The following is a 56288-nucleotide window of genomic DNA, read 5'->3' as shown; positions in this document are numbered from 1 at the left end:
ACCCGCTCGATGTCCCGCACCAACAGATGCAGACTTGCCCGGGCTTGGGCGTCGTGGGTTGCGTGGTCGGCCATGTGAAAGCCTCTCGAACCGGCGTTTAAGGGGGCGGGCCGCGGAGGGGGAACAGCGGCCCGATTCGGTCAATCTCTCTTGACCAACGCGCCACCGGGACTTGGGTCACGCTGCGGGGGCGTACACGCATATGCGCGGGGCGCTCGTCCTGCCGTGAGCCCCCTCGCCGGGGCGCTCGTCCTGCCGTGAGCCCCCTCGCCGGGGCGCCGGTCCTGCCGTGAGCCCTTCCTCGCCGGGGCGCCGGTCCTGCCGTGAGCCCTTCCTCGCCGGGGCGCCTCGCCCGCCGTGAGCCTTCCCTCGCCAGGGCTCACGTCCTCCGTGCGCCCGTTCCCTCCCGGCCGCCTAGACTGGTGCGCTGCCCGCAACGCCCCCGGAGAGACAGGCAGTCGCCACCCATGAAGCTCGTCTTCGCAGGCACCCCCGAGGTCGCCGTTCCCGCCCTGGACGCCCTGCTCGCCTCCGGGCGGCACGAGGTGGCCGCCGTGGTCACCCGGCCGGACGCCCCGGCGGGACGCGGGCGGCGGCTCGTCGCCAGCCCGGTGGCCCAGCGGGCGGAGGAGGCCGGGATCGAGGTCCTGAAGCCGGCCAGGCCCCGCGACGAGGAGTTCCTCGCCCGGCTGCGGGAGATCGCGCCGGACTGCTGCCCGGTCGTCGCGTACGGCGCGCTGCTGCCCAAGGTCGCCCTCGACATCCCCGCGCACGGCTGGGTCAACCTGCACTTCTCGCTGCTGCCCGCCTGGCGCGGCGCGGCGCCCGTGCAGCACTCCCTGATGGCCGGCGACCAGGTGACGGGCGCGTCGACCTTCCTCATCGAGGAGGGCCTCGACTCCGGCCCGGTCTTCGGCGTCGTCACCGAGGACATCCGCCCCACCGACACCAGCGGCGACCTGCTCACGCGGCTCGCCTTCGCGGGCGCCGGGCTGCTCTCCGCGACCATGGACGGCATCGAGGACGGCACGCTCAAGGCCGTACCGCAGCCGATCGAGGGCATCACGCTCGCCCCGAAGATCCAGGTCGAGGACGCCCAGGTCGACTTCGCCGCCCCCGCGCTCCGGGTGGACCGCGTGGTCCGCGGCTGCACCCCGGCGCCCGGCGCCTGGACGGTCTTCCGCGGCGAACGCCTCAAGCTGATCCAGGTCACCCCCCTCCCGGACCGCACCGACCTCGCCCCGGGCGAGCTCGCGGCCGGCAAGAACAACGTGTACGCGGGCACGGGCTCGTACGCCGTCGAACTCCTCTGGGTCCAGCCCCAGGGCAAGAAGCCGATGAAGGCCGCGGACTGGGCCCGCGGCGTCCGCATCGCGCCCGGTGAGCGGCTGGGCGTCTGACCGTGCTGCTGCCGCTGCCGGACGGGTCCTGGTGGGACTGGGAGGTCCGCCACTACGACGGCAGCCGGCTCACCTTGGTCGCCGGTCACGACCTCTCGTACCATCACGGGCTCGAAGTCGTCTTCACGGACCCCCTCTACGTCCGGTGCCCGATGCTCTTCTCGGACCCGGAATTCCGCGCGCCCACTCCGGAGGAATGCACGGAGGTCGCCCGCACCGTGGGCGACGAGCCGCCCGTGCTCGTCGCCTTCGAGGCAGACGGCGGGGGCACGGAGCCGGCCGTGTGCCTGATCGCGGCCGAGGGCTGGGCGGTCCGTCAGGGGCGTTTTCCCCGGCAGACGTCCGCGGACGTACGCTGAGGTTGTTCGACCCCTCATTTCGTCACGCGGAGCACCTTTGAGCGAGCAGGCACGTCGTCGTCCCCACAAGCCCTACCGGCGGCCCCAGAAGGACCCCGTGCGGATGCTCGCCTTTGAGGCGTTGAGGGCGGTGGACGAGCGGGACGCCTACGCGAACCTGGTGCTGCCGCCGCTGTTGCGGAAGGCCCGGGAGAAGGAGGGACCCGAGAAATTCGACGGGCGGGACGCGGCGCTCGCGACCGAGCTCGTGTACGGGACGCTGCGTCGGCAGGGCACGTACGACGCGATCATCGCGGCCTGCATCGACCGGCCGCTGCGCGAGGTCGACCCGCCCGTGCTCGACGTCCTGGCGCTCGGCGCGCACCAGCTGCTCGGGACCAGGATCCCCACCCACGCCGCAGTGTCCGCCAGCGTCGAGCTGGCCCGTGTGGTGCTCGGCGACGGGCGCGCCAAGTTCGTGAACGCCGTACTGCGGAAGATCTCGCAGCAGGACCTCGACGCCTGGGTCGAGCAGGTCGCCCCGCCGTACGACGAGGACGCCGAGGACCACCTCGCCGTCGTCCACTCCCACCCCCGCTGGGTCGTCTCCGCGCTCTGGGACTCCCTGGGCGGCGGCCGCGCCGGCATCGAGGACCTCCTGGAGGCGGACAACGAGCGCCCCGAGGTCACCCTCGTCGCCCGCCCCGGCCGCTCCACCACCGAGGAGCTCGCCGCCGCCACCGAGACCCTGCCGGGCCGCTGGTCGCCCTACGCCCTGCGGATGGCCGAGGGCGGCGAGCCCGGCGCCATCGAGGCCGTCAAGGAGGGCCGGGCCGGCGTCCAGGACGAGGGCAGCCAGCTCGTCGCGATCGCGCTCGCCAACGCTCCCCTGGAGGGCAGCGACTCCCGCTGGCTCGACGGCTGCGCCGGCCCCGGCGGCAAGGCCGCCCTGCTCGGCGCCCTCGCGGCCGAGCGCGGCGCCTTCCTGCTCGCCTCCGAGAAGCAGCCGCACCGCGCCCGCCTCGTCGAGCGCGCCCTGGCCGGCAACCCCGGCCCGTACCAGGTGATCGCCGCCGACGGCACCCGCCCGCCGTGGCGTCCCGGCTCCTTCGACCGCGTCCTCGTGGACGTGCCCTGCTCGGGCCTCGGCGCGCTGCGCCGCCGCCCCGAGGCCCGCTGGCGCCGTCGCCCCGAGGACCTGGACGGCTTCGCACCGCTCCAGCGCGCCCTGCTCACCGAGGCGCTCAGCGCGGTGCGCGTCGGGGGAGTGGTGGGGTACGCGACCTGCTCGCCGCACCTCGCCGAGACCCGGGTCGTCGTCGACGACGTCCTCAAGAAGACCGGCGGCGCCGAGCTGATCGACGCCCGCCCCCTGCTGCCCGGCGTCCCGGCGCTCGGCGACGGGCCGGACGTCCAGCTGTGGCCGCATCTGCACGGTACGGACGCCATGTATCTGGCGCTGCTGCGCCGGACCGCGTGAGCGACCGGGCCCGACCCCTCGATCATCTGACCGTAATCTCCCGGTCCGTCCAGGTCCCGGCCTCGTCCTTTCGTACCGAAATTGGTCTGGACCGGATTCGAAACCGCTGAGCGGCAAAGAAGTACCCAAGAACGTGGGAGGCTTGGCACATGGCGCAGATCAACCCCAGCATCCTGTCCGCGGACTTCGCCCGGCTCGCCGATGAGGCGAAGGCCGTCGGCGGCGCCGACTGGCTGCACGTCGACGTGATGGACAACCACTTCGTGCCCAACCTGACGCTGGGCGTGCCGATCGTGGAGTCGCTGGCCCGCGCCACCGACACCCCGCTCGACTGCCACCTCATGATCGAGGACCCGGACCGCTGGGCCCCGCAGTACGTGGAGGCGGGCGCCGGTTCGGTCACCTTCCACGTCGAGGCGGCCGCCGCGCCGGTCCGGCTCGCGCGCGAGATCCGGGCGAAGGGCGCCAGGGCCTCCATGGCGCTCAAGCCGGCGACGCCCATCGAGCCGTTCGAGGACCTGCTCCCCGAGCTCGACATGCTGCTCATCATGACCGTCGAGCCCGGCTTCGGCGGCCAGGCCTTCCTCGACATCATGCTGCCCAAGATCCGCCGTACCCGGGAGCTGATCTCCAAGCACGGCCTCGAGCTGTGGCTCCAGGTCGACGGCGGGGTCGCCGAGTCCACCATCGAGCGGTGCGCCGAGGCCGGCGCCGACGTCTTCGTCGCCGGTTCCGCGGTGTACGGAGCGGCGGACCCGGCCGCGGCCGTCGCCTCCCTCCGGGCCCGTGCGGAGGCCGCGACCGCGTCCGCCGCGTGGGCGTGTGGCCACTGAGCCTCCGGCGGATGAACGCGGTCCGTCGGGCCGCCGACAGGACTGATCAAGGCCCGCCGGATCTGACAGGATGAACGGCGAGTCCAGAGTGTGAACCACATCGGAACGTGACTTCCGTACGTGAACAGCGGTACGTGAACAGCAGTGAGGAGATCGCGGTGGCGGGTATGTCGGCGGGACGGTCAGCCCTGCGGATGGGCCCCGCGGAGCTGGTGCAGGCGGCGGCCATGGCCCGCCGCTTCTACCTCGAGGGCAAGTCCAAGATCCAGATCGCCGAGGAGTTCGGCGTGAGCCGCTTCAAGGTGGCCCGGGTCCTGGAGACCGCCCTGGAGCGCGACCTCGTGCGGATCGAGATCCGCGTACCGGCCGAGCTGGACGCCGAGCGCTCCGACGCGCTCCGCGCCCGCTACGGGCTGCGCCACGCCGTCGTCGTCGAGTCCCCGGCGGAGGGCGACGACGAGTCGCCCGACCCGGAGAACCTCGGCGAGGTCGCGGCCGACCTGCTCGGCGAGCTCGTCAACGAGGGCGACGTCCTCGGCCTGGCCTGGGGCCGCTCCACGATCCACATGGCGGCCGCCCTCGACCGGCTCCCGCCCTGCACGGTCGTCCAGCTCACCGGGGTGTACGACGCCGGAACCGCCGAGCGCGGCTCCGTCGAGGCCGTGCGGCGCGCCGCCCAGGTCTCCGGCGGCGAGGCCCACCCCATCTACGCGCCCATGCTGCTGCCCGACCCGGCGACCGCCGCCGCGCTGCGCAGCCAGACCGGCATCGCACGGGCCTTCGAGTACTTCGACAAGGTCACCGTCGCCTGCGTCTCCATCGGCTCCTGGGAGCCGGGCATCTCGACCGTCCACGACATGCTGTCCGACGCCGAGCGCGCCCACTACGCCTCCCTGGGCGTCGCCGCCGAGATGTCCGCGCACCTCTTCGACGCCGAGGGCCGCCGGGTCGGCCGCGACCTGGGAGAGCGCTGCATCACCGTCGAGGCGGACCGGCTGCGCCGCATCCCCGAGGTCGTGGCGATCGCCGGCGGCCAGCGCAAGGCGGCCGCGATCGGCGCGGTGCTCCGCTCCGGGCTCGTCACCAGCCTGGTCACCGACCGCGCCGCGGCGGACTACCTCCTCACCGAGTCCAGCCCGGGCACCCACCCGGCGCTCGACCGCAAGGACCCCGACGGCAGCTGAACGCGCGCGGCCCTGGGGGCCGGAGCCGTCCCGCAACGGTAGGTTCGGGACATGTCGCTCCGGCCCCTGCGCGTACTCCTCGCGCTCGTCCTCGCCGTCCTCCTGGCCGGCTGCTCCCCGGCGAGCGGCGGCGGGACCGGTACGGCCGCCCCGACCCGTAGCGCCACCACGGTCTCCGCGCCCACCGGGACCTCGGGACTCCCCACCGTACGGGTGGCGGACCTGCCGCCCGAGGCGCGCAAGACGCTCGCCCTCATCGCGCGCGGCGGCCCCTTCCCGTACGCCAAGGACGGCACGGTCTTCTCGAACTTCGAGCGGGTCCTGCCCCGCGAGGAGCGCGGCTACTACCACGAGTACACCGTGAAGACCCCCGGCGAACGCGACCGGGGCGCCCGGCGCATCGTCACCGGCCGGGGCGGGGAGACGTACTACACGGACGACCACTACGAGACGTTCCGGGAGGTGGTCGCTGATGAGGATCGATGACGCCGTCCTCCTGGACCTGCACGGGGTCACCGACAAGACCACCTTCATGAACCGCTGCGTGCGCGCACTGCCCCTGCCCGTGTGGTTCGGCCGCAACTGGGACGCCCTCGCCGACTCCCTCGCCGATATGCGCGAACCCATGGCGGTCGTCGTGACCGGCTGGCAGGCTTATGCCGAGGCCAGTCCCGAGGACTGGGCCATCGCCCAGGAGGTCTTCTCGGCGGCGGCCCGGGCCAGCTCCGAAGGCCTCGTGGTCCTCCTCTCGCTCGGTCATTTGGAGGATCCGACAGCGCCCCCCGCCCAAGGCTCAGACGTTTAGCCCGGACCGTCCGTGCCACCCCTCGTGGGACAATGAACTACGTGCTTTTTCCCCTGGCTGAAATGCCTAGGGGCCGATCCGAACGACTGGGATGTCAGCACGTGCGTTTCCTCAATGACGTCAAGCCGCCCTACGACCTGACGTACGACGATGTGTTCATGGTGCCGAGCCGCTCGGCCGTCGGTTCCCGCCAGGCCGTGGACCTCTCCTCGCCCGACGGGACCGGGACCACCATCCCGCTCGTCGTCGCCAACATGACCGCCATCGCCGGCCGCCGGATGGCCGAGACCGTCGCCCGCCGCGGCGGCCTGGTCGTCATCCCGCAGGACATCCCGATCGAGGTCGTCACCGACGTCATCTCGTGGGTGAAGAGCCGCCACCACGTCCTCGACACCCCGATCGTCCTGGAGCCGCACCAGACCGTCGCCGACGCGCTGTCCCTGCTGCCGAAGCGCGCCCACGACGCCGGTGTCGTCGTCGACGAGAACCGCCGCCCGGTGGGTGTCGTCACCGATGCCGACCTCTCCGGCGTCGACCGCTTCACCCAGCTCTCCGAGGTCATGTCCAAGGACCTGCTGCTCCTGGACGCCGACATCGACCCGCGCGAGGCCTTCAACACCCTCGACGCCCACAACCGGCGCTACGCCCCGGCCGTGGACACGGACGGCAAGCTCGTCGGCATCCTCACCCGCAAGGGCGCCCTGCGCGCGACCCTGTACTCCCCGGCCGTCGACGCCCAGGGCCGGCTCCGCATCGCCGCCGCCGTCGGCATCAACGGCGACGTCGCCGGCAAGGCCAAGCAGCTGCTCGACGCGGGCGTGGACACGCTCGTCATCGACACCGCGCACGGCCACCAGGAGTCGATGATCTCCGCGATCAAGACCGTCCGGGCGCTCGACCCGCAGGTCCCGATCGTGGCGGGCAACATCGTGGCCGCCGAGGGCGTCAAGGACCTCATCGAGGCGGGCGCCGACATCATCAAGGTCGGCGTGGGCCCCGGTGCCATGTGCACCACCCGCATGATGACCGGCGTCGGCCGGCCGCAGTTCTCCGCCGTCCTGGAGTGCGCCGCCGAGGCGAAGAAGTACGGCAAGCACGTCTGGGCCGACGGCGGTGTCCGTCACCCGCGCGACGTCGCCATGGCGCTCGCCGCCGGTGCGTCCAACGTGATGATCGGCTCCTGGTTCGCCGGGACGTACGAGTCCCCGGGCGACCTCCAGCACGACGCCCAGGGGCGTGCGTACAAGGAGTCCTTCGGCATGGCCTCGGCCCGCGCCGTCCGTAACCGGACCTCGGACGAGTCCGCCTACGACCGCGCCCGCAAGGCGCTGTTCGAGGAGGGCATCTCCACGTCGCGGATGTTCCTCGACCCGCAGCGTCCGGGCGTCGAGGACCTGATCGACTCGATCATCGCGGGCGTGCGGTCCTCCTGCACCTACGCCGGTGCGGCCTCGCTCGCCGAGTTCGAGGAGAAGGCGGTCGTCGGCCTCCAGTCGGCGGCGGGCTACGCGGAGGGCAAGCCGCTGCACGCGAGCTGGAGCTAGTCGCTCGCTGCGATGCGTAGGCCGTGGGCCCCCGGGGAGAGATCTCTCCGGGGGCCCACGGCGTTCCGGCCGTCAGGCGGGGTCACGCCGTACGGCGGTGACCGCCAGCGTGGCGTAGTGCATCGTGAAGCTGCCCCCCGCCGCGTCGACGGCGGCGCCCACCCCGGCCAGCACCTCCTCGAGTGCGGCCTGCGGGAGCCGCGTGAAGGCGCCCTGGGTGGGCAGCTGATCCAGCCACTCCTCCCGGGTGTAGACCTGTTCCCAGTCGAACCGCCACCGCTCGGGCTCGGCGTACCCGTCGACCTCCCGTATCCCGGCGGCCGCTTTGTCGCACAGCGCCGCGTACGCGTCCACGGCCGGCACCGTCCCCTGTCGTGCGGCGAGCGAGTCGGGCACGACCCGGCGGTAGACCTCGGCGACCGCCTCCGCCACGTCGGGCTGGGGCCGGCCCGCGTTCCAGAACAGGGCGAGCAGGCCGTGGGGGCGCAGGGCCTGTGCCGCCCTGGCGGCTCCGGCGACCGGGTCCACCCAGTGCCAGGTCTGTCCGGAGACCACGGCGTCGAACCGCCGGTCTGCCGGATCCCAGGCCTCGAACGGCGCCACCTCGACGTCGAGTCCGCGCCGGCGCGCCAGGTCGGCCATCCGGGCGTCGACGTCGACCCCGAGCACCCGGCATCCGGCCGCTTCGAACTGCCGGGCCACGATGCCGGTGCCGCAGCCGACGTCCAGGACGTCGCGGCCGGGTGCGGCGGTGAGGATCCGGTCCACCAGGGCGGTGGGGTAGCCGGGCCGGGCCCGGTCATAGCGTTCGGCGTCCGAGCCGAACGACTCCGCCACCTGTCGGTTCTCATGGGCGTGCGGGCGAGGAGCTCGCTCCGACGGTAGAGTGGGCATGTGCCCACTATTAGTGGGCGCATGCCCACTCGTCAATCCGGGAGACGTACGGTGCCCACGGGAGTAGCCATCCGCGACGTGCGCGGCCAACTGTTCGACGCTGCTGAGCGCGTGCTGGTCCGGGAGGGGCCGAGCGCGCTCACGAGCCGGGCGGTCACCCTGGAGGCGGGCTGCGCCAAGGGCGTCCTGCACCGGCACTTCGCGGACTTCGACGACTTCCTCGCCGAGCTCGTACGGGACCGCGTCGCCCGTATCGACGGTCATGCCGCCGCCCTGCACGCGTCCGCCGGAGCCGGCACCGTCACCGACAACCTCACCCGGGCGCTGCTGGAGCTGTTCGATCCGGTCGCGGTGGCGGTCATCAGCCTCGTCACCTCCCGGGACGGTCTGCGTGCCCGACTGCGCGAGGCCAGGCCGGTCGGTGTCCCGATCCTCACCGATGCCGCGACCGCACTCGCCTCGTACCTCACGGCCGAGCGCGAACTCGGCCGCATCGCCGCGGACGGCGACGTCGACACGCTCGCTCCCACCCTCGTGGGAGCCGCGCACATGCTGTTCGCCGACCGGCAGGGCGTTCCGCCGGAGGCCGGAGACATCGGCAAGGTCGTGAACGCGGTCGTGCCCGGCGCCCAGTGAGGCCCCCGGCGGTGACGGCGCAGGTGGTGCGGGTCAGGTCTTGAGGGCGTCGCGCAGCGCCGACGCCACCGCGTCGGCCAGGCGCGCGTGCCCCGCGTCGTTCGGATGGAGGCCGTCCGCCAGGTGTTCCGGGCCCAGGAGCGGGCGGCCCGGGAGGAGCCGGAGGTGCGGGTCGCCCTCCGTCACGAGGTCCCGGGCCGCGCGTTCCATCGCCCGGCGCAGCTCCGTCAGCGTGGCCCCGAGGGCGTTGCGGGTGTGTTCCGCCTCGGGGCGCAGGACCGGCGAGACGATGAGCAGCGGGGTCTCCGGGTGGCCCCGGCGGACCAGGCCCACGAAGGCGCGGACCGTCGCGTAGAGCCAGTCGGCCGTGGCCGGTACCCGTGACCAGCAGTTGGTGCCGAAGGCCAGGGTGATCAGATCGCCCGGGAGTCGGGACAGCTGTTCCGCCAGGGGCAGCTCGCCCCTCGCCCCGCCCGCGTACCCCAGATTCACCGTGTCCAGGCCGAGCAGCCGGCCCGCCGTGGCCGGCCAGGAGTGCGCCGGGCGGGTCGACCACCAGCCCTCGGTGATCGAGTCGCCGTGGACGAGCCAGCGGGGCCGCGCCGGGGCGGGGGAGAGGGCGCCCCCGACGGCCCTCAGGGCGAGGAGCAGGGGCGCCTGGGCCTCCGGGAGGTGGACGGCGAAGAGGCCGCCGTCCGGGGGGAGCGGGAGCCTCACGACGGCCTCCGGCGCCGGAGCCACGCAGGCCTCCCCGACGAGCCGGGTGCCCTGCCAGAGGGCGAAGCAGTGCCGCAGCCCCCGCAGCGGGTCGTCCGCCGCCGGGACCGCCGCCCGGTAGCGCAGCTCCACCGCGCGCGTACCGGGCGCGGCCGTGAACTCGATCCGTACCCCGATGGGCAGCGCGGCCCGCTCCGCGATGTCCCACGGCAGCCGTTCGAGGTCGTCGGGGTCGGCGCGTACGGGCCGGCCGTCGTCCAGCCAGGCCGTGCCGCGCAGGAAGGGCGCGGGGTCGAGCCACTGCACCGGAACCTCCGATCGGGGGTCGCGAAAGGCGGTCGTCAGGGGCTCGCAGCGTGCGTCATTCCGCATGAGGAGTCCATACGCGTGCGCGTGCCGGTTCACACCCCGATGTGTCGATTCATGCGGGGGCGCGCAATGTTTGCCCGTCTGTGCCCGAAGCGCGCAATGATCATCCGGCAGTGCGCAACAACCCTGCATTACGACTGCGAAGCTTCGCCCCTTAGGCTCATGCCTCGTACCAGGAGTGGCGGCGACCGCCTGCTCGGCGGTTTCCGTCCCCCGTGGGTCTGCTTCGGCATGCCCGTGAACCGCCGCGGTCGCCTCCCAGACGTTCAGGCAGCGATAAGGAGCCTCCGCAGTGCTGGATCAAGGCGCAGCCCCACCGGTCGACGACACGACCACCCCCAAGACCTCCGCTCTCGGCGCACTGGTCCGGCGCAAGCCGGTGGAACGCCTGGTGGATGAGGGTGGCCAGGGAGAAGGCGGCAGTCTTCGCCGCTCGCTCTCGATGTGGCAGCTGACCATGATCAGCATCGGTGCCACGCTCGGCACCGGCATCTTCGTCGTCCTCGGCGACGCCGTCCCGAAGGCCGGCCCCGCCGTCACGATCGCCTTCGTCATCGCCGGTCTCACCGCCCTCTTCTCGGCGCTCTCGTACGCCGAGCTGGCCGGTTCGATACCCGTCGCCGGGTCCTCCTACTCGTACGCGTACGCAACGATGGGTGAACTCGTCGCCTGGGTCTGCGGCTGGTGCCTGGTCCTGGAGTACGGCGTCTCCGTCGCCGCCGTGGCCGTCGGCTGGGGCGAGTACCTCAACGAGCTGCTCGACGGCACGATCGGCGTCACGATCCCCGACGTGCTCTCCTCGGCCCCGGGCGAGGGCGGCGTCATCAACCTGCCCGGCCTGATCGTCGTGCTCCTCGCGATGGTGTTCCTGCTCGGCGGCGCCCGTGAGTCCGCCGTCGTCAACACGATCATGGTCGCGGTGAAGATCGTCACCCTCGTGATCTTCTGCGCGATCGGCTTCATGGGCTTCAAGTCCGGCAACTACAAGGACTTCATGCCGCTGGGCATGACCGGCGTCGGCGCCGCGAGCGCCACCCTCTTCTTCTCGTACATCGGCTTCGACGCCGCCTCCACGGCCGGCGAAGAGGCCAAGAACCCCAAGCGCGACCTGCCGCGGGCGATCATGCTCTCGCTGCTCATCGTCACCGTGCTGTACGTCCTCGTCGCGGCCGTCGCCGTCGGCGCCTGGCACTGGAAGGCCTTCGAGGGCTCCGAGGCCACCCTGGCCGCGATCATGAACGACGTCACCGGGCAGACTTTCTGGGGCACGATGCTCGCCGCCGGTGCGGTCATCTCCATCGCCAGCGTCGTCCTCACCGTCCTCTACGGCCAGACCCGCATCCTCTTCGCGATGGCCCGCGACGGCCTGGTCCCCAAGGTCTTCGGCAAGGTCAGCGGCAAGACCGGCACCCCGCGCGTGAACACGGTCATCGTCTCGCTCTTCTGCGGCGCCCTCGCCTCGGTCATCCCCCTCGGCAAGCTCGTCGACGCCACCAGCATCGGCACCCTCTTCGCCTTCGCCCTGGTCAACGTCGCGGTCATCGTGCTCCGGTACACCCGCCCCGACATGCCGCGCACCTTCAAGGTGGCCCTCGGGCCGGTCTTCCCGGTCCTCGGCTTCGTCTTCTGCGCCTACAACATGTTCAGCCTCGACGCCGTCACCTGGAAGGTCTTCGGCGGATGGATGGCCGCCGGGCTCGTGTTCTACTTCCTGTACGGCATTCGCCGCTCCCGACTGGCCACCGCAGCAACAGCAGAGAAGTGATCCACCCGTAGTGCGACTCAACGACCTCGACGAACGCATCGTCCACGCCCTCGCGGAAGACGCCCGCCGCAGCTACGCCGACATCGGCGCGCTCGTCGGACTCTCCGCCCCCGCCGTGAAGCGGCGCGTGGACCGGCTCCGGGCCGAGGGCGCCATCACCGGATTCACCGTACGGGTGGACCCGGCGGCGCTCGGCTGGGAGACCGAGGGCTTCGTCGAGATCTACTGCCGGCACAACACCTCGCCGGAGGACATCCGGCGGGGTCTGGAGCGGTACCCCGAGGTGGTGTCCGCGTCGACCGTCACCGGTGACGCGGACGCCGTCGTCCAGGTCTTCGCCTCGGACATGCGCCATTTCGAGCGCGTCCTGGAGCGCATCGCGGGCGAGCCCTTCGTGGAGCGCACCAAGTCCGTCCTGGTGCTCTCGCCGCTCCTGCGGCGGTTCTCCTCGGGCTCGCCGGCGTAGTTCGTCGGGAGAGGGGCGGTGCGGGCCGTGGTTCCCGCGCCGCCCCTCGGTCGTTCCCGGGATCACTCCGTCGGGTACTCCAGCTGCCAGGGCAGCACCGTGAAGTCGCCGGTGCCCGACCGCACCTTCTCGAAGGGGGCCGAGCTCAGGCAGGGCGGCACCTCCAGGTTCGTCTCGCGCCCGACCCAGCTGTAGCCCAGACGGTCGTGCTTCCCGTCGTCGTGCACCGAGACCCCGACCCGCTTGTCACGGAAGGCGTCCACGTCGGTCTCGATCACCTTGCCCGTCACCACGGCCACCTTGCCGCCCGTGGTGAGGCAGTCGACCTTCGCCACCGCGTAGCCGCCCTTCCCGTCCTTGTAGTGGCTGAAGCGGAAGGTGCCGGTCGCGGCCTGCGGATCCTTGTTGTCCCTCGCCGCCAGATGCGCGTCGAAGCTGAACGTGATGTCGTCACCGGCCGGGCGGTACAGCTTGGCCGTCCCGGTCAGCGCCGCGGCCTCCCGGACTGTCCGGTGCCCGTTCCCGTGCCCGCCGTCCGCTCCCGAGGCGACGGCGACACCCCCGGCCCCCAGGGTCAGCAGCACGGCGGCGGCGACGGCGACGATCTTCGTACGGCGGTTCATCGTGGTCCCTTTCGGCAGGTCGTCCGGCAGGTCTTCCGGACGACCACCACTCTTCCGCGCGGGATCCGCCCGGGCGTCGCGCCGCAGAACGGTCCTCGTCTCCGCCGCGCGGCGGGGGAGCCGTACGACTGCGGTCGGAGCCGTACGCAACGAATCGACGCCCCGCCCGCCCATCGCGCAACGGTTCGACGGTCGGTCCGCAACGCTGCCGCCTTGTCCCGGGAGAGCGCGAAACCGTACCGTTTTTGACGTCTTCCCCCTCAACTTCCGACCCCCGAGGATCGCCGATGCCCGCGCTGCGCACCGCCCTGCTCCAGAGCTCCGGGGAGCTCGGTGACGTGGCCGCCAACCTCAAGGTCCTCGACGAGGCCGCCGCCCGCGCCGCGGCCGCCGGCGCGAGCGTGCTGCTCGCCCCCGAGCTCTTCCTCACCGGCTACGCCATCGGCGCCGACATCGCGCGCCTGGCCGAGCCCTCCGACGGCCCCTCCGCGCGCGCCGTCGCCGCCATCGCCGTGCGCCACGGCCTCGCGGTCGGCTACGGCTACCCGGAGCGGGACACCGAGCGGCACGGCGTCCTGTACAACTCCGCGCAGCTCATCGGCGCCGACGGCGTCCCCCTCGCGCAGTACCGCAAGACCCACCTCTTCGGGGACTTCGAGCTGAAGTGGTTCACCCCCGGCGACCGGGCCGTCGTCCAGGCCGAGCTCGACGGGCTCACCGTCGGCATGATGATCTGCTACGACGTCGAGTTCCCCGAGAACGTGCGCGCCCACGCGCTGGCCGGTACGGACCTCCTCCTCGTACCGACCGCGCTCATGCACCCCGCCGAGGTCGTGCCGCTGTCCGTGGTGCCGGTCCGCGCCTTCGAGAACCAGCTCTACATCGCGTACGCCAACCGGACCGGCCCCGAGGGCGACTTCGAGTTCGTCGGCCTCTCCACCCTGGCCGGCCCCGACGGCACCGCCCGCGCCCGCGCCGGGCGCGGCGAGGACCTCGTCCTCGGCGACGTCGACCCGGCCTTCCTCGCGGCATCCCGCGCCGAGAACCCCTACCTCCGCGACCGGCGCCCGGGCCTCTACGGCTCCCTCGTCTGAGTCCTCAGTCCTCCTGACCCGCCTCACCCTTTTTCCGTGCAAGGAGTCCGTACCCCATGACGTCCACGGTGCCCACGACCGCCGTCCCCCACAGCGACGGCCAGCCGCCGATCACCATGTTCGGTCCGGACTTCCCGTACGCCTACGACGACTTCCTGGCCCACCCGGCCGGCCTCGGCCAGATACCGGCCACCGAGCACGGCACCGAGGTCGCGGTCATCGGCGGCGGTCTCTCCGGCATCATCGCCGCCTACGAGCTCATGAAGATGGGCCTCAAGCCCGTCGTCTACGAGGCCGACCAGATCGGCGGCCGGCTGCGCACCGTCGGCTTCGAGGGCACCGGCACCGAGGGCCTCACCGCCGAGATGGGCGCCATGCGCTTCCCGCCCTCCTCGACCGCCCTCCAGCACTACATCGACCTGGTCGGCCTGGAGACCAGGCCCTTCCCGAACCCGCTCGCCGAGTCGACCCCGTCGACCGTCGTCGACCTCAAGGGCGAGTCGCACTACGCCACCACCGTCGACGACCTCCCGCAGGTCTACCGCGACGTGATGAACGCGTGGAACGCCTGTCTCGACGAGGGCGCCGACTTCTCCGACATGAACCAGGCCATGCGCGAGCGCGACGTCCCGCGCATCCGTGAGATCTGGTCGAAGCTCGTCGAGAAGCTCGACAACCAGACCTTCTACGGCTTCCTCTGCGAGTCCGAGTCCTTCAAGTCCTTCCGGCACCGCGAGATCTTCGGCCAGGTCGGCTTCGGCACCGGCGGCTGGGACACCGACTTCCCCAACTCCATCCTGGAGATCCTCCGCGTCGTCTACACCGAGGCCGACGACCACCACCGCGGCATCGTCGGCGGCTCGCAGCAGCTGCCGCTGCGCCTGTGGGAGCGCGAGCCGGAGAAGATCGTCCACTGGGCGCAGGGCACCTCGCTCAGCTCCCTCCACGACGGCACGCCGAAGCCGGCCGTGACCCGTCTCAACCGGACCGCCGGCAACCGCATCACGGTCACCGACGCCTCCGGCGACATCCGCACGTACCAGGCGGCGATCTTCACCGCACAGTCCTGGATGCTGCTCTCCAAGATCGCCTGCGACGACTCGCTCTTCCCGATCGACCACTGGACGGCGATCGAGCGCACCCACTACATGGAGTCCTCGAAGCTCTTCGTGCCGGTCGACCGGCCGTTCTGGCTGGACAAGGACGAGGAGACCGGCCGTGATGTCATGTCGATGACGCTGACCGACCGGATGACCCGCGGCACGTACCTCCTGGACGACGGCCCGGACAAGCCGGCGACGATCTGCCTCTCGTACACGTGGTGCGACGACAGCCTGAAGTGGCTGCCGCTCTCCGCGAACGAGCGGATGGAGGTCATGCTGAAGTCGCTCGGCGAGATCTACCCGAAGGTCGACATCCGGAAGCACATCATCGGCAACCCGGTGACGGTCTCCTGGGAGAACGAGCCCTACTTCATGGGCGCCTTCAAGGCGAACCTGCCGGGCCACTACCGCTACCAGCGCCGCCTGTTCACGCACTTCATGCAGGACCGGCTGCCCGAGGACAAGCGGGGCATCTTCCTCGCCGGCGACGACATCTCCTGGACGGCCGGCTGGGCCGAGGGCGCGGTGCAGACGGCGCTCAACGCGGTCTGGGGCGTCATGCACCACTTCGGCGGCGCGACCGACGGCACCAACCCGGGGCCGGGCGACGTGTACGACGAGATCGCCCCGGTCGAGCTGCCGGAGGACTGAGTCCTCAGGGGCGTGTCAGTGGGGTGAGCAGCATCCGCCCCACCAGGCCCACCGAGCGGTCGAGGCGTTCCGTGAACTCCCCGGCCAGCTCGGGAAGGCCGCGCAGCTGCCAGAGCGAGCGCGCGGCGAGCCAGGCCCCGTCGCGGGCCCGGTCCAGGCTCCAGCAGCCGAGCAGATGCGTCAGCGGGTCCGTGATCTCCAGGAGGTCCGGGCCCGGCATCAGTTCCTCCCGGATGCGCTCCTCCAGGAGGACGAGGATGTCGCCGACCCGGTCGAACTCGTCCTCCAGGTCGGCCGGCGCGCACTCCAGGATCCGGCAGGCGTCGACCACCGCGAGCGCCAGGTCGTGGCCGATGTGGGCGTTGATCCCGGCGAGCGCGAACTGCAGCGGCCGTACGCCGGGATGGCGCCGGTAGTGGAAGAGGGGCCGCCAGCACGCGGGCGCGGGGCGGCCCGTCGAGGCGGCGTCGACGGCCGCGAGATAGCGCTCGGCGAACCGCACGTCGAGGGTGGCGGCGGCCCGCCGGTCGGCGAAGGTGCCCGCGTCGAGGGCGTGGCCGATCTCCTCGGTGACCGTCAGATAGACCCGGTTGAAGACGGCGACGCCGTCCGCCGGATGCCAGGCCGAGCGGAGCGCCCGCATCCGGTCCACCACGGGGTCGACCGCGACGAACTGGCCGATCCGGTCTTCGGTCCACTGGGTCTGCGCCATGGGGGCAGGCTCCCAGTCGCCGGGCCCGGGAGGGAACTCCTCGGGCCCGGCTTACCCAGAACGGGCGAATCACTCAGTTCTTCGACGCGTCTTCCGTGCTCTTCTCGTACGAACTGGTGCCGGCGTCGAGGAGCGGCTCCTGCTCCTTGAGGTGGGCCGGGGCGAAGGCCCGCAGCACGTGGTAGCCGGTGATGACGACGATCGTGCCGAGCGCGATGCCGCCCAGCTCGAAGGTGTCGGTGAAGGTCAGCTTCACGCCGCCGACGCCGATGATGATGCCGGCGGCGGCCGGGACCAGGTTGAGCGGATTGCGCAGGTCGACCTTGGCGTTGATCCAGATCTGGGCGCCGAGCAGGCCGATCATGCCGTACAGGATCACGGTGATGCCGCCGAGGACACCGCCGGGGATCGCGGCGACGACCGCGCCGAACTTGGGGCAGAGGCCGAAGAGCAGCGCGAAGCCGGCGGCGGCCCAGTAGGCGGCGGTCGAGTAGACGCGGGTGGCGGCCATGACGCCGATGTTCTCGGAGTACGTGGTGTTCGGCGGGCCGCCCACGGCCGTCGACAGCATCGAGGCGGCGCCGTCGGCGGCGATCGCGGTGCCGAGCTGGTCGTCCAGGTTGTCGCCGGTCATCTCGCCGACGGCCTTGACGTGTCCGGCGTTCTCCGCGATCAGCGCGATGACGACGGGCAGCGCGACGAGGATCGCGGACCACTCGAAGCTCGGGCCGTGGAGGGAGGGCAGGCCGATCCAGTCGGCCTTGGAGACGCCGGAGAGGTCGAGCCGCCAGTGGTCGGTGACCTGGCCGCCCGGGGACATCGAGTGGATCTTGCCGAAGACGAGGTCGAAGATCCACGAGATGCCGTAGCCGAAGACCAGGCCGAGGAAGATCGCGATCCGGGACCAGAAGCCGCGCAGACAGACCACGGCAAGACCGGTGAACAGCATCACCAGCAGCGCCGTCCACTGGTCCTGCGGCCAGTACGTGGACGCGGTGACCGGCGCCAGGTTGAAGCCGATCAGCATGACGACGGCGCCGGTCACGATCGGCGGCATCGCCGCGTGGATGATCCGGGCGCCGAACTTCCGCACGGCGAGACCGGCCAGGAAGAGGACCGCGCCGACGACGAGCACCGCGCCGGTCACGGTGGCGCTGGTGCCGCCCGAGGCCCGGATGGCGGCGGCGACGCCCACGAAGGAGAGCGAGCAGCCCAGGTAGGACGGGACGGTGCCGCGGGTCGCGAGCAGGAAGATCGCCGTCGCGACACCGGACATCATGATCGCGAGGTTCGGGTCCAGACCCATGAGGACCGGGGCGACGAACGACGCCCCGAACATGGCCACGACGTGCTGGGCGCCGAGGCCGACCGTACGGGGCCAGGAGAGCCGCTCGTCCGGGCGGACGACCGCTCCCGGAGCGGGTGTTCTCCCGTCGCCGTGCAGGGTCCAGCGCACGCCGAGGTTCATGAGGTCGCTCCCGTTCTCCGGTTCCGGCGGCCGTGTCGCGACCGCAAAAGATCAGCCACATGGTATGCGCCGCCGCCGGACGGAGTTTTCGACGATTCGTCCCGGGACCTAGGCCACCGGCCCGGCGTCCTGGCCCACCGGGTCGGCGCTCTTCGCCGGCGCGGGCGTCGACGACGCCGTCTCCCGGCCGCCGGTCCTGAGCACGCCCGCGCCGAGCACCAGACCCAGGGTGAGCAGGGTGACCAGGCCGAAGGAGAAGACGAGGGAGGTCGCGTCCGCGATGCCGCCGATCGCCGAGGGGGCGATGAGGCCGGAGGTGTACGTGATGGTGGCGACGCCCGCGATGGCCTGGCTCGGGTTCGGGCCGCTGCGCCCGGCCGCGGCGAACGCCAGCGGGACGACGACCGCGATCCCGAGCCCGATCAGACCGAAACCGGCCATCGCGACGGCGGCGTGCGGGGCGAGGACCACCAGGACCCCGCCGAGGGTGGCGACGGCGCCCCCGACCCGTACCGTACGGACCGCGCCGAAGCGGTCCACCACCCGGTCGCCGGCCAGCCGCGCCACCGCCATCGTCAGCGCGAAGGCGGTCGTGGAGGCGGCCGCGAGCCCCGCCGAGCTGCCCAGCTCGTCCCGGAGGTAGACGGCCGACCAGTCGAGGCTGGCGCCCTCCGCGAACACCCCGCAGAAACCGATGGCGCCGATGATCAGCGCGGACCTCGGCGGCAGCGAGAAGCGCGGCGGCGGCTCCTCCTCCGGGGTGCTGCGGACGTCGAGCACGCCCTGGCAGAAGACCAGACCGAGCGCGGTGAGCACGAGGGCCGCGACCAGGTGGTGCAGCCGGGCGTCGCCGCCGAGATGGGCGGCGACCGTGCCGGCGGCCGAGCCGAGCAGGGCGCCCACGCTCCACATGCCGTGCAGGCTCGACATGATGGACTTGCCGAGCCGGTTCTCGGTCTCGACGCCGAGCGCGTTCATCGCCACGTCGGACATGCCCGCGGTCGCCCCGTACACGAGGAGCGCGCCGCACAGCCCCCAGATGTTCGGGGCGAGCGAGGGCAGCGTGAGCGCGAGGGTCCACAGGGCGAGCAGGCCGCGCAGCGCCGTGCGGGCGCCGAAGCGGTGGGACACGGCCCCGGCCAGCGGCATCGCGAGGGAGGCGCCGAGCGCGGGGAAGGCGAGCGCGAGCCCGAGCTGGCCGGCGCTGACGCCCGCGTGCTCCTGGATCCAGGGGATCCGGGTCGCGAAGCTCCCGGTGACCGAGCCGTGCACGCAGAAGACGGCGGCGACGGCGAAGCGCGCCCGCCGGAGGCGATCGGTGCTGGTGACGGTCTCCGCCGCCATGGGCCCTCCCTGTGGTCGTGCTGTCCCGGAGATGCGGTCTGCCGCGTAAACTATCAGGAACCCTGCCTGATAAATAGACCACGGTGAGGGCCCCCGGGTCCGGCGCGTCTGAGAGGATCCCCGCATGGCCGCATCCCCGAGCACCGCACGAGCCATCAACGACCGGTTCGCCCTGCGACTGCTCCAGGACGAAGGCCCGTTGACGGCCACTCAGCTCAAGACGCTCACCGGACTCTCCCGGCCGACCGTCGCCGATCTCGTCGAACGGCTGCGGGAGTCCGGCCTCGTCCACGTCGTGGGGGAGGCGGGCGCGGAGCGCCGCGGTCCCAACGCCAAGCTGTACGGGATCGTGGCCGAGCGCGCCCACCTCGCGGCGCTCGACGTGCGGACCGACTCGGTCTCCGTCGTCGTCGCCGACCTGCTCGGCACCACCCTCGCCGAGGCTTCGGCGCCCGTCGGGGACGACAACGGCACCGGACCCGCCGTGGAGAAGGCGGTCACGCTCCTGGAGCGGACCGTGAAGGAGGCCGGCGTCGACCGGCTGCACACCGTGGCCGTGGGCGCGCCCGGCCTGATCGACCCGGCCACCGGCGAGCTCCGCGACTCCACCGGGCTGCCCGCCTGGCACCGGCGGCTCGTCGCGGTGCTCCAGGAGCGGCTCCCCGCGCGCGTGCTCGTGGAGAACGAGACCAACCTCGCCGCCGTCGCCGAATTCCGCGAGGGCGCGGCCCGCGACCGCGAGGACTTCGTGCTCCTCTGGCTCGGCCAGGGCGTCGGCGCGGCGGTCGTCCTCGGCGGCCGGGTCCGGCGCGGGGCCTCCGGCGGTGCGGGCGAGATCGGCTTCCTGCCGGTCCCCGGCACCTCGGGCCTCCCGTCGGGCACGAACTGCGACGGCGGTTTCCACGAACTGGTCGGCGCGGCGGCCGTCGAGACCTTGGCCACGACCCATGGCGTCACCCCGGCAAACGCCCTGACCCCGGAACCGGGCCGGGCGCCCGCGCCGGCCACCGGCGGCGGGCGTGAGGCGTTTCTCGACGTGCTCGCGGAGCGGCTCGCGATCGGGGCCGCTGCCGTCGCCTCCGTACTGGATCCGGGGTGTGTGGTGCTCGGTGGGGAGACCGGGCACCGGGGCGGTGACGAGCTGGCCTCGCGGGTGGAGGCCGTGCTTGCGCGGCTTTCGCCGCTGCGGACCGGGGTTCGGGCGAGCACCCTCGGCGACGCGGCCGTGCTCCGGGGCGCGTTGCTGCGCGCCCGCGACGCCGCGCAGGACGACCTGTTCCCGTAAAGGACGGCGGGAGAAGCCCGAACGCCGCGCCCCGGGACGGGAGCGCGGCGTTCGGCGTGGGAGCCCGGCGGCGGCAAGGGCCGTGAGTGACCGCCGCCGGGGGTTCAGCGGGGGAGCGTCAGCAGGTGCCGAGGTCCTTCCAGACGCCCCATTCGCCGGTCGTGCCCGGCTCCTCGTTCTGCGTCCACCACTGGGCCTTCCACTTGTGGCCCTTGTGGGAGACCTCGTTGCCCGCGTTGTAGATCGTGCCGGCCACGTACGCCGGGGCGGTGCAGGTCGTGGTGGGCGGCGTCGTCGTCGGGGGAGTGGTCGTCGGCGGGGTCGTGGGCTCCGTGGTCGGGGGCGTGGTCGGCGGGGTGGTGGTGCCCGGCTCGACGACCGTCGTGCCGCGGGCCAGGTCGCCGGCGAGGGCGTACGTCGTACCGTTGATGTTCACCGTCCAGTTGGAGGGGGTGGACACCGGCAGGTAGTAGTTGAACGCCAGGTCGACCGTGGCGCCCGGGGCGAGCGACTGCCAGGCCGGGAGCTTCAGGGAGACGCGGTGGAAGTCGCCCTTCAGGCCGCCCACGTTGGAGCCCGTGTGGTCGCTGCTGATGACCTTCGTGCCGAAGCCGGACTGGTCGGAGGCGTTGTCCGGGGCGGAGGTGCCGTAGTCGAACTGGAACTCCGTGCCGCCGGGCAGCGTCGTCGCCGTGTTGTTGGTGATCTTGATCTTCGGGGTGATGGGGTAGTTCGAGTCGCCCAGCTTGAACTCGGTGAACTGGGTGTCGATCTTCACGGCCTGGGCCGGCAGCGCCTTGTTGGACTTCTTCGCGCCGTACGGGGTGGCCGTCTTGAACTTGTCGTACATCAGCGACGTGAGCGTGGAGCCCATCTCGTACTGGCCCTTGGTGGCGTTCCAGGCGTAGTCGCCGGCCATCTCCCAGACCATGGTGCCGCCGATGCCGCGGGCGACCACGTAGTCGGCCTTCGCGGCCACGGACTGCTCGTCCTCGGTGGAGAGGAAGACCTTCTTCTCGGCGTTCCACAGCCACGGCGCGACCAGCGTCGCGTCGTACTTGCGGGCGTAGGTGCCGGTCAGCGTGGTGTTCGCCGGGAAGCCGTACTGGGTGACGTAGTCGCCGACGATCCCCTTCTCCAGGTTCTTGGCGTGCCACATCGGGTTGGAACCGGCGGGCGACTCGACGCCGTTGGTGTCCTTGTCGTGCCAGAGGTTGTCGATGCCGGTGGCGCCGTCGCCGCACTTGGTCAGACCGGCGCCCGCCGGGCAGGTGGTCGCGGCCGCCTTGCCCCACAGGCCGTCGGTGCCGCCCTGCACGTTCTTGTGGCCGCGGGTGTAGTAGGGCAGGCCGATGTTGATGCGGCCGGCCGGCATGGAGCCGCGGAAGTAGTGGTACGCCCAGTCGGTGTTGAGGTAGCCGATGGAGCCGTACTGCGAGGAGCCGTACACGTTCGCGGCGGCCAGCTCGGCGTCCTTGCCGTCGTCGAAGAGCGAGGCGTTGGGGCCGACGTACTCGTTCCAGGCGCCGTGCAGGTCGTAGGACATGATGTTGACGTAGTCCAGGTACTTCTGCATCTGGAAGGTCTCCATGCCGCGCAGCAGGTAGCCGGAGGAGGGGGCGGCGACGGTGAGCAGGTAGTGCTTGCCGTCGGCGGCGCCGGCCGTGTCCAGCTTCTCGCGCAGGGACTTCATGAGGGCCGCGTAGCCCTGCACGAGCCCGGCGCGGCGCGCGTTGGAGATCTGCCAGTCGAGGGGGTTGCCCGCGTCCTTCATCGTGGTCGGGTACTCGTAGTCGATGTCGACGCCGTTGAACCCGTACGTGCGGATGAAGTCGACGGCCGAGTTCGCGAAGGTGTCGATCCCGGCCTGGTTGACCGAACCGTCGGCGTTGGTGGCCATCGAGTAGAAGCCGCCGGAGCCCACCCGGTCGCCGTTGTCGGCGAAGTAGCCGCCGGTCTCCGCCCAGCCGCCGACCGAGATCAGCGTCTTGACGTTCGGGTGCTGCTTCTTGAACTTGTTGAGCAGGTTGAAGTGGCCCTTGTAGGAGTACGCGGGGTCCATCTCGGCGCCCGCGACACCGGGCCAGGTCATCCCGGTGGCGGCGTTGTCGGGGCCGTCCGCGCCCACGGAGAGCTTGTTGTCGCCGCCGATGTGACCGAAGGCGTAGTTGATGTGGGTGACCTTGTCCCACGGTATGTCCTTGGCCAGGTACGCGGGCTGGCCGTTCTTGCCGGTGCGCCAGCCGGTGAAGTAGCCGATGACCCGGCGCTGGTGGTCCGCGCCCATCTTCTCGCGGCCCTCGGTGTCGTAGACCGAGCAGTACGGGACGTCGACGCCGGGGGTCTTGTAGAGCCCGTCGGGTCGACAGGACTCGTTGTCGGCGGCGTACGAGACGCCGCCGGAGAGCGAGCTGAGCAGCAGCCCGGCGACGGCCGCGCCGGACGCGATCAGCGAGGCTCTCTTCGTCGTGGGGGACAACACGATGGGTTCCTCCAAGGGAGGTCTGCGGAACACAACGAACAAGGGGGTGGGTCGTGTTGGGCCCGTGGAGTGCGCACGCCGACGGACCGTTACCTCGGAGGTGACACGGAGATTAAGAGGACTAGACCAGTGCGTCAATAGGTCTGGACCAAAGAAGGATCCTGTGGGAGTCTGTGAGGCAGCCCACAGGGTTCGGGGCTATCGCCTCACGCGGGGCGTGGCACACTGGCCCTGTATCAGCAGCAGCGCACTCCGGGGTCGGTGTAATTCCGAACCGGCGGTATAGTCCGCGACCCGTCCGCAGCCAGCGGCCGGTTGACCAGGTGAGATTCCTGGACCGACGGTGAAAGTCCGGATGGGAGGCAGTGCGCGGCGGGTGACCCCTTCCAGGGGTGTGCCGGCCGTACGTCCGCTGGTGGCCGCGTTCCGTCGGCGCACCCGTGGACCTCCGGCCTACCGGCATACCCCGTGCGAGGCGTCCTTCCCGCTCTCTGTCGTCATCGACAGGCCCCGGAGTCCGTGCCCGAAGAGGCAGGAGGACCCGGTGGCCCAGCAGGCCGACATCACCGCCATGCGACGCGCCGTCGAGCTCGCCGCACGCGGACTCGGCGCCACCAGCCCCAACCCCGTCGTCGGCTGCGTCATCACCGACGCCTCCGGACACCAGGTCGGCGAGGGCTTCCACCAGCGCGCCGGCGGCCCCCACGCCGAGGTCCACGCCCTGCGCGCGGCCGGCGTCCTGGCCCGCGGCGGCACGGCCTACGTCACCCTCGAACCCTGCAACCACACCGGCCGCACCGGCCCCTGCGCCCAGGCCCTCATCGAGGCCGGGATCAGCCGGGTCGTGTACGCCGTCGGCGACCCGAATCCCCAGGCCACGGGCGGTGCCGACACCCTCCGTGCCGCCGGGGTCGAGGTCGAGCAGGGCCTCCTGCAGGACGAGGCCGAGGCCGGCAACCTCGCCTGGCTCACCTCCGTGCGCAAGGGCCGCCCCTTCGTCCGCTGGAAGTACGCCGCCACCCTCGACGGCCGGATCGCCGCCGCCGACGGCACCTCCCGCTGGATCAGCTCCGCCGAGTCCCGCGCCGACGTCCACCGGCTGCGCGCCGAGGCCGACGCCGTCGTCGTCGGCTCCGGCACCGCCCGCGCCGACGACCCCCACCTGGCCGTCCGGGGCGTCGAAGGCGCCGTACAGCCGCTGCGCGTCGTCGTCGACACCGAGGCGACCGCCGTCAAGCCCGGCGCCCGGGTCCTCGACGAGGCCGCCCCCACCCTGATCGCCGTCGCCGAGGACGCCGAGACGTCCCTCGTCGACACCGCCGTCGCCGGGAGCCCGCTCGCCGGGACCGCGGCCGCCGAGGTCGTACGGCTTCCCAGGGCCGAGCGCGGCCTCGCCGTCCCCGCCCTCCTGGACGCCCTCCACGCGCGCGGTGTCCGCTCGATCCTCCTCGAAGGCGGACCCACCCTCGCGGGCGCCTTCATCGCCGCGGGCGCCGTCGACCAGGTCGTCGGCTACCTGGCCCCGGTCCTCCTCGGCGCGGGCCCCGGCGCCCTCGCCGACGCCGGAATCAGCACCATCACCGAAGCGTTGCGGCTCGACATCACCGATACCGCGCGCATCGGATCCGACCTCCGCATCACCGCCACCCTCAAGGGAGCCTGACCGTGTTCACCGGAATCGTCGAAGAACTGGGCGAGGTCGTCGCCGTCGAGCAGCTGGAGGACGCCTCCCGCTTCCGGCTGCGCGGCCCCCTGGTCACGGAAGGCGCCCAGCACGGCGACTCCATCGCCGTCAACGGTGTCTGTCTCACGGTCGTCGAGTTCGGCGACGGCGAGTTCACCGCCGACGTCATGGCCGAGACCCTCAAGCGGTCCAGCCTCGGCGCCCTCGAAGTCGGCTCCCGGGTCAACCTGGAGCGGCCCATGGCCGTCGGCGGCCGCCTCGGCGGTCACATCGTCCAGGGCCACGTCGACGGCACCGGCACCATCCTGGAGCGGACCCCGTCCGAGCACTGGGAGCTCGTCAAGGTCGGGCTGCCCGCCCACCTCTCCCGGTACGTCGTCGAGAAGGGCTCGATCACCGTCGACGGCGTCAGCCTCACCGTCGTCGAGGTCGGGGACGACTGGTTCACCATCAGCCTCATCCCGACCACCCTCGACCTGACCACGCTCGGCATCAAGCAGTCCGGCGACCCGGTCAACCTCGAAGTGGACGTCATCGCCAAGTACGTCGAGCGGCTGCTCGGCACCGACGCCAAGGAGAACGAGAAGTGAACCAGCTGGACTGGCTCAACTCCGAGGCGTTCACCGTCCTCGACCAGCACATCATCTGGTCCGACATGATCGGAAACATCCTCGGACTCGTCGCCCTCGCCCTCGGCTGGCGCCGCAACGTCTGGACCTGGCCCGTGCAGTTCCTCGCCGGCCTCATCCTCTTCGGCGCCTTCTTCGGCCACCTCACCGGCAGCGCCGGCAAGCAGGTCGTCGTCATGCTGGTGGCGCTCTACGGCTGGTGGCAGTGGCAGCGCGGCAAGGGACAGGGCGCCGACGGCCACATCACCGTGCGCTTCGCCGGCTGGGGCGAGCGTGCCGCCATGATCGCCGCGGCCGCCGTCGGCACCGTCGGCGTGGCCCTGCTCTTCGAGGCCTTCCCGAAGCTGTCCTGGGACCCGTGGCCCGACGCGTACATCTTCGTCGGCACCGTCGTCGCCATGTACGCCCAGGCCCGCGGCATGGTCGAGTTCTGGTTCGCCTGGCTGCTCGTCGACCTCGTCGGCGTCCCGCTGAACTTCGCCAACGGCTACGCCTTCTCCGGCTTCGTCTACGTCATCTACGGCGCGCTCGTCCTGTGGGGCATGCGCGACTGGTGGCTGCGCTCCCGCAGCACCGCAGTCCTGGAAGGAGCCCACGCGTGAACGCCCATTCCCTCTGGGACGCCACCGACCTCGCCCTCGACCCCGTCGAGCAGGCCATCCGCGACATCGCCGCCGGCCGGCCCGTCGTCGTCGTCGACGACGAGGACCGCGAGAACGAGGGCGACCTCGTCATCGCCGCCGAGAAGGCCACCCCCGAGATCGTCGCCTTCATGATGAGCGAGTGCCGCGGCCTGATCTGCGCCCCCATGGAGGACGAGGAGCTGGAGCGCCTCGAACTCCCGCAGATGGTCGCGCACAACACCGAGTCGATGCGCACGGCCTTCACCGTCTCCGTCGACGCGTCCCCCGCCCACGGCGTCACCACCGGCATCTCCGCCGCCGACCGCGCCACCACCCTGCGGATGCTGGCCTCCGGCAGCCACGAGCCCTCCGACTTCGTCCGCCCGGGCCACATCTTCCCGCTGCGCGCCAAGCCCGGCGGCGTCCTCGTCCGCAACGGCCACACCGAGGCCGCCGTCGACCTCGCCCGCCTCGCGGGCCTCCGCCCGGCCGGCGCGATCGTCGAGATCGCCGGCGAGGACGGCGTCATGCTGCGCCTGCCCGAGCTGGTCCCCTTCGCCCGCAAGCACGGCCTGACGATCATTTCCATCGAGGACCTGATCGCCTACCGGCGCTCCGCCGAACCGACCGTCCGCCGCGAGGCCGAGGTCCAGCTCCCCACCGCCCACGGCGAGTTCACCGCGTACGGCTACCGCTCCACCGTCGACGGCGTCGAGCACGTCGCCCTCGTCCACGGCGAGATCGGCGACGGCGAGGACGTCCTCGTCCGCGTCCACTCCGAGTGCCTCACCGGCGACATCTTCCACTCGCTGCGCTGCGACTGCGGCCCCCAGCTGCAGGCCTCCATGGACCGCATCACCGAGGCCGGGCGCGGCGTCGTCGTCTACCTGCGCGGCCACGAGGGCCGCGGCATCGGCCTGCTGTCCAAGCTGCGCGCGTACGAGCTCCAGGAGCAGGGCCGCGACACCCTCGACGCCAACCTCGAACTCGGCCTGCCCGCCGACGCCCGCGACTACGCGGCCGGCGCGCAGATCCTCGCCGACCTCGGCGTCCGCAGCCTGCGCCTGATGACCAACAACCCCGACAAGATCGACGCCCTCACCCGGCACGGCCTGCGGGTCGAGGGCCGCGAGCCCATGCCGGTCCAGGCCGGCGAGCACAACCTCCGCTACCTGCGCACCAAGCGGGACCGGATGGGGCACGACCTGCCCTGGCTGGACGGCTCCCAGGCCTCCACCTGCAACAACCAGTGATCACGTACGGAACCAGCTAGAAGATCGGCAAGGAGAGACATGAGCGGCAAGGGCGCACCCGTCCTCAGCGTGAAGAACTGCGGCGACCTCCGGGTCGCGGTCATCGCGGCGCAGTGGCACGAGAAGATCATGGACGGTCTCGTCGACGGCGCCCTGCGCGCCCTCAGCGAGCTCGGCATCGACGAGCCGACGCTCCTGCGCGTCCCCGGCAGCTTCGAGCTCCCGGTCGTGGCGAAGGTGCTCGCCGGGCGCGGCTACGATGCCATCGTGGCGCTCGGCGTCGTCATCCGCGGCGGAACGCCGCACTTCGAGTACGTGTGCCAGGGCGTCACCCACGGCCTCACCCAGGTCTCGATCGACACCGGCGTACCCGTCGGATTCGGTGTCCTCACCGTCGACAACGAGGAGCAGGCGCTCGACCGCGCCGGCCTCGAGGGATCCTCCGAGGACAAGGGCCACGAGGCCGTCACCGCCGCCGTCGCCACCGCCACCACCCTGCGCACGGTCAGCGAGCCCTGGCGCTAGGACCGCGCCCCTTACCCCGTACTCTTAGGACCATCATGGCGAACAAAACCTTCGAAGAGCTCTTCTCCGAGCTCAAGCTCAAGGCAGAGACCGGCGATCCGGCCACCTCCCGCACGGCGGAGCTGGTGGGCAAGGGCGTCCATGCCATCGGCAAGAAGGTCGTCGAGGAGGCCGCCGAGGTCTGGATGGCCGCCGAGTACGAGGGCAAGGAAGCGGCCGCCGAGGAGATCTCGCAGCTGCTGTACCACGTCCAGGTGATGATGGTCGCCCGCGGGATCTCGCTCGACGACGTCTACGCCCACCTCTGAGCGCGACCTTCCGAGCACGACCTCTGAGCACGACCTCTGAGCACAACCGAAAAAGCCCACACCCTCCCCAAGACTCCCAGGCAAAGGAAGCTCACCCCATGCTGCGCATCGCCGTCCCCAACAAGGGTTCCCTCTCCGGACCTGCGTCGGCAATGCTCCATGAGGCCGGCTACCGCCAGCGCAAAGAGTCCAAGGAACTCGTGGTCATCGACCCCGACAACGAGGTCGAGTTCTTCTACCTCCGGCCGAAGGACATCGCGATCTACGTCGCCTCCGGGAAGCTGGACATCGGCATCACCGGCCGTGACCTGCTCCTGGACTCCGGAGCCAGCGCCGAGGAGATCCTCGCGCTGAACTTCGGCCGCTCCACCTTCCGGTACGCCACCCGCCCGGGCACCGCGAACGGCCCCGAGGACTTCGGCGGCATGACGATCGCCACCTCCTACGAGGGCATCGTCGCCAAGCACCTCGCCGACCAGGGCATCGACGCCTCCGTCGTCCACCTGGACGGCGCGGTGGAGACCGCGATCCAGCTGGGCGTCGCCCAGGTCATCGCGGACGTCGTGGAGACCGGCACCAGCCTGCGCAACGCCGGCCTGGAGGTCATCGGCGAGCCGATCCTGACCTCCGAGGCCGTCGTCATCCGCCGCCACGGCGCCGCGGACGACCACCCGCAGGTGCAGCAGTTCATGCGCCGCCTCCAGGGCGTCCTCGTCGCCCGCAGCTACGTGATGATGGACTACGACTGCCGAGCCGAGCACCTGGAGCAGGCCGTCGCCCTCACCCCGGGCCTGGAGTCGCCGACCGTCTCCCCGCTGCACAACGAGGGCTGGGTCGCCGTCCGCGCGATGGTCCCCGCCAAGGAGGCGCAGCGGATCATGGACGACCTGTACGAGATCGGCGCCCGCGCCATCCTCACCACCGCCATCCACGCCTGCCGCCTCTGACGGCCCGCAGGCCCGCACGTCCCACCAGGCACTGAGGAACCCCTGATGTCGCAGTCCACGACGCCCGCCCTCCCGGTCACCTTCCGCCCCGGGCGCACCCGGGCGATCCTGCTGACGATGGGCCTCGCGATGTTCGTCGTCATCACGGCCGTCGCGATGATGCTGGAGCGCCTCGGACCGGGGGAGCGCGCCAGCTTCGTCTTCACCGCCGCGCTGCTCTCCGGGGTCCTGGTCCTGCTGAGCCGTCCCAAGGTCGTGGCCGACGAGGACGGCGTGACGGTCGTCAACATCACCAGGACCCGGCGCCTCGCCTGGGCGGAGATCCTCAAGGTCAACCTCCGCCCCGGCGACCCCTGGGTCTTCCTGGACCTGAGCGACGGCACGAGCCTGCCCGCCCTCGGCATCCAGCCCGGGATCGCCAAGGAATCGGCGATCCGCGACGCCCGCGCCCTGCGGGCCCTCGCGGACAGCCGCGGAACGAGCGCCGAAACCCGCTGACACCCCGATCCGGCTTGGGGGAAACCCCGATCCGGGCCCGGGGCGACCTGGGGGAAACCCCGATCCGTCCCCCATCCGGGGCCGACCCCCTGCCCCTCGGGGCGTTCACGTGACTACTCTGGAGACGGTGGTGCCGAGCGGCACCACCGTCTCGCGTGTGCAGGGCCGCGACCGCGGCCCGCGAGACCTCCCTTCGACCCGAGGAGTGACTCCCTCCAGCAATGGACGGATCGTCCGGTAGTACCTGCGCCGCCCCCTCCCTGGAGGCGGCGGCATGATCGTCTCCCTTCTGCTGCTCTTCGCGGCCTTCCTCCTGATCCTCGCCAACGGCTTCTTCGTGGCCGCCGAGTTCGGCCTCGTGACCGTCGAGCGCGCCGAGGCCGAGCGGGCCGCGGCCGCCGGCGACCGGCGCGCCCGCACCGTCGTCACCGCGCTGCGCGAGCTGTCCTTCCAGCTCTCCGGGACCCAGCTGGGCATCACCATCACCTCGCTGGTCGTCGGCATGCTCGCCGAGCCCGCGCTCGCCGGACTCCTCCACGGGCCGCTGACCGCGACCGGACTGCCCGAAGGGGCCGTCTCCGGGATCTCGGTGGTGGTCGGCATGCTGCTCGCCTCCGCCGTCCAGATGGTCGTCGGCGAGCTCGTCCCGAAGAACTGGGCGGTCTCCCGGCCGCTCCAGGTCGCCCGCTTCGTCGCCACCCCGCAGCGCCGCTTCTCGGCGCTGTTCCGGCCGGTGATCTCCCTGCTCAACAGGGTCGCGAACCGGCTGGTGCGGCTCCTGGGCGTCGAGCCCACCGAGGAGCTGGACTCCGTCCGCACCCCCGGCGAGCTCGTCTCGCTGGCCCGGCACTCCGCCCAGGCCGGCGCGCTCGAACAGGACACCGCCGACCTCTTCGTACGGACCCTGTCCCTCGGCGGGCTCACCGCCGAGCAGGTCATGACCCCGCGCGTGAAGGTCAGCGCCCTCCAGTGGGACGCCACGGCGGCCGACGTCCTCAACCTCACCCGGGCCACCGGCCTCTCGCGCTTCCCGGTCTACCGGGACCGCATCGACGAGATCGTCGGCATGGTCCACCTCAAGGACGCGCTCGCCGTCGCCCCGCACGCCCGCCTGCGCACCCCCGTCGGACGGATCGCGGTCCCGCCGCTGCTCGTCCCCGAGACGCTGCCCGCCCAGACGCTCCTGGAGCGGCTGCGCCGGGAGCAGCCGATCGCGGTGGTCGTCGACGAGTACGGCGGCACGGCCGGCGTGGTCACCCTGGAGGACATCGTGGAGGAGCTCGTCGGCGAGGTTCGCGACGAGCACGACACGGCCGCCGACGGCCGGCCCGAGCTGGCCGCGGCGCCCGCCGAGGACGGCCGTCCCGCCTGGGAGGCCGACGGCTCCTGCCGGGTGCACACCCTGCGCCGGATAGGCCTCGACGTGCCCGACGGGCCGTACGAGACCGTGGCCGGCCTCGTCGCCGACCTCCTCGGGCGCATTCCGGCCCCCGGGGACCGCGCGGAGCTCCCCGGCTGGCGGCTCTCGGTGCGCCAGGTGGACCGCTACCGCGCCGAACGGGTACGGATCGTCCGCACGGCCCCGGACACGGACCGGGTCGCGGCCGTCCCGGCCCCCGGCCCGGACGCGGTCGTGACCGACCCGGCCCTCGGCCCCGACCCGGTCGCGGCGGCCGCCGCCTCCACGCCCGTCGCGGTGGAGGCCGCCCGATGAGCACCCTGCAACTCCTCTTCGCCGTCCTCCTGGTCCTCGCCAACGGCTTCTTCGTCGGGGCCGAGTTCGCCCTCGTCTCCGTCCGGCGCAGCCAGATCGAGCCGCTCGGCGGCGCCAGGGCCAAGCAGGTCCTGCACGGCCTGGAGAACCTGCCGCAGATGATGGCCGCCGCCCAGTTCGGCATCACCGTCTGCTCCCTGACGCTCGGCGCCGTCGCCGAGCCGACCGTCGCCCACCTCCTCGAACCGGTCTTCCACACGATCGGCGTCCCGGAGGGGCTGATCCATCCGCTCGGCTACGTCATCGCCCTCGCCGCGGTCGTCTTCCTCCACCTCGTCATCGGCGAGATGGTCCCGAAGAACCTGGCGATGGCCGACCCCGAGCGCACCGCCCTCTGGCTCGCCCCCGGCCTGGTCGGCTTCGCCCGGCTCTGCCGGCCCGTCACGGCCGCGCTCGGCGCCTGCGCCCGGATCGTCCTGAAGGCGTTCAAGGTCGAGCCGAAGGACGAGGTGGAGGCGGTCTTCACCAGCGCCCAGCTCGGCCGGCTCGTGGAGGACGCGGGCCAGGCGGGGCTGCTCGACCCGGTCGAGCAGGAGCGCCTGGAGGACGCCCTCGAACTCGGCAGCCGCCCGGTGACGGACGTCCTCATCGCCCCGGCCTCCCTCGTCACGGTCCCGCCGTCGGTCACCCCGCGCGAGATCGAGGAGCTGACCGTACGGACCGGGTACTCCCGGTTCCCGGTCCGCGCCGAGGGCCGGGCGACCTTCATGGGCTTCGTCCACGTGAAGGACGTCCTGGACCTGGACGAGCGGGAGCGGGCGGTGCCGCAGCGGCTGTGGCGCCCGATGGCGACGCTCCGCGCGGAGCTGCCGCTCGACGACGCCCTCACCGTGATGCGCCGCGCCGCCACCCATCTGGCGCAGGTCGCGGACGGCTCGGGCCGGGTCCTCGGCCTGGTCGCCCTGGAGGACGTCCTGGAGATGCTGGTGGGCGAGGTCCGCGACCCCGCCCACCGTGTCCAGCCCCCACCCGGACCGGCGCCGGTCCCGGCTCGGGGCTAGCACCCGGCAGGCCGGCTCCGGTCCCGGCTCGGGGCTAGCACCGGGCAGGCCGGCTCCGGTCCCGGCTCGGGGCCGGCACCCGGCAGGCCCGTGACGTCCGTCCCCCGGGGCAGGACGTCACGGGCCGCGGAGCGCCGGAGGGCCCTGCGACTAGCCTGGGAGCATGGGCGGCGGTGGTCTGACCGGGCTGTTCCTCTGCGGAGACGTGATGCTCGGCCGGGGAATCGACCAGATCCTTCCCCATCCGCTGGACCCCGCCCTGCCCGAGCGGTACGTACGGGACGCCCGGGACTACGTGGCCCTCGCGGAGGCGCGTCACGGGCCCGTTCCGCGTCCGGCCGCCCCGGACTACCCGTGGGGCGAGGCGCTCCGGCTCATCGACGAGGCCCGGCCGGACGCCCGCGTCGTCAATCTGGAGACCTCCGTCACCCACCACGACGTGCCGACGCCCGGCAAGGCCGTGCACTACCGGATGTCGCCGGCCGATCTGCCCGCGCTCACCGCCGTCCGCCCCGACGTGGTCGTCCTCGCCAACAACCACGTCCTCGACTACGGGCGGCGCGGCCTCGACGACACCCTCGACGCCCTCGCCGCCGCCGGGCTGCGCACCGCGGGCGCCGGGCGGGACGCCGAGGAGGCCACCCGGCCCGCGGTGGTGCCGCTGCCGGGCGGGCGCCGGCTGCTCGTCCACGCGCTCGGGCTGCCGTCCAGCGGGGTGCCCCGGGCCTGGGCCGCCACCGATCGCCGAGGAGGCGTGCACTACGCCGAAGGGCCGTACGACGAGGCCGCGACCCGGCTCGCCGGCCGAGTGCGCGCGGAACGGCGCCCGGGGGACCTGGTCCTCGTCTCGGTCCATTGGGGTTCCAACTGGGGTTACGCCCCGGACCGCGCCCAGGTCGCGTTCGGGCACGCCCTCGTCGACGCGGGCGCCGACATCGTGCACGGGCACTCCTCGCACCACCCTCGGCCCCTGGAGGCGTACGGCGGCAGGCTCGTCCTGCACGGGTGCGGCGACCTCGTCAACGACTACGAGGGGATCAGCGGCCAGGAGCAGTACCGCGACGACCTGCGCCTGCTGTACTTCGTCACCGTCCACGACGAGGACGGCACCCTGGCGGAGGTCCGGCTCGTGCCCCTGCGCAGCCGACGGCTGAGGCTCGAACGGGCCCCGCTGCAGGACGCGCGCTGGCTCCACGACGTGCTCCGCCGCATCAGCCGCCCCTTCGGCATGCGGATCGACTCCGCGCCCGGGGGAGAGACCCTCACGGCCCGGGCCCTGCGCGGAGGCTAGTACCCCGGGGGCTCCTGCTGCGGGCCGCGGTCGACCGGGCCGCGGCCCGACAGGACCTCGCCGTACGCCTGCATGAGGTCGGCGAGCCGCAGGGTGGCGAGGTCCTCCCGGCTCGGGGTCCCCGGGTATCCGGAGAGCCGCAGGTCCCGGTAGGCGCAGGACTTCTCGTACAGGGTGCGCAGGAAGCGCCCGTTGCCGAGCTCGTCGATCCAGCCCTGCTCGACGACGTGCCCGCTGATCGAGCGCAGCTCGTCGAGGGCCTCCTCGTCCCAGCCGTCCCCGTTCGCCGAGGCGAGGACCTCGCCGATGGCGGTCAGTTCCAGCGGCCGGTACGAGGGGAAGTCGACCCGGGTGGTGAACCGCGAGGAAAGCCCGGGGTTGGTGCTGAGCAGCCGGTCCATGCCCTCGGGGTAGCCGGCGAGGATGACCACGAGGTGGTCCCGGTTGTCCTCGGCCCGCTTCAGGAGCACCTGGAGGGCCTCGTCGCCGTACGCGTCGCCCTTGCTGTAGCCGGAGTTGGAGAGCGCGTACGCCTCGTCCACGAACAGCACCCCGCCGACCGCCGAGTCGATCAGCTCATTGGCCTTGACCGCCGTCTGGCCCAGGAACTCGCCCACCAGATCGGCCCGTTGGGCCTCCACGAGATGGTCGCCGCCGAGCAGCCCGAGGGCGTAGAAGACCCGCCCCAGGATCCTGGCGACCGTGGTCTTCCCGGTGCCCGAGGGGCCGGAGAAGACGAAGTGGCGTTTGGGCGGCTGGACCGGAAGGCCCTGTCCGGCGCGGAGCCGCGCCATCTCCAGCTGCGCCGACAGCGCCTTGACCTGGCGCTTGACCGGTTCGAGCCCGACCATGCCCTCCAGCTCGGCGAGCGCCTCCGCGAGGAGCACCGGATCGGTGGGCCCCGCCGGGAAGCGCGGCGGCATCGGCTGGCCGGGCAGCGGCGCCTTCTGCCGTACGGTCTCCGGCGGCGTGACGGGGGCGGCCGGCGGCACCGGTTCGGGCGCGAGCCGCAGCCCGTCGCCGAGTCCGCCGGGGTCGGGCTCGGCACCCGGCACGGTGTCCACCGCGTCCTGGCCGAGGCCCCCGCCGAGCGTGCCCATCGCGACCGTCGCGAGGCCGGCCGGGTCGTCGACGCCGTCGTAGCCCTCGAAGCCGTCGTACTCGGCGATCGCCGCCAGCCGGGCGGCGGTGTCCATGAACGCCGGATCGATCCGGTGCACCGCCCGGTAGAGCGGCAGCGCGGCGGCGCTGCGCCCGGTGCCCTCGTGGGCGCGGGCGAGCCAGTACCGCAGCTCCTTGCGCTGCGGCTGCTCGCTGCGGCACCGCATCAGGGAGGCGGAGAGGAGCGGCTCGGCCTGGCTGTACATCTCCAGGCGCACCCGGGCCATCCCGCCGAAGAGTCCGGCCTCGATGCCGAGCAGCGGATCGTCGACGAGGGTCTCGGTGTGCCGGACGAGCTGGTCCCAGTCCTTGACGAGATAGGCGCGACAGGCGTGCAGGAAGCGCACCTGCGGGTCGGTGTCGACCGGCGGGAGGCCCGCGAGGGCGCGGTCGAGCTCCGGCACATGGCGGCCGTCGAGCCAGTGGGAGGCGTGCGCGAGCAGCAGGTCGCGCGGGCTCTCCAGGACCGGCTGCACCCACCAGCCCAGCCAGTACCAGGAGTTCAGGGTGCGCCGGTACCGGGTCCGCTGCTCGCCGAAGCGGTCGCGGTTGCGGTACATGCGCAGCAGTGCGGTCGTGGTGTCGACCCGGAGCGCGTGCAGCCCGAGCCAGGCGTCCGCCATCCCGGGATCGATCCGTACCGCCGTCCGGAACTCGTCCTCCGCCTGCGGATACGCGCCCATCGTGTAGGCGTCGACTCCGCGCAGCCAGGCGAGCTCGGCCGGGGCCTGCGAGCCCTGCGTGCCGATGTCCATCGGGTCCCCCACAACCGTCATCGCATGGACGGGATTTGACCGCACCTGGGGGCATCGTACCTGCGCAGGGGGGGTGTGCTTAAGGAGAAGCGCATGATCCGCAAGCAGTGACCCTGGGTGAGCATCAGGGCGTGCCAAGGGCCCGCAGAGGGGTCCCGGGAGGGCTTCCGAGGGCAGAACGAAGCCCCCGATCACGGGGGAACAACCGGGGGCTTCGTGTCTGCGGCGGCTCCGAAAAGCCGCACATTCAGAACGTAAGACCTGTACGCCCCGTCGGTCAAGCGAAGTTGAGGCACTTGCGGAAGTGGACTTCCGCCCCCTCAGTTCACGGCCAGGACGCCGTCACTGTGGGTGATGATCTGGTCCGCGCCCGCTGTCACGGACGGCCCGGCAAGCCAGTCGTACCCCTCCGGGCACTCCCGTACCAGGGTGTCGGCGAAGGGCCGGGAGGGGTCCCCGGCGAAATGGCGAGTCTCCGCCACGGTCCAGCCGTCCCAGAAGGACGCCTGCTCCGCCCCGTCCCGCCGGCGCCCCCGCTCCCAGGACTCCTCGGCACCCCGCTCCATCCACAGCAGCCACGCCAGGAACGGCCGCACCAGCCGCCGGCCGGCGCCCACGCCCTCGACGAGGACCACCGGCGCCGCGGGCAGCGCCCGCGCCTCCCCGAAGCGCCGCAGCCGCCAGTCGTACGGGCGGTACAAGGCGGTCTCCCCGCGCGAGAGCGGCTCCAGGACCTGCTCCCGCAGCCGGCCGGTCCACTCGAAGAGCTCCTCGTGCGTGGCGAGGTCGTCGAGGTGGAGCACCGGGGCGTCGCCGAGGGCGGCGGCGAGACGGGCCGCGAGGGTGGACTTGCCGGAGCCCGCGTGACCGTCGACCGCGATCAGCCGGACCGGTCCGCAGGAGGGCGGCAGCCGGAGCAGCGCATGGGCGGCGCGGTCGAGGTCGTTCATGGGGCCCAGGGTAGGGGAGGAGAGGACCGTCGCAGGTCAGGGAGGTGCCACCGCCAGTGGTGAAGACCAATATTGGTGCCGCGACGCGGGTCGAAGTGCTGGCGGAGGGCCCGCGGGAGCCGGGATAGTGGGCCCGCGCAGCCCCGCCGGCAGAGCTCCTGTAGTTCCGTACGCCCACCGTTCTCGACTGGGGGTCACCGCCCATGACCAGCTCCACCCCGCGCAGAACCGTCCTTGCCGCGGCGCTCGCGGCCGCCGCGGGGACGGCCGCCACCGGCCCCGCCGCGGCAGCCGTCCCCACCACACCGTCCGGCCCCGACTGCGCCGCCTCCGACTGCGCGGCCGAAGGCGGCGACCGGGGCCACGCCCCCGCCGCCGGTCTCGTCGACAACCGCTTCTGGTCCTCGTACACGGACTGGAGGTGCGGCACGGCGGCCGGTACGCAGGCGGTCGCCGGCCGCCGCCCCGGCCTGGTACTCGACACCCCCACCGGCCGCCTCGACTACACCGACCCGCACACCGGACGCACCTCCGCCTGGGAGTACGCGAGCTGGACCTCGCCCGTCCACACTCCGGCCGTGCCCGCCACCGAGGTCATCGCCTCCTGGAACGCCGAGACACCCCCCGGCACCTGGCTCCAGGTCGAACTCTCCGGCACCTACTCCGACGCCGGCACCACCCCCTGGTACGTGCTCGGCCGCTGGGCCTCCGGCGACGACGACATCCGCCGCACCTCGGTCGACGACCAGACGGACGGGAAGAGCACCGTCTGGACCGACACCTTCGCCATCGACGACGCGGCGAGCGGCCTGCGGCTGAGCTCGTACCGCCTCCGTCTGACCCTCTATCGCACCCCGGGCAGCGACCTCACCCCCACGGTGTGGCGGCTCGGCGCCATGGCCTCGGACATCCCGGACCGCTTCACCGTCCCGGCCTCCGAACCGGGCCTGGAACGCGAGCTGGACGTCCCGCGCTACTCCCAGAACATCCACGTCGGCCAGTACCCCGAGTACGACAACGGCGGCGAGGCCTGGTGCAGCCCGACCTCCTCCCAGATGATCGTCGAGTACTGGGGGCGCGTGCCCACGGCCGAACAGCTGGCCTGGGTGAACCCGGCCTTCGCCGACCCGCAGGTCTGCCACGCGGCCCGCTTCACCTACGACCACCAGTACCTGGGCTGCGGCAACTGGCCCTTCAACGCCGCCTACGCGGCCGGCTACCCCGACATGAACGCCGTCGTCACCCGGCTCCGCTCGCTCACGGAACTCGAATCGCTGGTCCGGGCCGGCATCCCGGCCATAACGTCCCAGTCCTTCCGCAAGGAGGAACTGACCGGCGCCGGTTACGGCACCTCGGGCCACCTGATGACCGTCATCGGCTTCACCCCCGACGGCGACGTCATCGCCAACGACCCCGCCTCACCGAGCAACGAGGCGGTCCGCCGGGTCTACCGGCGCCGCGAGTGGGAGAACATCTGGCTGCGCACGAAGAGGTACGACGCGAACGGCAAGGTCAGAAGCGGTACGGGCGGTGTCTGCTACCTCTTCTGGCCGGTCGAGCCGGCACCGGGCCAGCACCGCGCGCTGCAGGCACTCGGCCTGGTGTGAGCATGTGCGGCCCGACGGTCGTCTCGACGACCTGACGGCAGCGCTCCTGGACGTCCTGCGTGAGGCGGCCGTACCGGTCCACCGTGACCTTGATCGAACGATGTCCGAGCCGGCGAGACACCTCGTGGATGGACACTCCGTTGGTCAGGGCCACGGTGGTCCACTCGTGCCGCAAGTCGTGCGGGTTGTATGCGGGAAGCTCGAGCCGCTTGATGGCGCGGTCCCACGACTTCCGTAGGAGATCGGGATACGGCATTCCGCCGCTCGCATTGCAGATCGGAAGCCGGTCGATGAATGGCTCAAGGGAGGCAGGCACGGGTATGTCGCGCCACTCGCCTTCTTTCCGATGCTTCAACGGGGCGTATTTCGGCGTGTACTTTCCGAAAGCGTCCTTTTAGTGAATCACCTGCCGCCGGATTCGCAGGGTGCCGTTGCGGCCCCCGGCCAGGTACTCCACGGTCTCCCACCGGCACGGCGAGCGGGTCCTCGCCCAGGAACCGGCCGACGTAGCGGACCGTGCAGATCTGCACCTCGATGCCTAGCTGGTGCGCGTCGGTACTCCGCAGCGCGATCAGATCGCGGTCGTCATCGTCGAGGAAGAAGAACCCCTCCAGCTCCGGGCGCGTGGGGGCCTCGGTGAACGTCCCGTACGCCTCGGCCTTTATCTGTACCCGGGCCGACGGTGTCAGGGACGTACGCCACGTGGTGCCCAACCAGGTGTCCGCCTCTGTCGCTGACACTCGCTTGTGACCGTTGTCCGCGACCGTCGTTGCTCCATCCAAGGGATCCACTGGGCGCGGAGGGGCTGGGATGTACGTGCGACGGGTCGTGGGAACGGGGATGCGCCACGAGACGTACACCGTCGTGGACGGCGAGGGACGGGTCGTCGAGATGGTGGACGACTACCTCGCCCTGTGCACCGACCGGGAGCATTCGCCGAACACCCTGCGGGCCCGCGCCTTCGACCTGAAGGCATGGCTGGTCTTCCTTCAGCTCCTGGACGTTGACCTGCTGGCGGCGTCCCCCGAGCAAGTGGACCAGTTCGCCGGGTGGTTGCGGCGTCCGGTCCAGCCGGGGCGGCTGCGGTCAGCGGACGCCGATGGTCCGGCCCGGGAGCCGTCAACGGTGAACCGCGCGCTGGACAGCGTCTACATGTTCTACGGGTTCCTTGCTCGCCGCGGCATCGGCATGGGAGCCCAACTGACGCACCGCCGGGCGACATCGATCGGCGACCACGGAGGATTCCTTGCCGGCATCGCGGAGCGGCAGGTCAATGGACGGCCGACGCGGCTGAAGCAGGTCAAGCGGCGGCCGACGACGCTGACCGACGCCGAGGTGCAACGGATCCTCGATGCGTGCGAGCGGTTGAGGGATCGGCTGCTGATGGCGTTGATGTTCGAGACGGGCTGCCGGATCGGGCAGGCGCTGGGGCTGCGGCACGAGGACATCAACACGGACCGGCGGACGCTCACGCTGCGGCCCCGCGAGGACAACGCCAACCGCGCACGCGGCAAGAGCCGCGACCTCAAGGAGATCCCCGTCCGGCAGACGCTGCTCGACCTCTATACGAACTACCTGTTCGCCGAGTACGGCGAGCTGGACTGCGACTACGTGTTCGTGAACCTGTGGAACGGATCGGTCGGCACGCCAATGACGTACTGGGCGGCGATGAGCCTGGTCAAGCGGCTGCGGCGACGCGCAGGCCTCGCCTTTCACCCGCACCTGTTCCGGCACACTCACGCGACTGCGCTTCTGCGGGCGGGCGTGCGGCTGGAGGTCGCGAGTGAGCTGCTCACGCACGGCTCGGTCCAGACCACGATGGACACCTACGGCCACTTGGACACGGACGACCTGGCCGAAGAGCTGGACCGCGTCGGCTTCCGGGGCTCGTGGTGAGCGCCGACGGCCGTCTGGCCGCTGTGGTTCCGTTCCCCGGAGATCCGCAGGCCGCGGCCCTGCTTCGCGTGGTGCGGACGGAGTTCCGAGTCGAGTGCTTCGTGCCGCCCGCCAGGCACTTCCTGGCCCCGACCCCGTGCGTGATCACTACGTGCCTGAGGAGGAACGCCTCGCGGGGGTTGTGCGCCGCGCATGACGCGGCCTGGCGGAAGGCCGGCCGACCCGAGCGCGAACAGTGGATCGCGGACCCGGCGAACTGGCCGGCTGGACTGAGCTTGGACGTGGCACCGTGCCTGGTCAGCGGATGCCGGCACTCCGGCGGACTCTCGTGCTTGTGCGACCTCCACCTGGCCGACCTGAACGGCCTGCACTCGCGGGGCCAGCGCGTCAGTGTCCCCCAGTACGCCGCCGCGGCCCCGGCGCTCTCCCGCCCGGCCACCAGGCGGTGCGGCTTCCCCGACTGCGGCTACGAGATCAGCCGCAACGGTTTGTGCGACGGGCACCACTACCGGTGGACGAAGGTCGGACGGCCACCGCTGGCCACGCTGCCCGCCGAGCTGAAGCTCCGCAACGCCCCCAGCTTCTCCGTCACGGGCCTGCCGCCGTTGGTGGCGCTGGAGTTCCAGTACCTGCTCCAGCTCCGTACCGACCAACGACGCTCCAAGGTGGTCCCCAGTTCCTGGGTCCGCGCGGTCAACACCGTCATCGCCGAGGGCGTCTCCTCGGTGCGGGACCGCCCAGCCGATTACTGGCGTCACCTGTCGCTGAACCACACCACCGTCCCGCAGCTCTTCACGGACCTGCTGGAGGCCCTCGGCGACCTCGATGGGCCAGCAGAGGAGTGGGACAGGGACGTGTGGCGACCGGACCAGCTCGGCTACAGCATCGAAGAGCGGCAGCGCGTCGCCCCGCTGGACTTCACCGGCATCGCTCAGCCATGGTTGAGGCAAGCCATCAAGCGCTACCTGCGACTACGGCTCGCGCGCACGGAACTGCGGTCGGCCGCGCGCAACCTCCACGACTTCGTCCTCTTCTCCCGGTTCCTCGCGGAAGCCCACCCCGACCGGCAGAACGACCCAGCGGTGCTGGACCGACCCCTGCTGGAGTCGTACATCGGCTGGGTCGGCCGCAGGACCGTGGAACGGCAGGGGCCGTACTTCGGCCAGCCCGTGTCCCCGGGCAGCCGCAGCCGCCTGCTGTCGGCGGTCTCCACCATGCTCGAAACGTGGCGCCGCTACGACTGGCAGCCCGCGCTACCCGCCGGCGCCCGGATTCACCGGGACGAATACCCGCGGCCGCGCGGGATGAAGGCCAACTTCATCGACGAGTGTCTGAAGGAGCAGATCGAGTCCGAGGAGAACTTGGCGCTGCTCGCCCCCGAGACCCGCACACTGGTGCTGATCTGCCGCGACGAGGGCCTACGCATCAGCGAAGCACTCACCCTGAAGACCGACTGCCTGAAGAAGACCCCGTCAGGCCGCTGGGCCCTGGTCCACTACAAGAGCAAGGACAAGAGCTTCCGGGCCATCCCCGCCTCGCGCGTGGTGGCGGACGCGATCCGGGAACAGCACGGCCGGGTGCGGGAGCGGTTCGGTGGCGCCTGCCAATGGCTGTTCCCCAAGGTCAGCGGGAACCCGGACGGAAAGTATCCGATGCCCTACGGCACTGTCGACACCCGATTCGACGCCTGGCTGAAGCGGATTCGCCTCATCGACTCCAACGGCGACCCCGCTGCCGTCAGCTGGCATCAGTTCCGCCACACGCTCGGCACTAGGATGGCGAACGCGGGCGTGTCCGGCCGCACCATCCGCGAGGTCCTCGGGCACACCTCCTGGGCAATGCAGGAGCACTACTCGCGCATCGCGGACGACACCCTTCGCCGCGAGTACGAGGAGAAGTACGAGGTCCGCTTCAACCTCAAGGGCGAGGCCGTCAGGGTCCGCCGCGACGCCGACCTGTCCGGCGTCGAGTGGCTCGCCGAGAGGATCGGGCGCCGTCTCCACGCGGTGGCCGGCGGCTGGTGCGGACGGCACATCGCACGTCCCTGCCCAAAGACCGCCGCCGACGGCTGCTACTTCTGCGAGGACTTCCAAACCGATCGACAGTTCCTGCCCATTCACCTCGACACTCTCGCCCGCACCCGCGAACTTCAGGCCGGTGCCGAAGCGGCAGAACGTCCCCGCGCTGTCGCCGTCACGAGCGACTGGCCACCGCAGTCGAGCACGTCATCGCCCGCATCACCGACCAGGAACACGACGAACTGGCCCCGACACTGGACGCGGGCGACACCGGGCACCACACGACCGGGCAGACAGCCGATGCGCGCTGACAACTCCGCCCACCTGGCCGAGGCCGCCCAGCAACGCCGCCTGGACTGCATCGACCGCGTCCAAGCCGCCCTCGACAGCCTGGAGCGCGACGGCGGGCCCATCACCGTTGCCGGTGTCGCCTCCCGAGCCGGAGTCTCCCGGACCTTCCTCTACGACGGCGCCCAGTCAGCCCTTCTGGCCAGACTGCGGGCCCTCGCCAACAGACAGCCCGCCTCGGACCGACCCGCCCTGCCCGACAAAGAACGCATCACCACCAAGTCCCACGAAGCCATCGTGCGCGCGTTGCGGGGCGCCAACCGGAAACTCAACGAGGACAACGAGCGGCTCCGGACCGAGCTCGCCGTCGCGCTCGGACAACTCCGCGACCTTCGCCGCCGTATCCCCATACAGTCCGCGGCCCAACGCGACTGACGCTCTCCTAGTCCGCCCCTGGACGAACCCGTTCGAGGCGAATCCGGCGCATGTCATGATCGGCGCATGGACGAATACTCGTGGCCGGACAACGGCGTCGAGGCCGGAGCTCGGTCCAGGGCAGCCTGGTCCGCGACCTGTCTGGCCTTGCCCGTCGGAACCTCGGTGACCGGCGAGGTCGTCGGCCGCCAGCCCTTCGGTGTCTTCATGACCATCGACAATGCCCCGGACGCGATCGGCCTGGCCGAGATCACGGCGATGCCCCGGGATGCAGTACTCCCGCTCATCGGAACCCGCGTCAGCGGCGAAGTCATCTGGCATGCCGGCCACAACTACCAGGTGAAGATCAAGCTCGACGAATGGAAGGCAAGCACCTGATGCCCAGGCCCAGGCAGGACTGGCGCAGCCGACTGGGCCGACCCGCCACGGTCGTGCTGTTCAGGACCCCAGTCAAGTGGCGCTTCGCGGTCTACCTCGCCGATCCTGGCGGTGTCCTGGACGGCGCGCTTCCCAACGAATCTCCCGACGGCTCACCCGAGTCCGCTCAGGAGGCCATGCACCGCTGGATCGAGGACACCTTCCAAAACCCGGTCACCATGGCCTGGACGCCCACCGACAAGCCGGACTGGTGGACAGGGGATGTCACCGCAGCCCAGTCCGGAACCGCGGAGGAGCCGCTTCGCTGACACTGTCAGCGAAGTAGATGACCTGCTCAGTTCGGCTCTTCTTAAGGACAGGTACAGATAACGGCCTGCTCATCAGTCAGAAACTCCACCGGCACGAGGCGGACCGGCTACCGCGACCTCCTCGCCCTGGTCCCCAACCCGAACCAGAACGGCGACAAGGACCTCCAGGTCTACAAGAACAACGGCATCGGGCTCGTCAACGCCGACGAGGGCCCGATGACCCTCCGGGTGACCAGGACGTCGAACAACCACTGGGCCCACGCCGACCAGGTCATTGGCGGCGACTTCGACGGTGACACCAAGCCCGACGTCCTCATCAGGGCGGCGAACGAACTGTGGTTCTACCGCGGCACTCGCGCGGCCACCATCGGCTTCGGCACGGGTGCTGTCGCCCCGATCGGGGACACCACGTCGGAGTGGAACAAGTACACGATCGTCTCCACCGGCGACATCAACGGTGACAAGCTCCCGGACCTGCTGCTCCGTGACGACGCCACCGGTGACCTCTTCCGCTCGTACGCCACGGCCGACCCCGCCAACGACAAGAAGATGAATTTCGCCACCTGGGGCCAAGGCCGGGTCAAGATCGGCAGCGGTCTGACGAAGTCCCTGTACCCCCAGCTGGGCGTCTCCGGTGACCTCGACGGCGACGGCTCCGGCGACGGAATCACCGACGGCGACAAGATCCCCGACCTGTGGGCCCGCAAGGCCGACAACACCATGGTCGGCTGGCGCGGCAAGGGCACACCCACCAGCCTCACCGGTTTCGACGCCCCCTACGTCATCGACGGCATCACCGGCGGCATCCGCCTCGCCCCCAAGACCGTCATCGCCCCCGGACACTCCATCACCAGTCAGTCCTCGACCCTGACCATGGGCTTCGACGGCAAGCTGGTCATCACGAGCAAGTCCGGCGCGAAGGTGTGGAGCAGCGCAGCCGGCCCCGCGAACTCCTTCGCCCGCGTCGACGACAACGGCAACCTCTCCGTCTGCGACGCCCAGAACAACTGCCTGCAGGCCACCAAGGCCACCAACGCCGGTGAGGGCTTCGCCGTCCTCAAGGACTCCGGCGACCTCACCGTCTACAACGACAAGAGCCAAGCCCTGTGGTCGAGCGGCACCTCCGTCCGCCACGACTACAACGGCGACGGCCGCAGCGACATAGCGAACTGGTACGACTACGGCGACGGCCACGACGAGATCCACAGCTTCGCCACCAACACGGACGGCACGTTCAAGGCCCCGCTGCATGCCTGGTCGACCCCGGCCGGCAACTACTGGGCCGAGAACATGAAGCACACCACCGGTGACTTCAACGGCGACGGCATCGGCGACATCGCGGCCTTCTACGGCTACGAAGACGGCCGGGTGAACCTGCGCACGTGGCTGGGCAAGGGGGACGGCAACTTCAACGCTCCGTTCGTCTCCTGGAGCGTGCCCGCCGGTCACTGGAACTTCGACGCGATCCACGCCCAGTCCGGCGACTTCAACGGCGACGGCCGCGACGACATCGCCGCCTGGTACTCCTACGGCGACGGCAGCGACAAGCTGTTCACCTTCACCTCCAACCTCAAGGGAGGCTTCAACTACCCCTTCTCCTCGTTCTACCGGGCGGACGGCTGGTACGTGCCGAACATGAAGTTCACCACGGGTGACTACAACGCGGACGGCCGCGACGACCTCGGCGTCTTCTACGGCTACTCCAACGGTGACACCAAGCTGTTCACCTTCACCGCCAAGCCCGACGGCGCCTTCAACGAACCCGTCTCCGGCTGGTCCAGCACTGACTGGGGCAGCTTCGCGGCCACCTCGGTGCACTCGGGCGACTTCAACGGCGACGGCCGCGACGACATCGTCACCTGGTACGACTACGGCGACGGCCACGACGCCATGATCAGCTTCACCCCGAGCGGCACCGACGGGAAGTTCGGCAACCGACGGGAGATCTGGACCATCCCGGCCGGCAACTTCTGGCGCGAGAACCTGAAGATCGTCACCGGTGACTTCAACGGCGACGGCCGCGACGACGTCGGCGGCATGTACGGCTACGAGGACGGCCGCGTCAAGATGTTCACCTGGACCGCCAAGACCGACGGCACTCTCAACTACCACCTCGGAGGCTGGGAGGCCGCTCCCGGAAACTGGAGCTTCGGCGGGGTCCGCATGATCGAGCGCTACAGCCCTGCCTGAGGGATGCCGCTCGACCGATCCCGGAACGCCGTGTAACCGAGCGGCGTTCCGGATCCGGTGACTGAAGCAGGGCCTCTCGGCGCCGCGGGTTCACATTCGATCCAGCGGCCCGAGGGGCCCTACTTTCGCACATGCGCGCATGCCGAGCTCCCGCGCGGGAACACGCACGGCCGTGACCGGCATACACGCCAGCGCCCAGGTACCCATGTGTCGCTGGCGCGAGGATGGCGTGATCACGAAACTGCGTGACGGTCAGAAGACGAGCGCCACGGACTGGGCCCACGGTACCGGCGGGATCCACATCTGGATGAGTACGTCAGGCGGTGGTCTGGCCTACTGCCTGTACGGGTACGACGCTGCTCCGTCGCTGGTGCCGGCCAGGTGGGGGGTACGCGTTCCAACCGCCCACCCCGACTACTGGCGCGAGGCGAAGGACCTGCTCGCCACCTACGTCAAGAGGGCCGGTGGGGGCTCCTGTTGCGCTCCACAGCAGACGGCCGGCAGGCCGAGGAATGAGAAGGCCGTGAATAACCCAAGATTCGATCTGCCTCCCCAAGCCCCACCCGACGCCATCGCCGGGTGGAACGATCTGGCCGACCGTGTCTGCTGTGAACTGGTCCGGGCCGGACTTCCCGCCCGCAGAGCCGACCTCGACGGTGGCTCGCTGGACAGGCCCGGTGCGGATGTCCACGTGGACCGGATCCTCGAAGGCGGAGTGTACGTGGACTGGCGGACGGACGCGGAGTTGCAGACCGCTGCCCTCGAACTCTTCGAGAAGGGGATCGACTACGCGGATCCGCCTCCGGTCGTGCGCCACCACCGGGACATTCACAAGATCATGCAGAGCGCCCTGCTGGGCATCCTGGCCTCGGCCGGATTCCAGGTAGAGGTACCAGATCCGCACGGGCATGGAAGTGCGGTGTAGGTGCAGAGTCTGCGCCCCTGATCCTTGCTCGTCGGGCCCGACGACTCGGCGAAACGGAAACCGCGCCGGCGGGCTCGGTGGGGTTTCTTTGTGACCTGCTCGACAGCATGATCCGGGCTCTCGGAGGAAGGATTCAATCTGGATCCCGACGCCGAGACGGCTTCGGCGGCCGTGTACGTGGGGTGGAGGTGTGACGCTGGCCTGGTACAGGCTGCGGTGGAGGCTCTCGCGGCCGGAAACCCTTTCGGTCCGGCCGTCCAGTGGCCGGGAACGATCGGTCTCCGTATGCAGGCTGCGCTGATCGGAATCCTGTTGTCGGCAGGGATCATCGCGACCCTGGAGAGTGGCGGAATGAATCCGGAACACGTTCTGGTGTTCGGGCGGGTGTCCGTGGAGTTCTGTTAGGGCCGAGGGCCCCGGAGTCAGCACCGATCCAGCACGACGCACCCTGATGGACCGGAACGGACGCCAGCGGAAGTCAGCACCAGGTCAGCACCAGCGAGTCTTCGCTCGATTTGTCTTACGCAGTCCATGTCTCTGACCTGCATGTTTGTGTAGGTGTGGTGCTGTGTGGTGAGTGGGCCCTCCCATTTGGAGAACATCTGGCTGCGGACGAAGAGGTGCGACGCGAACGGCAAGGTCAGAAGCGGTACGGGCGGTGTCTGCTACCTCTTCTGGCCGGTCGAGCCGGTACCGGGCCAGCACCGCGCGCTGCAGGCACTCGGCCTGGTGTGACCATGGAGGGCTCACGGCCGCCTCGACGACCTGACGGCAGCGCTCCTGGCCGTCCTGCGTGAGGTGGCCGTACCGGTCCACCGTGACCTTGATCGAACGATGTCCGAGCCGGCGAGACACCTCGTGAATGGACACTCCGTTGGTCAGCGCCACGGTGGTCCATTTGTGCCGCAAGTCGGCATGCGGGGCGACCCTCGAATCCCCTGGCCGCGGAGGGCAGGGAGAGTCTCGACTTCCTGTTGTCGAAGCAGGAGTGAAGAGACGGCTCATCCTCACCGCAGGACAGACACTGCAGACCCGGCACGTGCCGCACCAATGACCACGCTGTTCCTGCCGCCCGCCGCCCCGGCCGACCCCTCGGCGGGGCGCCGCGGCGCGGCCGTCCTCACCCGCGGCGACCGACAGGCGACGGGCTGGCTCGAAGCGTACGCGGCGGTGGGCGACTGCCCCCGAGGACCTCTCGACGGTTCGTCCCCCGAGCCGCAGGACCGGGGGAGGGGACCGGCGCCCCCGATCCCGCGAGCCGCAGGACCGGGAGACGCGACCGGCGCCCCTGATCCGCGAGCCGCGGGACCGGGCGACGCGACCGGCTCCCCCCCCCCGGCCGACCCGGGCCGCTGCGCCCCCGGACCGAGCCGCGGCGCCCGCCCCGAGCGCGGCCGCCCCCGGCCCCCGGGACGTGACCGGCGTCCTATCCCCGGCCCGCCCCCCTGGCGCAAGGTGGTCGGCATGACGTCCACCACCCACTCCCGTCCCCTCGCCCGCGCACGGACCGGCGGCCCCCGTGACGACGGCCCCAAGATCCTGGAGCACGTCCTCGGCTGGACCCTCGTCGTCCTGCTCGCAGTCCTCGTCACGCGGGCCGGCCTCATGTGACCCGACGCCGGGCGACCGGCAACCGTGTGGATCCCCGGCGGCCATGTGATCCCCCGGTACGGAACGGGCATACTCCCCCCGATCGCCGCGCCCCGCGCGCCCGGCAGGGAGGAGCGTCCGGCCATGGCCGACAGCACCGCGGACGGCGTGGAGCGCCGACTGCCCACCGACGAGGCCCGGGAACTGCTCTCCCTCGTGCGGGACATCGCCCGCCGGGAGATCGCCCCGCATGCCGCCGAGGAGGAGGCCGCCGGGCGCTTCCCCCGCGAGCTGTTCGTGCTGCTCTCCCGCTCCGGCCTGCTGGGACTGCCGTACGACCCCGAGTACGGCGGGGGCGGCCAGCCGTACGAGGTCTACCTCCAGGTCCTTGAGGAGCTCGCCGCCGCCCGCCTCACCGTCGGGCTCGGCGTGAGCGTCCACAGCCTGTCCTGCCACGCGCTCGCCGGCTTCGGCACTCCGGAGCAGCGGGCCGCGCACCTGCCCGCGATGCTCGGCGGCGGGCTCCTCGGCGCGTACTGCCTCTCCGAGCCCTCCGCCGGATCGGACGCGGCGGCCCTGCGGACCCGGGCCGTCCGGGACGGTGACGCGTGGGTCGTCGACGGCACCAAGGCCTGGATCACCCATGGCGGGATCGCGGACTTCTGCACGGTCATGGCCCGTACCGGCGGGCCGGGCGCGCGCGGCATCACCGCCTTCCTCGTGCCGGGGGACGCTCCGGGGCTGAGCGCCGCCCCTCCCGAGCGGAAGATGGGCATGAAGGGCTCGCCCACCGCGCAGCTCCACTTCGACGGGGTGCGGGTCGCGGACGACCGGCGCCTCGGCGCGGAGGGCCAGGGCTTCGCGATCGCGCTCGACGCCCTGGACTCGGGGCGGCTCGGCATCGCCGCCTGCGCCGTCGGCCTGGCCCAGGCGGCCCTGGACGAGGCCGTCGCGTACGCACGGGGCCGCCGCCAGTTCGGCCGGCCGATCGCCGACTTCCAGGGACTGCGCTTCCTGCTCGCCGACATGGCGACCCGGATCGAGGCCGGCCGGGCGCTGTACCTGGAGGCGGCGCGGCTCCGGGACGAGGGGCGGGCCTTCGGCCGGAGCGCGGCGATGGCCAAGCTGTTCTGCACGGACGCCGCGATGCAGGTCACGACGGACGCGGTGCAGGTGCTCGGCGGCTACGGCTACACGGCGGACTTCCCCGTGGAGCGGTATCTGCGCGAGGCGAAGATGCTCCAGATCGTCGAGGGGACCAATCAGATCCAGCGCGTGGTCATCGCCCGTCACCTGGTCGGACCAGAGTCCCGCTGACGCGCACGGTGCGGTCCGCCCAGACCGGTCCCGCGGCGAGCCGGGCCCATTCCTGGTCGCGGTGGCCGGGCAGGGTGCGGCCCTGGCTCGCCCAGAGGGAGAGCACGTCCCGGTAGATCGGCGGGTGGTCGGGGGCGGGGGGCCTGATCTGCGACTGCGCCTGCCCCTGCACCGGTACGGGGACCGGGACGGGTACGGGGGCCGGTGCGGGCGCCTGCTCCGGCGCCGTCGACGGCGTCTGGCGAACCGATTCTTCACCGCGCGGTTCGGCCTGCCGGTGCCGACCGTAACCGCTGGGAGTGGTGTACAGCGTGGTCATGCCCGGACCAACGCGCCCCGGCTGCCGGGGTCACCGCCGCGCGGATTCGAGCGGCAGTTCGCCCGGTACCCGGTGCACGACTCTGGCCCCCCGAGCGGGAGCTGACGTACCGTCAGATCCCATTCGCCGCTCAGGAGGTCAGCCGTGGACGACGACCGGCCCGTCGCGCTCGACGAATACCCCGTGCACCAGGCACCGCTCTCGATGAAGCACCACGTCAGCGGCGACCGCAACGCCTACGACCGGTGCATCTTCCACGTCTTCGACCACACCGGCCGGGCCCTGCTCATCGCCGGTCTCGGCGTCTATCCCAACACCGGCGTCGTGGACGCCTACGCCACCCTGCGCACCGGCGACCGGCTGCACGCCGTGCGCGCCTCCGACGCCCTCGGCGACGACCGGATGCGGCTCTCCGTCGGCCCGCTGACCATCACCGTCGACGAACCCCTCAAGCGCCTCTCCCTGCACTGCGCGGCCGACCCCGACGACCCCGACGGCCTCTCCTTCGACCTCGAATGGACCGGCGACTTCCCCGCCGTCTGGGAGCCCCACCACACCCAGCGCCACGGCGGCCGCCTCACCCTCGAAGGTCGCCGCTTCGTCCAGGCCGGGCACTGCACGGGCACCATCAGGGCCGGTGGCGAGGAGTTCACCGTCACGGCGGGGGAGTGGACCGGCACCCGCGACCGCAGCTGGGGCGTCCGCCCGATCCCCGGCGAGGATCCGGGCCGCGCAGCCGAGTTCCGCCCCGAGGGCTTCCACTGGCTCTGGATCCCGATGCGCTTCGAGGACCGCTTCCTCATGGTCATCGCCCAGGAGGACGCCGACGGCTACCGCAGCCTCAACGAGGCCCTGCTCGTACGTGAAGGCCGCCGCGACACCCAACTCGGCTGGCCCCGCACCGAGATCACGTACCGGCCCGGCACCCGCCACCCCGAGCGGGCCACGGTCCATCTCGCCGACCCGGCCGGGAAGCCCCTGGAGATCGGCGTCGAGATCCTCGCCTCCTCCCCGCTCGCCGTCGGCGCCGGCTACCCGCCCGCCATCGACTGGCAGCACGGCACCTGGCAGGGCCGCGGGTGGACCGACCGCCGCGTCTACGACCTCTCCGACCCGGCCGCCCACCCCATGGCCGCCTACGGCGTCACCGACCACGCCGCCCGCTTCACCCTCGACGGCCGCACCGGTTACGGCATCTTCGAACACGGCTCCTTCGGCCGCCATGACCCCAGCGGCTTCGCCGACCACACCTCGACGGCCAACTGAGGAGGCCGATGTGGCAACCGCCCCACGCCCCCGCACCACCACCCGCGACCCCGAGGAGCTCGGCCGGAGGCTCACCGCCTGGCTGGACCGGCACCTGCCCGGCGCCAGGGTCGACGGCCTCGCCGTCCCCGGCTCCAACGGCATGTCCAGCGAGACCCTGCTCTTCGACCTCGACCACCCGGACGCGCCCGTCCGCGGCTGTGCCCTGCGGCTGGCCGCCGACCCCGCCGCGTACACCGTCTTCCCCGTCTACGACATGGCGCGCCAGCACCGGGTGATGCGCCTCGTCGCCGAGCACACCGACGTGCCCGTGCCGCGCGTGCTCTGGCTGGAGGAGGACCCGGAACCGCTCGGCGCGCCCTTCTTCGTGATGGCCCGCGCCGAGGGCCGCGTACCGCCGGACGTCATGCCCTACACGTACGAGGGGAACTGGCTGCACGCCGCCACCGACGCCGAACGCGCCCTCCTGGAGGCCGAGTCCGTCTCCGTACTGGCCCGGCTGCACGATCAGTTCCCCGCCAAGGAAGCGGAGTTCCTGCTGCCCGAAGGCGCCGGAAGCCCGCTGCGCCGGCACGTGGACGCCCAACGCGCCTACTATGCCTGGGTGGTGGAGGGACTCGCGCCCTCACCGCTCATCGAGTCGGCCTTCGACTGGCTGGAGCAGCACTGGCCGGCCGACGAGGGCCCCGCCGTCCTCGGCTGGGGCGACGCGCGCATCGGGAACATCGTCTACGACGGGTTCACCCCCGCCGCCGTCCTCGACTGGGAGATGGCGGCGTACGTCCCCCGCGAGGTCGACCTCGGCTGGGCGGTCTATCTGCACCGCTTCTTCCAGGACCTGACCGTCGGCTTCGGCCAGCCCGGACTGCCGGACTTCCTGCGGCGCGACGCGGTCGAGCGGCGGTACGCGGAACTGACCGGGCACACCCCGCGCGACATGGAGTTCCACACGCTCTACGCGGCGCTGCGGCACGCGATCGTGATGCTCAGGATCGCGTACCGCCAGGCCCACTTCGGCGAGGTCGAGGTGCCCGGTGACCCGGACGGCCTGATCCTGCACCACGCCACGCTCGCGGCGATGGTGCGGGGAAGCTACTGGTAGCCGGACGGCTCAGGCCGCGCGCCGCATCTGCGGCACCCGGATCGGACGCGAGCCCGGACCGCCGACGTGCGAGAAGGGCTGCGTGCGCCAGTCGAGACCCTGGGGGAGCGTCAGGAGCAGCGCGGTGTCCTGCTCCTGGACGCCCAGGACGTCGTCGGCGGGACGGGCCTCGGAGGCCGAGAGGCCCGTGCCCGGGCAGACCGTCAGGACGAAGGGGTTCCACGGCGTCGGGCAGAGGGCGTGCTCCGGCAGCGCGTCCTCGTCCGCGAGCAGCGCGATGGGCTGCACGCACTCCGGGCAGACGACCCGGAACATCTCAAAGGTGTCGTACGCGTCGAGCTCGTCGGACGTGTCGACCGATTCAACAGGCTCCTGCATTGGGATTCTCCCCCTCGGCTGGGTCGGCCGGATCTGTACGGCCTCGACCACAGCAAGCCCTTCCCATGCGGAACTCCGCATAACCGTGAGCCGAGACGTCGGGGCGGACGCAAACCTGTGGCGTTCGTCACATGCCTGTCGCAGGTGCCCCGTGACAGCCCATAGCGCCCTATACGGCCCGCCCCCGGCTGTGCCCGATTCCCGCCGGGGTCATAGGGTCACCGCATGGAGGAGCTGGATCGTCAGATCGTGGAGTTGCTCGTCAAGGACGGGCGCATGAGCTACACCGACCTGGGCAAGGCCACCGGCCTGTCCACGTCGGCGGTGCATCAGCGCGTCCGCCGGCTGGAGCAGCGCGGTGTCATCCGCGGCTATGCCGCCGTCGTCGACCCGGAGGCCGTGGGTCTGCCGCTCACCGCGTTCATCTCGGTCAAACCCTTCGACCCCAGCGCCCCGGACGACACCCCCGACCGGCTCGCCGACATCCCCGAGATCGAGGCCTGCCACAGCGTCGCGGGCGACGAGAACTACATCCTCAAGGTCCGCGTCGCCACCCCGCTGGAGCTGGAGCACCTGCTCAGCCGCATCCGCTCCCAGGCCGGCGTCTCCAGCCGCACGACGGTCGTCCTGTCCACGCCGTACGAGGCCAGGCCGCCGCGCATCTGACGCGAGCGGCGCGCCAGGGGGGACCTGCCGGACAAACCGGGTCCGGGCAGGTCCTAGCCTGGTGGGCATGAGTGAAAGCATGTCCTCCGGCGAACACCGCACCGTGCTGCTGCGCGGTGGAGAAGTCCACAGCCCCGCAGACCCCTTCGCCACCGCCATGGTGGTGGAGCGCGGTCATGTCGCCTGGGTGGGCTCGGAGGGCGCGGCCGACGCCTTCGCGTCCGGCGTGGACGAGGTCGTCGACCTGGAGGGCGCGCTCGTCACCCCGGCCTTCGTCGACGCCCATGTGCACACCACCGCCACCGGCTTCGCCCTCACCGGGCTCGACCTGTCCTCCGCCGCCTCGCTCGCCGAGGCCGCCGAGCTGATCCGGGCCCACGCCGCCGCCCGCCCCGAGGACCGCATCCTCATCGGCCACGGCTGGGACGCCTCCCGCTGGCCCGAGCGCCGCCCGCTCACCCGCGCCGAGCTCGACGAGCTCACCGGCGGCCGCCCGCTCTACCTGACCCGGATCGACGTCCACTCGGCCGTCGTCACCACCGCCCTCCTCGACCTCGTGCCCGGCGTCCGCGACCTGGACGGCTTCCACGACGGACAGCGGCCGCTCACCGGCGACGCCCACCACGCCGTGCGCGCGGCCGCCTTCGCCGCCGTGTCGCCGCAGCAGCGCACCGAGGCCCAGCGCGCCGCCCGGCTCAAGGCCGCCTCCCTCGGCATCGGCACCCTCCACGAGTGCGGCGGACCGCAGATCTCCTCCGAGGAGGACTTCACCGGCCTCCTGGACCTCGCGCGCGAGGAGGCCGGACCCCGCGTCGTCGGCTACTGGGCCGACCTCGACGTCGAGCGGGCGCGGGCCCTGGGCGCCCTCGGCGCGGCCGGCGACCTCTTCGCCGACGGCTCGCTCGGCTCCCACACCGCCTGCCTCCACGAGCCGTACGCCGACCACACCGGGCACCGCGGCTCGGCCCACCTGGACGCGGCCGCCGTCGCCCTGCACGTCGTCGCCTGCACCGAGGCGGGCCTCCAGGCCGGTTTCCACGCCATCGGCGACGCCGCCGTGTCCGCCGTCGTCGAGGGCGTCAGGGCCGCCGCCGACAAGCTCGGCCTGGCCCGGATCCGCGCCGCCCGGCACCGCGTCGAGCACGTCGAGATGCTCACCCCCGAGACGATCGCCGCCTTCGCCGAGCTGGGCCTCACCGCCTCCGTCCAGCCCGCCTTCGACGCCCTCTGGGGCGGTGAGGACGGCATGTACGCCGACCGGCTCGGCGCCGAGCGGGCCCGCACCCTCAACCCGTACGCCGCCCTCCTGCGCGCCGGTGTGCCGCTGGCCTTCGGCTCCGACAGCCCGGTCACCCCGCTCGACCCCTGGGGCACCGTCCGCGCCGCCGCCTTCCACCGGACCCCCGAGCACCGGATCTCCGCCCGGGCCGCCTTCACCGCCCACACCCGGGGCGGCTGGCGGGCCGTCGGCCGGGACGACGCGGGCACGCTGGTCCCCGGCGCCCCCGCCGACTACGCGGTCTGGCGCACCGAGGAGCTCGTCGTCCAGGCGCCCGACGACCGGGTCGCCCGCTGGTCCACCGACCCCCGGTCCGGAACGCCCGGCCTGCCCGATCTGTCGCCCGGTCTGGAGCTCCCGGTCTGTCTGCGCACGGTGGTGTACGGGCAGACGGTCTTCGTACGGCCGAACGAGTGATGTGGGGACATTCCGCACCCAGGACCACGGTCCCGCACGCTTGTCCCCCACCTGCGGATCTTCCCCTCCTGCCTGCGGTTTTGGGAAGTCTTCGCAGGTCAAGCGGGTGTTGACAGTCGCCGGGCGGGGGCGGGTAGGTTCACGGCGTCCACCACAGGACGTCCGACCGGACCGCACCCCCACGCCGTAGCCGAACGCCGCCCGCGCCTCGGTCGCGAGGGAAGGTTTCTCCGGCGGAAGGTGCGACCCGGGTGGGGCCCGGACGTTCAGTAGACAACGGCTCTCGGTCGACCCGCAGCCAGCGGATCCCAGGTCGGACCGAAGGACGCCGGGCCCCGCACCGCACCTCACCGGGGCGCGCGCCCCGCGTCACCCGTCCCACCCGACCCGCCGCGCCGGAGCACTCCGGGGACCTCGCTATGGTGGGGGCCTGCGTATGTATCCGAAGGGGCAGTAGTGAACGACGGTGGCCAGAGGCGTTACGGCCCGCTCGGCAAGGCCTTGGTGATCATTCCGACCTACAACGAGGCGGAGAACATCAAGCCGATCGTCGCGCGGGTGCGGGAAGCCGTACCCGAGGCGCACGTTCTCGTCGCCGACGACAACAGCCCTGACGGCACGGGCAAGTTCGCGGACGAGATCGCGTCCGAGGACGACCATGTGCACGTCCTGCACCGCAAGGGCAAGGAGGGGCTCGGCGCCGCCTACCTCGCCGGCTTCCGGTGGGGCATCGAGCACGGCTACGGCGTCCTCGTCGAGATGGACGCCGACGGCTCCCACCAGCCCGAGGAGCTCCCGCGGCTGCTCACCGCCCTCAAGGGCGCGGACCTGGTCCTCGGCTCCCGCTGGGTGCCGGGCGGCCGGATCGTGAACTGGCCGAAGTCCCGCGAGTTCATCTCCCGGGGCGGCAGCCTCTACTCGCGCGTGATGCTCGACGTGCCGATCCGCGACGTCACCGGCGGCTACCGGGCCTTCCGCAAGGAGACCCTGGAGGGCCTCGGCCTGGAGGACGTGGCCTCGGCCGGCTACTGCTTCCAGGTCGACCTGGCGCGCCGCGCGGTCGCCGCCGGCTTCCATGTCGTCGAGGTCCCGATCACCTTCGTGGAGCGCGAGGTCGGCGACTCGAAGATGAGCCGCAACATCGTCGTCGAGGCGCTGTGGCGGGTCACCGGCTGGGGTCTGACGGCGCGGGCGGAGAAGGTCGGCAAGCTGCTCGGCCGCAAGTCCTCCTGACGTCCGTACGGATCCCCGTACCGATCCCTCCGTACTGATCCCTCCTTTACGACGTTCCGGCGGGGCGCCAGGCACACTGGGCTG

General features: G+C 71.6%; 52 protein-coding genes, 2 pseudogenes and 1 riboswitch (1 of these 55 only partly in view). Of the genes and pseudogenes, 40 read left to right on the top strand and 14 right to left on the bottom strand.

Going from position 1 to position 56288, the window contains the following annotated elements; translation table 11 throughout:
* Positions 1 to 74: the 5' portion of a hypothetical protein gene (locus tag ABT041_RS28335; protein ID WP_351189471.1), read on the bottom strand. Its footprint begins 445 nt before the window's first position; only the first 74 of its 519 coding nucleotides appear in the window; the start codon lies at positions 72 to 74; its stop codon lies beyond the left edge, outside the window.
* Between the two features lie 393 nt (positions 75 to 467).
* Here ABT041_RS28335 and fmt point away from each other — a divergent pair, with 393 nt between their 5' ends.
* The 8 genes from fmt to ABT041_RS28295 all read left to right on the top strand — a co-directional run bounded on the left by fmt (position 468) and on the right by ABT041_RS28295 (position 7584).
* Complete coding sequence (gene fmt, locus ABT041_RS28330) at positions 468 to 1400, top strand: methionyl-tRNA formyltransferase (protein WP_351189468.1); 933 nt, start codon at positions 468 to 470, stop codon at positions 1398 to 1400.
* Between the two features lie 2 nt (positions 1401 to 1402).
* Complete coding sequence (locus ABT041_RS28325) at positions 1403 to 1759, top strand: hypothetical protein (protein WP_351189465.1); 357 nt, start codon at positions 1403 to 1405, stop codon at positions 1757 to 1759.
* Positions 1760 to 1796: 37 nt separating this feature from the next.
* Positions 1797 to 3218: an RsmB/NOP family class I SAM-dependent RNA methyltransferase gene (locus tag ABT041_RS28320; RefSeq protein ID WP_351189462.1), complete on the top strand. Its 1422-nt coding sequence runs from the start codon at positions 1797 to 1799 to the stop codon at positions 3216 to 3218.
* A 149-nt stretch (positions 3219 to 3367) separates the two neighbouring features.
* Positions 3368 to 4051, top strand: a complete 684-nt coding sequence (gene rpe, locus ABT041_RS28315) for a ribulose-phosphate 3-epimerase (protein ID WP_086830314.1) — start codon at positions 3368 to 3370, stop codon at positions 4049 to 4051.
* Positions 4052 to 4218: 167 nt separating this feature from the next.
* Entirely contained in the window at positions 4219 to 5235 is a 1017-nt protein-coding gene (locus ABT041_RS28310; protein ID WP_502976609.1) for a sugar-binding transcriptional regulator, read from the top strand.
* Positions 5236 to 5286: 51 nt separating this feature from the next.
* A complete protein-coding gene (locus ABT041_RS28305) occupies positions 5287 to 5721 on the top strand; it encodes a guanyl-specific ribonuclease (RefSeq protein WP_351189458.1) in 435 nt (144 codons plus the stop codon).
* The gene (locus ABT041_RS28300) at positions 5708 to 6040 is read left to right on the top strand and encodes a barstar family protein (RefSeq protein WP_351189456.1); all 333 of its coding nucleotides are present in this window, start codon (positions 5708 to 5710) and stop codon (positions 6038 to 6040) included. Before ABT041_RS28305 ends, ABT041_RS28300 begins: the two co-directional genes overlap by 14 nt.
* A 101-nt stretch (positions 6041 to 6141) precedes the next feature.
* On the top strand, positions 6142 to 7584 hold the full coding sequence (locus tag ABT041_RS28295) for a GuaB1 family IMP dehydrogenase-related protein (RefSeq protein ID WP_351189454.1): 1443 nt from the start codon (positions 6142 to 6144) through the stop codon (positions 7582 to 7584).
* A gap of 72 nt (positions 7585 to 7656) precedes the next feature.
* Here ABT041_RS28295 and ABT041_RS28290 read toward each other — a convergent pair whose 3' ends face one another.
* Positions 7657 to 8421: a class I SAM-dependent methyltransferase gene (locus ABT041_RS28290; protein ID WP_351189451.1), complete on the bottom strand. Its 765-nt coding sequence runs from the start codon at positions 8419 to 8421 to the stop codon at positions 7657 to 7659.
* 108 nt (positions 8422 to 8529) lie between these two features.
* Here ABT041_RS28290 and ABT041_RS28285 point away from each other — a divergent pair, with 108 nt between their 5' ends.
* Entirely contained in the window at positions 8530 to 9114 is a 585-nt protein-coding gene (locus tag ABT041_RS28285) for a TetR/AcrR family transcriptional regulator (RefSeq protein ID WP_351189448.1), read from the top strand.
* Between the two features lie 33 nt (positions 9115 to 9147).
* On the opposite strand, the gene ABT041_RS28280 is transcribed toward ABT041_RS28285, so the two are convergent.
* A complete protein-coding gene (locus tag ABT041_RS28280; RefSeq protein ID WP_351189446.1) occupies positions 9148 to 10137 on the bottom strand; it encodes a GDSL-type esterase/lipase family protein in 990 nt (329 codons plus the stop codon).
* A gap of 355 nt (positions 10138 to 10492) precedes the next feature.
* Here ABT041_RS28280 and ABT041_RS28275 point away from each other — a divergent pair, with 355 nt between their 5' ends.
* Together ABT041_RS28275 and ABT041_RS28270 are read left to right on the top strand one after the other, a co-directional pair.
* Complete coding sequence (locus tag ABT041_RS28275) at positions 10493 to 11965, top strand: amino acid permease (RefSeq protein WP_351189443.1); 1473 nt, start codon at positions 10493 to 10495, stop codon at positions 11963 to 11965.
* Positions 11966 to 11975: 10 nt separating this feature from the next.
* On the top strand, positions 11976 to 12431 hold the full coding sequence (locus tag ABT041_RS28270; protein ID WP_351189440.1) for an Lrp/AsnC family transcriptional regulator: 456 nt from the start codon (positions 11976 to 11978) through the stop codon (positions 12429 to 12431).
* A gap of 62 nt (positions 12432 to 12493) precedes the next feature.
* Here the strand turns inward: ABT041_RS28270 and ABT041_RS28265 are convergent, their stop codons facing one another.
* Complete coding sequence (locus ABT041_RS28265) at positions 12494 to 13054, bottom strand: Repetin (protein WP_351189438.1); 561 nt, start codon at positions 13052 to 13054, stop codon at positions 12494 to 12496.
* A 287-nt stretch (positions 13055 to 13341) separates the two neighbouring features.
* Between ABT041_RS28265 and ABT041_RS28260 the strand changes: the two genes are divergently transcribed.
* Together ABT041_RS28260 and ABT041_RS28255 are read left to right on the top strand one after the other, a co-directional pair.
* On the top strand, positions 13342 to 14148 hold the full coding sequence (locus ABT041_RS28260) for a carbon-nitrogen hydrolase family protein (RefSeq protein ID WP_351189436.1): 807 nt from the start codon (positions 13342 to 13344) through the stop codon (positions 14146 to 14148).
* A 56-nt stretch (positions 14149 to 14204) separates the two neighbouring features.
* On the top strand, positions 14205 to 15902 hold the full coding sequence (locus ABT041_RS28255) for a flavin monoamine oxidase family protein (protein WP_351189433.1): 1698 nt from the start codon (positions 14205 to 14207) through the stop codon (positions 15900 to 15902).
* A gap of 4 nt (positions 15903 to 15906) precedes the next feature.
* Here ABT041_RS28255 and ABT041_RS28250 read toward each other — a convergent pair whose 3' ends face one another.
* From ABT041_RS28250 to ABT041_RS28240, 3 genes are all read right to left on the bottom strand, one after another.
* Positions 15907 to 16614 (bottom strand): DUF5995 family protein, encoded by a 708-nt coding sequence (locus ABT041_RS28250; RefSeq protein WP_351189430.1) that lies wholly within the window; start codon positions 16612 to 16614, stop codon positions 15907 to 15909.
* 73 nt (positions 16615 to 16687) lie between these two features.
* Entirely contained in the window at positions 16688 to 18082 is a 1395-nt protein-coding gene (locus ABT041_RS28245; RefSeq protein ID WP_351189428.1) for a uracil-xanthine permease family protein, read from the bottom strand.
* 108 nt (positions 18083 to 18190) lie between these two features.
* Positions 18191 to 19426 carry an MFS transporter gene (locus ABT041_RS28240; RefSeq protein ID WP_351189425.1) on the bottom strand — a complete coding sequence of 412 codons (1236 nt, stop codon included), beginning with the start codon at positions 19424 to 19426 and terminating at the stop codon, positions 18191 to 18193.
* A 124-nt stretch (positions 19427 to 19550) separates the two neighbouring features.
* Between ABT041_RS28240 and ABT041_RS28235 the strand changes: the two genes are divergently transcribed.
* Positions 19551 to 20711, top strand: a complete 1161-nt coding sequence (locus tag ABT041_RS28235; protein ID WP_351189422.1) for an ROK family transcriptional regulator — start codon at positions 19551 to 19553, stop codon at positions 20709 to 20711.
* 118 nt (positions 20712 to 20829) lie between these two features.
* On the opposite strand, the gene ABT041_RS28230 is transcribed toward ABT041_RS28235, so the two are convergent.
* Positions 20830 to 23193, bottom strand: coding sequence for a chitinase C-terminal domain-containing protein (locus tag ABT041_RS28230; RefSeq protein ID WP_351189419.1), 2364 nt, complete (start codon positions 23191 to 23193; stop codon positions 20830 to 20832).
* A gap of 243 nt (positions 23194 to 23436) precedes the next feature.
* A riboswitch (FMN riboswitch) is annotated at positions 23437 to 23566 on the top strand.
* A gap of 171 nt (positions 23567 to 23737) precedes the next feature.
* Here ABT041_RS28230 and ribD point away from each other — a divergent pair.
* The 11 genes from ribD (at position 23738) to ABT041_RS28175 (ending at position 33726) form a co-directional block, all read left to right on the top strand.
* Positions 23738 to 24856, top strand: a complete 1119-nt coding sequence (ribD, locus tag ABT041_RS28225; protein WP_351189416.1) for a bifunctional diaminohydroxyphosphoribosylaminopyrimidine deaminase/5-amino-6-(5-phosphoribosylamino)uracil reductase RibD — start codon at positions 23738 to 23740, stop codon at positions 24854 to 24856.
* Positions 24857 to 24858: 2 nt separating this feature from the next.
* On the top strand, positions 24859 to 25467 hold the full coding sequence (locus ABT041_RS28220) for a riboflavin synthase (RefSeq protein WP_351189413.1): 609 nt from the start codon (positions 24859 to 24861) through the stop codon (positions 25465 to 25467).
* Positions 25468 to 25472: 5 nt separating this feature from the next.
* Entirely contained in the window at positions 25473 to 26108 is a 636-nt protein-coding gene (locus ABT041_RS28215; protein WP_351189520.1) for a nicotinamide mononucleotide transporter family protein, read from the top strand.
* Entirely contained in the window at positions 26105 to 27382 is a 1278-nt protein-coding gene (locus ABT041_RS28210; RefSeq protein ID WP_351189411.1) for a bifunctional 3,4-dihydroxy-2-butanone-4-phosphate synthase/GTP cyclohydrolase II, read from the top strand. The genes ABT041_RS28215 and ABT041_RS28210 overlap by 4 nt, the downstream gene beginning before the upstream one ends.
* A gap of 39 nt (positions 27383 to 27421) precedes the next feature.
* The gene (ribH, locus tag ABT041_RS28205) at positions 27422 to 27907 is read left to right on the top strand and encodes a 6,7-dimethyl-8-ribityllumazine synthase (protein WP_024760819.1); all 486 of its coding nucleotides are present in this window, start codon (positions 27422 to 27424) and stop codon (positions 27905 to 27907) included.
* A gap of 35 nt (positions 27908 to 27942) precedes the next feature.
* Positions 27943 to 28215 (top strand): phosphoribosyl-ATP diphosphatase, encoded by a 273-nt coding sequence (locus ABT041_RS28200; RefSeq protein ID WP_030691288.1) that lies wholly within the window; start codon positions 27943 to 27945, stop codon positions 28213 to 28215.
* 98 nt (positions 28216 to 28313) lie between these two features.
* Positions 28314 to 29162 carry an ATP phosphoribosyltransferase gene (gene hisG, locus ABT041_RS28195; RefSeq protein ID WP_351189407.1) on the top strand — a complete coding sequence of 283 codons (849 nt, stop codon included), beginning with the start codon at positions 28314 to 28316 and terminating at the stop codon, positions 29160 to 29162.
* Between the two features lie 45 nt (positions 29163 to 29207).
* Complete coding sequence (locus tag ABT041_RS28190) at positions 29208 to 29660, top strand: PH domain-containing protein (RefSeq protein WP_351189404.1); 453 nt, start codon at positions 29208 to 29210, stop codon at positions 29658 to 29660.
* A gap of 274 nt (positions 29661 to 29934) precedes the next feature.
* Positions 29935 to 31374 carry a hemolysin family protein gene (locus tag ABT041_RS28185; protein ID WP_351189402.1) on the top strand — a complete coding sequence of 480 codons (1440 nt, stop codon included), beginning with the start codon at positions 29935 to 29937 and terminating at the stop codon, positions 31372 to 31374.
* Positions 31371 to 32435, top strand: a complete 1065-nt coding sequence (locus ABT041_RS28180) for a hemolysin family protein (protein WP_351189399.1) — start codon at positions 31371 to 31373, stop codon at positions 32433 to 32435. Before ABT041_RS28185 ends, ABT041_RS28180 begins: the two co-directional genes overlap by 4 nt.
* A gap of 163 nt (positions 32436 to 32598) precedes the next feature.
* Positions 32599 to 33726 carry a CapA family protein gene (locus ABT041_RS28175; RefSeq protein WP_351189396.1) on the top strand — a complete coding sequence of 376 codons (1128 nt, stop codon included), beginning with the start codon at positions 32599 to 32601 and terminating at the stop codon, positions 33724 to 33726.
* On the opposite strand, the gene ABT041_RS28170 is transcribed toward ABT041_RS28175, so the two are convergent.
* Both ABT041_RS28170 and ABT041_RS28165 read right to left on the bottom strand, forming a co-directional pair.
* Entirely contained in the window at positions 33723 to 35642 is a 1920-nt protein-coding gene (locus ABT041_RS28170) for an AAA family ATPase (RefSeq protein WP_351189517.1), read from the bottom strand. The genes ABT041_RS28175 and ABT041_RS28170 overlap by 4 nt on opposite strands.
* A 320-nt stretch (positions 35643 to 35962) precedes the next feature.
* Positions 35963 to 36592: a uridine kinase family protein gene (locus ABT041_RS28165; protein WP_351189393.1), complete on the bottom strand. Its 630-nt coding sequence runs from the start codon at positions 36590 to 36592 to the stop codon at positions 35963 to 35965.
* 203 nt (positions 36593 to 36795) lie between these two features.
* On the opposite strand from ABT041_RS28165, the gene ABT041_RS28160 reads away from it, so the two are divergent.
* Positions 36796 to 38199 (top strand): C39 family peptidase, encoded by a 1404-nt coding sequence (locus ABT041_RS28160; protein WP_351189390.1) that lies wholly within the window; start codon positions 36796 to 36798, stop codon positions 38197 to 38199.
* Here the strand turns inward: ABT041_RS28160 and ABT041_RS28155 are convergent.
* Both ABT041_RS28155 and ABT041_RS28150 read right to left on the bottom strand, forming a co-directional pair.
* Complete coding sequence (locus tag ABT041_RS28155) at positions 38105 to 38455, bottom strand: tyrosine-type recombinase/integrase (protein WP_351189514.1); 351 nt, start codon at positions 38453 to 38455, stop codon at positions 38105 to 38107. The genes ABT041_RS28160 and ABT041_RS28155 overlap by 95 nt on opposite strands.
* A 186-nt stretch (positions 38456 to 38641) precedes the next feature.
* Positions 38642 to 38888: pseudogene (locus ABT041_RS28150) on the bottom strand (DUF4158 domain-containing protein); the annotation flags it as partial.
* 151 nt (positions 38889 to 39039) lie between these two features.
* On the opposite strand from ABT041_RS28150, the gene ABT041_RS28145 reads away from it, so the two are divergent.
* The 9 genes and pseudogenes from ABT041_RS28145 to ABT041_RS28105 all read left to right on the top strand — a co-directional run bounded on the left by ABT041_RS28145 (position 39040) and on the right by ABT041_RS28105 (position 49544).
* Positions 39040 to 40095, top strand: coding sequence for a tyrosine-type recombinase/integrase (locus tag ABT041_RS28145; RefSeq protein WP_351189387.1), 1056 nt, complete (start codon positions 39040 to 39042; stop codon positions 40093 to 40095).
* Positions 40096 to 40427: 332 nt separating this feature from the next.
* Positions 40428 to 42836 carry a tyrosine-type recombinase/integrase gene (locus ABT041_RS28140; protein WP_351189384.1) on the top strand — a complete coding sequence of 803 codons (2409 nt, stop codon included), beginning with the start codon at positions 40428 to 40430 and terminating at the stop codon, positions 42834 to 42836.
* Between the two features lie 66 nt (positions 42837 to 42902).
* Positions 42903 to 43214, top strand: a complete 312-nt coding sequence (locus ABT041_RS28135; RefSeq protein WP_351189381.1) for a hypothetical protein — start codon at positions 42903 to 42905, stop codon at positions 43212 to 43214.
* Positions 43196 to 43522: a hypothetical protein gene (locus tag ABT041_RS28130; protein WP_351189378.1), complete on the top strand. Its 327-nt coding sequence runs from the start codon at positions 43196 to 43198 to the stop codon at positions 43520 to 43522. Before ABT041_RS28135 ends, ABT041_RS28130 begins: the two co-directional genes overlap by 19 nt.
* A gap of 216 nt (positions 43523 to 43738) precedes the next feature.
* On the top strand, positions 43739 to 45712 hold the full coding sequence (locus ABT041_RS28125; protein WP_351189375.1) for an FG-GAP-like repeat-containing protein: 1974 nt from the start codon (positions 43739 to 43741) through the stop codon (positions 45710 to 45712).
* Between the two features lie 229 nt (positions 45713 to 45941).
* Positions 45942 to 46637 carry a hypothetical protein gene (locus ABT041_RS28120; protein ID WP_351189372.1) on the top strand — a complete coding sequence of 232 codons (696 nt, stop codon included), beginning with the start codon at positions 45942 to 45944 and terminating at the stop codon, positions 46635 to 46637.
* A 594-nt stretch (positions 46638 to 47231) separates the two neighbouring features.
* Positions 47232 to 47372 (top strand): annotated as a pseudogene (locus tag ABT041_RS28115) (peptidase C39 family protein); the annotation flags it as partial.
* Between the two features lie 729 nt (positions 47373 to 48101).
* Entirely contained in the window at positions 48102 to 48248 is a 147-nt protein-coding gene (locus tag ABT041_RS28110) for an SCO1431 family membrane protein (RefSeq protein ID WP_351189369.1), read from the top strand.
* Positions 48249 to 48371: 123 nt separating this feature from the next.
* Complete coding sequence (locus tag ABT041_RS28105) at positions 48372 to 49544, top strand: acyl-CoA dehydrogenase family protein (protein ID WP_351189366.1); 1173 nt, start codon at positions 48372 to 48374, stop codon at positions 49542 to 49544.
* Here the strand turns inward: ABT041_RS28105 and ABT041_RS28100 are convergent.
* On the bottom strand, positions 49507 to 49863 hold the full coding sequence (locus ABT041_RS28100) for a hypothetical protein (RefSeq protein WP_351189363.1): 357 nt from the start codon (positions 49861 to 49863) through the stop codon (positions 49507 to 49509). The genes ABT041_RS28105 and ABT041_RS28100 overlap by 38 nt on opposite strands.
* Before the next feature lie 204 nt (positions 49864 to 50067).
* Between ABT041_RS28100 and ABT041_RS28095 the strand changes: the two genes are divergently transcribed.
* A complete protein-coding gene (locus tag ABT041_RS28095) occupies positions 50068 to 51129 on the top strand; it encodes an Rv3169 family protein (protein WP_351189511.1) in 1062 nt (353 codons plus the stop codon).
* Between the two features lie 10 nt (positions 51130 to 51139).
* On the top strand, positions 51140 to 52231 hold the full coding sequence (locus ABT041_RS28090; protein ID WP_351189360.1) for a phosphotransferase family protein: 1092 nt from the start codon (positions 51140 to 51142) through the stop codon (positions 52229 to 52231).
* Positions 52232 to 52240: 9 nt separating this feature from the next.
* Here the strand turns inward: ABT041_RS28090 and ABT041_RS28085 are convergent, their stop codons facing one another.
* Positions 52241 to 52609 (bottom strand): hypothetical protein, encoded by a 369-nt coding sequence (locus tag ABT041_RS28085; protein ID WP_078908239.1) that lies wholly within the window; start codon positions 52607 to 52609, stop codon positions 52241 to 52243.
* Between the two features lie 225 nt (positions 52610 to 52834).
* On the opposite strand from ABT041_RS28085, the gene ABT041_RS28080 reads away from it, so the two are divergent.
* From ABT041_RS28080 to ABT041_RS28070, 3 genes are all read left to right on the top strand, one after another.
* Positions 52835 to 53275 carry an Lrp/AsnC family transcriptional regulator gene (locus ABT041_RS28080; RefSeq protein WP_017242178.1) on the top strand — a complete coding sequence of 147 codons (441 nt, stop codon included), beginning with the start codon at positions 52835 to 52837 and terminating at the stop codon, positions 53273 to 53275.
* 67 nt (positions 53276 to 53342) lie between these two features.
* Complete coding sequence (locus tag ABT041_RS28075; protein WP_351189355.1) at positions 53343 to 54971, top strand: amidohydrolase; 1629 nt, start codon at positions 53343 to 53345, stop codon at positions 54969 to 54971.
* A 456-nt stretch (positions 54972 to 55427) separates the two neighbouring features.
* Complete coding sequence (locus tag ABT041_RS28070) at positions 55428 to 56204, top strand: polyprenol monophosphomannose synthase (RefSeq protein ID WP_123450252.1); 777 nt, start codon at positions 55428 to 55430, stop codon at positions 56202 to 56204.
* The last annotated feature ends 84 nt before the right edge of the window (positions 56205 to 56288 follow it).

The organism is Streptomyces sp. NPDC002825 (genome assembly GCF_040295385.1).
Lineage (GTDB): Bacteria > Actinomycetota > Actinomycetes > Streptomycetales > Streptomycetaceae > Streptomyces.
Note: the sequence above shows the minus strand (reverse complement) of the source record. Positions and strands in the feature narration are given on the sequence as shown.

Excerpts from the sequence above, each read along its gene's own strand:
- fmt (WP_351189468.1), top strand. The coding sequence starts at position 468 with ATGAAGCTCGTCTTCGCAGGCACCCCCGAGGTCGCCGTTCCCGCCCTG.
- rpe (WP_086830314.1), top strand. The coding sequence starts at position 3,368 with ATGGCGCAGATCAACCCCAGCATCCTGTCCGCGGACTTCGCCCGGCTC.
- ABT041_RS28310 (WP_502976609.1), top strand. The coding sequence starts at position 4,219 with ATGTCGGCGGGACGGTCAGCCCTGCGGATGGGCCCCGCGGAGCTGGTG.
- ABT041_RS28305 (WP_351189458.1), top strand. The coding sequence starts at position 5,287 with ATGTCGCTCCGGCCCCTGCGCGTACTCCTCGCGCTCGTCCTCGCCGTC.
- ABT041_RS28300 (WP_351189456.1), top strand. The coding sequence starts at position 5,708 with ATGAGGATCGATGACGCCGTCCTCCTGGACCTGCACGGGGTCACCGAC.
- ABT041_RS28265 (WP_351189438.1), bottom strand. The coding sequence starts at position 13,054 with ATGAACCGCCGTACGAAGATCGTCGCCGTCGCCGCCGCCGTGCTGCTG.
- ABT041_RS28260 (WP_351189436.1), top strand. The coding sequence starts at position 13,342 with ATGCCCGCGCTGCGCACCGCCCTGCTCCAGAGCTCCGGGGAGCTCGGT.
- ABT041_RS28255 (WP_351189433.1), top strand. The coding sequence starts at position 14,205 with ATGACGTCCACGGTGCCCACGACCGCCGTCCCCCACAGCGACGGCCAG.
- ABT041_RS28250 (WP_351189430.1), bottom strand. The coding sequence starts at position 16,614 with ATGGCGCAGACCCAGTGGACCGAAGACCGGATCGGCCAGTTCGTCGCG.
- ABT041_RS28245 (WP_351189428.1), bottom strand. The coding sequence starts at position 18,082 with ATGAACCTCGGCGTGCGCTGGACCCTGCACGGCGACGGGAGAACACCC.
- ABT041_RS28240 (WP_351189425.1), bottom strand. The coding sequence starts at position 19,426 with ATGGCGGCGGAGACCGTCACCAGCACCGATCGCCTCCGGCGGGCGCGC.
- ABT041_RS28235 (WP_351189422.1), top strand. The coding sequence starts at position 19,551 with ATGGCCGCATCCCCGAGCACCGCACGAGCCATCAACGACCGGTTCGCC.
- ribH (WP_024760819.1), top strand. The coding sequence starts at position 27,422 with ATGAGCGGCAAGGGCGCACCCGTCCTCAGCGTGAAGAACTGCGGCGAC.
- ABT041_RS28200 (WP_030691288.1), top strand. The coding sequence starts at position 27,943 with ATGGCGAACAAAACCTTCGAAGAGCTCTTCTCCGAGCTCAAGCTCAAG.
- hisG (WP_351189407.1), top strand. The coding sequence starts at position 28,314 with ATGCTGCGCATCGCCGTCCCCAACAAGGGTTCCCTCTCCGGACCTGCG.
- ABT041_RS28190 (WP_351189404.1), top strand. The coding sequence starts at position 29,208 with ATGTCGCAGTCCACGACGCCCGCCCTCCCGGTCACCTTCCGCCCCGGG.
- ABT041_RS28185 (WP_351189402.1), top strand. The coding sequence starts at position 29,935 with ATGATCGTCTCCCTTCTGCTGCTCTTCGCGGCCTTCCTCCTGATCCTC.
- ABT041_RS28180 (WP_351189399.1), top strand. The coding sequence starts at position 31,371 with ATGAGCACCCTGCAACTCCTCTTCGCCGTCCTCCTGGTCCTCGCCAAC.
- ABT041_RS28175 (WP_351189396.1), top strand. The coding sequence starts at position 32,599 with ATGGGCGGCGGTGGTCTGACCGGGCTGTTCCTCTGCGGAGACGTGATG.
- ABT041_RS28170 (WP_351189517.1), bottom strand. The coding sequence starts at position 35,642 with ATGGACATCGGCACGCAGGGCTCGCAGGCCCCGGCCGAGCTCGCCTGG.
- ABT041_RS28165 (WP_351189393.1), bottom strand. The coding sequence starts at position 36,592 with ATGAACGACCTCGACCGCGCCGCCCATGCGCTGCTCCGGCTGCCGCCC.
- ABT041_RS28160 (WP_351189390.1), top strand. The coding sequence starts at position 36,796 with ATGACCAGCTCCACCCCGCGCAGAACCGTCCTTGCCGCGGCGCTCGCG.
- ABT041_RS28155 (WP_351189514.1), bottom strand. The coding sequence starts at position 38,455 with ATGCCGTATCCCGATCTCCTACGGAAGTCGTGGGACCGCGCCATCAAG.
- ABT041_RS28145 (WP_351189387.1), top strand. The coding sequence starts at position 39,040 with ATGCGCCACGAGACGTACACCGTCGTGGACGGCGAGGGACGGGTCGTC.
- ABT041_RS28135 (WP_351189381.1), top strand. The coding sequence starts at position 42,903 with ATGGACGAATACTCGTGGCCGGACAACGGCGTCGAGGCCGGAGCTCGG.
- ABT041_RS28130 (WP_351189378.1), top strand. The coding sequence starts at position 43,196 with ATGGAAGGCAAGCACCTGATGCCCAGGCCCAGGCAGGACTGGCGCAGC.
- ABT041_RS28125 (WP_351189375.1), top strand. The coding sequence starts at position 43,739 with ATGACCCTCCGGGTGACCAGGACGTCGAACAACCACTGGGCCCACGCC.
- ABT041_RS28110 (WP_351189369.1), top strand. The coding sequence starts at position 48,102 with ATGACGTCCACCACCCACTCCCGTCCCCTCGCCCGCGCACGGACCGGC.
- ABT041_RS28105 (WP_351189366.1), top strand. The coding sequence starts at position 48,372 with ATGGCCGACAGCACCGCGGACGGCGTGGAGCGCCGACTGCCCACCGAC.
- ABT041_RS28100 (WP_351189363.1), bottom strand. The coding sequence starts at position 49,863 with ATGACCACGCTGTACACCACTCCCAGCGGTTACGGTCGGCACCGGCAG.
- ABT041_RS28095 (WP_351189511.1), top strand. The coding sequence starts at position 50,068 with ATGAAGCACCACGTCAGCGGCGACCGCAACGCCTACGACCGGTGCATC.
- ABT041_RS28085 (WP_078908239.1), bottom strand. The coding sequence starts at position 52,609 with ATGCAGGAGCCTGTTGAATCGGTCGACACGTCCGACGAGCTCGACGCG.
- ABT041_RS28080 (WP_017242178.1), top strand. The coding sequence starts at position 52,835 with ATGGAGGAGCTGGATCGTCAGATCGTGGAGTTGCTCGTCAAGGACGGG.
- ABT041_RS28075 (WP_351189355.1), top strand. The coding sequence starts at position 53,343 with ATGAGTGAAAGCATGTCCTCCGGCGAACACCGCACCGTGCTGCTGCGC.